Source organism: Antrihabitans auranticaus, assembly GCF_016481275.1.
GTDB lineage: Bacteria > Actinomycetota > Actinomycetes > Mycobacteriales > Mycobacteriaceae > Antrihabitans.
Genome location: NZ_JAEMNW010000001.1, coordinates 1,375,264 through 1,432,934 on the forward strand (window position 1 = coordinate 1,375,264; position 57,671 = coordinate 1,432,934).

General features: G+C 63.6%; 55 protein-coding genes and 1 pseudogene (2 of these 56 only partly in view). 42 read left to right on the plus strand and 14 right to left on the minus strand.

The genetic code is table 11. The annotated features are described in order from the left end of the window. Positions 1–394: the end of a CaiB/BaiF CoA transferase family protein gene (locus JGU72_RS06395; protein ID WP_199682840.1), read on the plus strand. It extends 818 nt beyond the left edge of the window; 394 of the gene's 1,212 nt are visible here — the last part of the coding sequence; the start codon falls outside the window, past its left edge; the stop codon is at positions 392–394. A 7-nt stretch (positions 395–401) separates the two neighbouring features. Here the strand turns inward: JGU72_RS06395 and trpS are convergent, their stop codons facing one another. Beyond that, the gene (gene trpS / locus JGU72_RS06400) at positions 402–1,445 is read right to left on the minus strand and encodes a tryptophan--tRNA ligase (protein ID WP_199682841.1); all 1,044 of its coding nucleotides are present in this window, start codon (positions 1,443–1,445) and stop codon (positions 402–404) included. Between the two features lie 151 nt (positions 1,446–1,596). Next, on the minus strand, positions 1,597–2,247 hold the full coding sequence (locus tag JGU72_RS06405; RefSeq protein ID WP_199682842.1) for a TetR/AcrR family transcriptional regulator: 651 nt from the start codon (positions 2,245–2,247) through the stop codon (positions 1,597–1,599). A gap of 140 nt (positions 2,248–2,387) precedes the next feature. Here JGU72_RS06405 and JGU72_RS06410 point away from each other — a divergent pair, with 140 nt between their 5' ends. The 5 genes from JGU72_RS06410 (at position 2,388) to JGU72_RS06430 (ending at position 10,986) form a co-directional block, all read left to right on the plus strand. After that, complete coding sequence (locus JGU72_RS06410) at positions 2,388–3,788, plus strand: NAD(P)/FAD-dependent oxidoreductase (RefSeq protein ID WP_199682843.1); 1,401 nt, start codon at positions 2,388–2,390, stop codon at positions 3,786–3,788. Next, positions 3,772–5,574, plus strand: a complete 1,803-nt coding sequence (locus tag JGU72_RS06415; protein WP_199682844.1) for a hydroxysqualene dehydroxylase — start codon at positions 3,772–3,774, stop codon at positions 5,572–5,574. The genes JGU72_RS06410 and JGU72_RS06415 overlap by 17 nt, the downstream gene beginning before the upstream one ends. A gap of 161 nt (positions 5,575–5,735) precedes the next feature. After that, entirely contained in the window at positions 5,736–9,197 is a 3,462-nt protein-coding gene (car, locus tag JGU72_RS06420) for a carboxylic acid reductase (protein ID WP_307828352.1), read from the plus strand. Between the two features lie 13 nt (positions 9,198–9,210). Then, positions 9,211–10,617 carry a hypothetical protein gene (locus JGU72_RS06425; protein WP_199682846.1) on the plus strand — a complete coding sequence of 469 codons (1,407 nt, stop codon included), beginning with the start codon at positions 9,211–9,213 and terminating at the stop codon, positions 10,615–10,617. Positions 10,618–10,824: 207 nt separating this feature from the next. Continuing rightward, a complete protein-coding gene (locus tag JGU72_RS06430; protein ID WP_199682847.1) occupies positions 10,825–10,986 on the plus strand; it encodes a hypothetical protein in 162 nt (53 codons plus the stop codon). Positions 10,987–10,993: 7 nt separating this feature from the next. Here JGU72_RS06430 and JGU72_RS06435 read toward each other — a convergent pair whose 3' ends face one another. The 6 genes from JGU72_RS06435 to JGU72_RS06460 all read right to left on the minus strand — a co-directional run bounded on the left by JGU72_RS06435 (position 10,994) and on the right by JGU72_RS06460 (position 18,331). Beyond that, positions 10,994–12,448 (minus strand): DUF2252 domain-containing protein, encoded by a 1,455-nt coding sequence (locus JGU72_RS06435; protein ID WP_199682848.1) that lies wholly within the window; start codon positions 12,446–12,448, stop codon positions 10,994–10,996. Between the two features lie 47 nt (positions 12,449–12,495). Further along, the gene (locus JGU72_RS06440) at positions 12,496–14,394 is read right to left on the minus strand and encodes a serine/threonine-protein kinase PknD (RefSeq protein WP_199682849.1); all 1,899 of its coding nucleotides are present in this window, start codon (positions 14,392–14,394) and stop codon (positions 12,496–12,498) included. A gap of 61 nt (positions 14,395–14,455) precedes the next feature. Further along, positions 14,456–14,926 (minus strand): ribose-5-phosphate isomerase, encoded by a 471-nt coding sequence (locus JGU72_RS06445; protein WP_199682850.1) that lies wholly within the window; start codon positions 14,924–14,926, stop codon positions 14,456–14,458. Then, complete coding sequence (locus tag JGU72_RS06450) at positions 14,923–16,659, minus strand: dihydroxyacetone kinase family protein (protein WP_199682851.1); 1,737 nt, start codon at positions 16,657–16,659, stop codon at positions 14,923–14,925. Before JGU72_RS06450 ends, JGU72_RS06445 begins: the two co-directional genes overlap by 4 nt. Before the next feature lie 43 nt (positions 16,660–16,702). Then, complete coding sequence (locus JGU72_RS06455) at positions 16,703–17,476, minus strand: SDR family NAD(P)-dependent oxidoreductase (RefSeq protein WP_199682852.1); 774 nt, start codon at positions 17,474–17,476, stop codon at positions 16,703–16,705. A gap of 30 nt (positions 17,477–17,506) precedes the next feature. After that, positions 17,507–18,331, minus strand: coding sequence for a sugar phosphate isomerase/epimerase family protein (locus JGU72_RS06460; protein WP_199682853.1), 825 nt, complete (start codon positions 18,329–18,331; stop codon positions 17,507–17,509). Between the two features lie 190 nt (positions 18,332–18,521). Here JGU72_RS06460 and JGU72_RS06465 point away from each other — a divergent pair, with 190 nt between their 5' ends. The 5 genes from JGU72_RS06465 (at position 18,522) to JGU72_RS06485 (ending at position 24,007) form a co-directional block, all read left to right on the plus strand. Further along, complete coding sequence (locus JGU72_RS06465) at positions 18,522–19,868, plus strand: MFS transporter (protein ID WP_199682854.1); 1,347 nt, start codon at positions 18,522–18,524, stop codon at positions 19,866–19,868. A gap of 45 nt (positions 19,869–19,913) precedes the next feature. Further along, entirely contained in the window at positions 19,914–20,798 is an 885-nt protein-coding gene (locus JGU72_RS06470; RefSeq protein WP_199682855.1) for a transketolase, read from the plus strand. Continuing rightward, a complete protein-coding gene (locus tag JGU72_RS06475; protein ID WP_199682856.1) occupies positions 20,795–21,787 on the plus strand; it encodes a transketolase family protein in 993 nt (330 codons plus the stop codon). Before JGU72_RS06470 ends, JGU72_RS06475 begins: the two co-directional genes overlap by 4 nt. Positions 21,788–21,933: 146 nt before the next feature. Continuing rightward, positions 21,934–22,602, plus strand: coding sequence for a GntR family transcriptional regulator (locus JGU72_RS06480; RefSeq protein WP_199682857.1), 669 nt, complete (start codon positions 21,934–21,936; stop codon positions 22,600–22,602). Positions 22,603–22,618: 16 nt separating this feature from the next. Beyond that, positions 22,619–24,007, plus strand: a complete 1,389-nt coding sequence (locus tag JGU72_RS06485) for a pyridoxal phosphate-dependent decarboxylase family protein (protein WP_199683250.1) — start codon at positions 22,619–22,621, stop codon at positions 24,005–24,007. Here JGU72_RS06485 and JGU72_RS06490 read toward each other — a convergent pair. Together JGU72_RS06490 and JGU72_RS06495 are read right to left on the minus strand one after the other, a co-directional pair. Then, entirely contained in the window at positions 23,994–24,761 is a 768-nt protein-coding gene (locus JGU72_RS06490; RefSeq protein WP_199683251.1) for a putative hydro-lyase, read from the minus strand. The two genes, JGU72_RS06485 and JGU72_RS06490, sit on opposite strands and share 14 nt — an antisense overlap. Positions 24,762–24,778: 17 nt before the next feature. Then, the gene (locus JGU72_RS06495; protein ID WP_199682858.1) at positions 24,779–25,771 is read right to left on the minus strand and encodes a glutamate cyclase domain-containing protein; all 993 of its coding nucleotides are present in this window, start codon (positions 25,769–25,771) and stop codon (positions 24,779–24,781) included. 322 nt (positions 25,772–26,093) lie between these two features. On the opposite strand from JGU72_RS06495, the gene JGU72_RS06500 reads away from it, so the two are divergent. From JGU72_RS06500 to JGU72_RS06515, 4 genes are read left to right on the plus strand one after another with little or no spacing between them, the layout of a single operon-like run. Continuing rightward, entirely contained in the window at positions 26,094–26,948 is an 855-nt protein-coding gene (locus JGU72_RS06500; protein WP_199682859.1) for a fumarylacetoacetate hydrolase family protein, read from the plus strand. A 5-nt stretch (positions 26,949–26,953) separates the two neighbouring features. Continuing rightward, positions 26,954–28,243, plus strand: coding sequence for an alanine racemase (locus JGU72_RS06505; protein WP_199682860.1), 1,290 nt, complete (start codon positions 26,954–26,956; stop codon positions 28,241–28,243). Between the two features lie 16 nt (positions 28,244–28,259). Continuing rightward, positions 28,260–28,601: a RidA family protein gene (locus JGU72_RS06510; RefSeq protein WP_199682861.1), complete on the plus strand. Its 342-nt coding sequence runs from the start codon at positions 28,260–28,262 to the stop codon at positions 28,599–28,601. A gap of 30 nt (positions 28,602–28,631) precedes the next feature. Then, complete coding sequence (locus JGU72_RS06515; protein ID WP_199682862.1) at positions 28,632–29,408, plus strand: SDR family oxidoreductase; 777 nt, start codon at positions 28,632–28,634, stop codon at positions 29,406–29,408. Between the two features lies 1 nt (position 29,409). Here JGU72_RS06515 and JGU72_RS30580 read toward each other — a convergent pair whose 3' ends face one another. Then, positions 29,410–30,102, minus strand: a complete 693-nt coding sequence (locus tag JGU72_RS30580) for a GntR family transcriptional regulator (protein WP_199682863.1) — start codon at positions 30,100–30,102, stop codon at positions 29,410–29,412. Between the two features lie 228 nt (positions 30,103–30,330). Between JGU72_RS30580 and JGU72_RS06525 the strand changes: the two genes are divergently transcribed. From JGU72_RS06525 to JGU72_RS06540, 4 genes are read left to right on the plus strand one after another with little or no spacing between them, the layout of a single operon-like run. Further along, positions 30,331–31,761: an aminobutyraldehyde dehydrogenase gene (locus tag JGU72_RS06525; protein ID WP_199682864.1), complete on the plus strand. Its 1,431-nt coding sequence runs from the start codon at positions 30,331–30,333 to the stop codon at positions 31,759–31,761. 32 nt (positions 31,762–31,793) lie between these two features. Next, the gene (locus JGU72_RS06530) at positions 31,794–33,416 is read left to right on the plus strand and encodes a GMC family oxidoreductase (protein WP_233531164.1); all 1,623 of its coding nucleotides are present in this window, start codon (positions 31,794–31,796) and stop codon (positions 33,414–33,416) included. Further along, on the plus strand, positions 33,413–33,892 hold the full coding sequence (locus JGU72_RS06535; protein ID WP_199682866.1) for a hypothetical protein: 480 nt from the start codon (positions 33,413–33,415) through the stop codon (positions 33,890–33,892). Before JGU72_RS06530 ends, JGU72_RS06535 begins: the two co-directional genes overlap by 4 nt. Further along, positions 33,889–34,731: an urea carboxylase-associated family protein gene (locus JGU72_RS06540; RefSeq protein WP_199682867.1), complete on the plus strand. Its 843-nt coding sequence runs from the start codon at positions 33,889–33,891 to the stop codon at positions 34,729–34,731. Before JGU72_RS06535 ends, JGU72_RS06540 begins: the two co-directional genes overlap by 4 nt. On the opposite strand, the gene JGU72_RS06545 is transcribed toward JGU72_RS06540, so the two are convergent. Further along, on the minus strand, positions 34,693–35,415 hold the full coding sequence (locus tag JGU72_RS06545) for a GntR family transcriptional regulator (protein WP_199682868.1): 723 nt from the start codon (positions 35,413–35,415) through the stop codon (positions 34,693–34,695). The two genes, JGU72_RS06540 and JGU72_RS06545, sit on opposite strands and share 39 nt — an antisense overlap. A 349-nt stretch (positions 35,416–35,764) precedes the next feature. On the opposite strand from JGU72_RS06545, the gene JGU72_RS06550 reads away from it, so the two are divergent. From JGU72_RS06550 to JGU72_RS06560, 5 genes and pseudogenes are all read left to right on the plus strand, one after another. Continuing rightward, complete coding sequence (locus JGU72_RS06550; protein WP_307828319.1) at positions 35,765–37,237, plus strand: purine-cytosine permease family protein; 1,473 nt, start codon at positions 35,765–35,767, stop codon at positions 37,235–37,237. Between the two features lie 145 nt (positions 37,238–37,382). After that, positions 37,383–37,511, plus strand: a pseudogene (locus JGU72_RS31205) (hotdog domain-containing protein); the annotation flags it as partial. A 39-nt stretch (positions 37,512–37,550) separates the two neighbouring features. Next, complete coding sequence (locus JGU72_RS06555; RefSeq protein ID WP_307828320.1) at positions 37,551–38,060, plus strand: acyl-CoA thioesterase; 510 nt, start codon at positions 37,551–37,553, stop codon at positions 38,058–38,060. Between the two features lies 1 nt (position 38,061). Continuing rightward, entirely contained in the window at positions 38,062–38,250 is a 189-nt protein-coding gene (locus tag JGU72_RS30590) for a hypothetical protein (protein ID WP_233531167.1), read from the plus strand. Then, positions 38,247–38,483, plus strand: coding sequence for a hypothetical protein (locus JGU72_RS06560; protein WP_233531168.1), 237 nt, complete (start codon positions 38,247–38,249; stop codon positions 38,481–38,483). Before JGU72_RS30590 ends, JGU72_RS06560 begins: the two co-directional genes overlap by 4 nt. Here JGU72_RS06560 and JGU72_RS06565 read toward each other — a convergent pair whose 3' ends face one another. Next, positions 38,484–39,068 (minus strand): helix-turn-helix domain-containing protein, encoded by a 585-nt coding sequence (locus JGU72_RS06565; RefSeq protein ID WP_199682869.1) that lies wholly within the window; start codon positions 39,066–39,068, stop codon positions 38,484–38,486. 151 nt (positions 39,069–39,219) lie between these two features. Between JGU72_RS06565 and JGU72_RS06570 the strand changes: the two genes are divergently transcribed. Genes JGU72_RS06570 through JGU72_RS06580 form a run of 3 tightly spaced genes read left to right on the plus strand, consistent with a single transcriptional unit; the run spans position 39,220 to position 41,874 of the window. After that, entirely contained in the window at positions 39,220–40,668 is a 1,449-nt protein-coding gene (locus JGU72_RS06570; protein ID WP_199682870.1) for a purine-cytosine permease family protein, read from the plus strand. Next, positions 40,665–41,630, plus strand: a complete 966-nt coding sequence (locus JGU72_RS06575) for a carbon-nitrogen hydrolase family protein (protein WP_199682871.1) — start codon at positions 40,665–40,667, stop codon at positions 41,628–41,630. Before JGU72_RS06570 ends, JGU72_RS06575 begins: the two co-directional genes overlap by 4 nt. 7 nt (positions 41,631–41,637) lie before the next feature. Further along, on the plus strand, positions 41,638–41,874 hold the full coding sequence (locus JGU72_RS06580; RefSeq protein WP_199682872.1) for a hypothetical protein: 237 nt from the start codon (positions 41,638–41,640) through the stop codon (positions 41,872–41,874). Here JGU72_RS06580 and JGU72_RS06585 read toward each other — a convergent pair. Then, complete coding sequence (locus tag JGU72_RS06585) at positions 41,871–43,070, minus strand: ROK family transcriptional regulator (RefSeq protein WP_199682873.1); 1,200 nt, start codon at positions 43,068–43,070, stop codon at positions 41,871–41,873. The genes JGU72_RS06580 and JGU72_RS06585 overlap by 4 nt on opposite strands. Before the next feature lie 158 nt (positions 43,071–43,228). Between JGU72_RS06585 and JGU72_RS06590 the strand changes: the two genes are divergently transcribed. From JGU72_RS06590 to JGU72_RS06660, 15 genes are all read left to right on the plus strand, one after another. Beyond that, positions 43,229–44,275, plus strand: a complete 1,047-nt coding sequence (locus tag JGU72_RS06590) for a substrate-binding domain-containing protein (protein ID WP_199682874.1) — start codon at positions 43,229–43,231, stop codon at positions 44,273–44,275. 61 nt (positions 44,276–44,336) lie between these two features. Continuing rightward, entirely contained in the window at positions 44,337–45,323 is a 987-nt protein-coding gene (locus JGU72_RS06595) for an ABC transporter permease (RefSeq protein ID WP_199682875.1), read from the plus strand. Further along, positions 45,320–46,108, plus strand: a complete 789-nt coding sequence (locus JGU72_RS06600; protein ID WP_199682876.1) for an ATP-binding cassette domain-containing protein — start codon at positions 45,320–45,322, stop codon at positions 46,106–46,108. Before JGU72_RS06595 ends, JGU72_RS06600 begins: the two co-directional genes overlap by 4 nt. Positions 46,109–46,140: 32 nt before the next feature. Continuing rightward, on the plus strand, positions 46,141–47,013 hold the full coding sequence (locus JGU72_RS06605; protein WP_199682877.1) for a sugar phosphate isomerase/epimerase family protein: 873 nt from the start codon (positions 46,141–46,143) through the stop codon (positions 47,011–47,013). Continuing rightward, positions 47,000–47,644, plus strand: a complete 645-nt coding sequence (locus JGU72_RS06610) for a nucleoside/nucleotide kinase family protein (protein WP_199682878.1) — start codon at positions 47,000–47,002, stop codon at positions 47,642–47,644. The genes JGU72_RS06605 and JGU72_RS06610 overlap by 14 nt, the downstream gene beginning before the upstream one ends. A 14-nt stretch (positions 47,645–47,658) precedes the next feature. Next, positions 47,659–48,546: an amidohydrolase family protein gene (locus tag JGU72_RS06615; protein ID WP_199682879.1), complete on the plus strand. Its 888-nt coding sequence runs from the start codon at positions 47,659–47,661 to the stop codon at positions 48,544–48,546. A 49-nt stretch (positions 48,547–48,595) separates the two neighbouring features. After that, positions 48,596–48,832, plus strand: coding sequence for a hypothetical protein (locus JGU72_RS06620; protein WP_199682880.1), 237 nt, complete (start codon positions 48,596–48,598; stop codon positions 48,830–48,832). Between the two features lie 96 nt (positions 48,833–48,928). Further along, positions 48,929–50,671 (plus strand): N-acyl-D-amino-acid deacylase family protein, encoded by a 1,743-nt coding sequence (locus JGU72_RS06625; protein WP_199683254.1) that lies wholly within the window; start codon positions 48,929–48,931, stop codon positions 50,669–50,671. Between the two features lie 65 nt (positions 50,672–50,736). Further along, positions 50,737–51,900, plus strand: coding sequence for a lactate 2-monooxygenase (locus JGU72_RS06630; protein ID WP_233531709.1), 1,164 nt, complete (start codon positions 50,737–50,739; stop codon positions 51,898–51,900). Between the two features lie 346 nt (positions 51,901–52,246). Continuing rightward, complete coding sequence (locus JGU72_RS06635) at positions 52,247–52,585, plus strand: DUF2500 domain-containing protein (RefSeq protein ID WP_199682881.1); 339 nt, start codon at positions 52,247–52,249, stop codon at positions 52,583–52,585. Positions 52,586–52,641: 56 nt separating this feature from the next. Continuing rightward, complete coding sequence (locus tag JGU72_RS06640) at positions 52,642–53,646, plus strand: DUF2804 domain-containing protein (RefSeq protein WP_199682882.1); 1,005 nt, start codon at positions 52,642–52,644, stop codon at positions 53,644–53,646. Between the two features lie 183 nt (positions 53,647–53,829). After that, entirely contained in the window at positions 53,830–54,543 is a 714-nt protein-coding gene (locus tag JGU72_RS06645; protein ID WP_199682883.1) for a YciI family protein, read from the plus strand. Further along, positions 54,540–55,772, plus strand: a complete 1,233-nt coding sequence (locus tag JGU72_RS06650; RefSeq protein ID WP_199682884.1) for an RNA polymerase sigma factor — start codon at positions 54,540–54,542, stop codon at positions 55,770–55,772. Before JGU72_RS06645 ends, JGU72_RS06650 begins: the two co-directional genes overlap by 4 nt. Positions 55,773–55,867: 95 nt before the next feature. Beyond that, positions 55,868–56,725 (plus strand): SDR family oxidoreductase, encoded by an 858-nt coding sequence (locus tag JGU72_RS06655; RefSeq protein WP_199682885.1) that lies wholly within the window; start codon positions 55,868–55,870, stop codon positions 56,723–56,725. Positions 56,726–56,773: 48 nt separating this feature from the next. Then, positions 56,774–57,671, plus strand: the 5' portion of a protein-coding gene (locus JGU72_RS06660) for an MBL fold metallo-hydrolase (RefSeq protein ID WP_199682886.1). It continues 158 nt past the right edge of the window; the window shows 898 of its 1,056 coding nt (coding positions 1–898); it begins with the start codon at positions 56,774–56,776; the stop codon falls past the right edge of the window.

Sequence of the window (57,671 nt, forward strand, 5' to 3'; positions counted from 1 at the left end):
AACGAATGTGCAACGAGTACGCCATCGCAGCGAATGTGATGCGCTTGTGGCACAACAGACTTCGCAGTGGAACACCTCAGAGCTCGATGCCCGGCTCGCCGCAGCCGGCATACCCGCCGCGCAGATCAAACAGCTCGATCAGGTCGTCGATCACCCACAGCTTCGCGCCCGCAAGCGGTGGCGAACGATCGCAACCGAACACGCGCAGGTCGACGCGCTACTCCCGCCGATCACGTTTGCCGACACCGAGGCAGCCATGGGGGACGTCCCCGCACTCGGCCAGCACACGCTTGCGCTACTTATCGAATCCGGACTGGATACGACAGCAGCGAACGAACTGATCCAGCGAAGCATCGCGGTCCAGGCCGAGCGCTTCCAAAAACGGCATATTTGACCGCGCGTCAGAGGTATTCGGTTCCCATCGCCGCGTGGACCTCGCCTAGTGTGCGTGCGGCGATTTCGTTCGCACGGAAGTTGCCGTCTCGCAGGACTTCGCGAACGTAGTCCGGAGCACTCGCGAGTTCGGCACGCAGCAAACGATGGGGCGCGAGAAAGTCGTTGACCGCATCGGTGGTGAGCTTCTTCAGCGCGCCTGCGCCTGCAGCGCCGATACCGGCCGCCAGTCGATCTTCGTCGATCCCGGAACACAGCGCGGCAGTAGTCAACAGCGCGGACACCCCCGGCCGCTTTTCGGGATCGAACGTGATCGTCCGCTGTGAATCGGTCGGAGTTCTGCGGATCGCGGCGGCTGTCTCGTCGGCGGTCATCGACAGGCCGATCGCATTTCCGTAGCTCTTGGACATCTTCCTGCCATCGAGTCCGGGGACCTCGGGACTGGCAGTCAGCAGTGCCTGTGGCTCAGGGAAGACGTCGCCGTACCGCTCGTTGAAGCGGCGGGCAATCGTCCTGGTCAGTTCGATGTGGGGGAGGTTGTCCTTCCCGACAGGTACGAGGTTGCCTTTGCAAAAGAGGATGTCCGCGGCCTGGTGCACCGGATACGTCAGCAATAGCCCGCTCAGCGCGCGGCCCGATGCAGCCAGTTCCGCTTTGACCGTGGGTTTCCGATGCAGTTCGGCCTCGGTCACGAGGCTGAGGAACGGGAGCAGTAGTTGGTTCAGGGCGGGGACCGACGAGTGGGTGAAGATCGTCGCCTTGTTCGGATCGATGCCCGCGGCCAGATAATCCAGCACCGCACCGTAGACGTTCCGGCGGACCGCACCGATGGCATCGCGATCGGTGATCACCTGGTAGTCCGCGAGGACGATCACAGTGTCGACGCCGAGGTTGTGCAGTCGCACGCGTTCGGCAACGGTACCGAAGTAGTGACCCAGATGCAGTGGGCCCGTTGGACGTTCGCCAGTGAGGATTCGGTAGCGGTGCGGGCGCGCGCTTACATCGGAGCGCAGGCTCTCGCTGCGAGCGAGGGTGGCAGAGAAGGAATTCATGACAGCTCCTGAGTGGTCGAGGGGCTGCACGAACCGCGTTCACTCAGGATGACACCGCAGGCTGCGTACAGCCCGCGGACATGGTTAGACGGGCTGCCGGAGCAGCCACCATGCCTGTCGGATGTTCATCACCCGGCAAGGATAGCAACGCCTAGTCGGATCGGTCAGGTCCCGAGCCATAGACGATCAGCCAGATCGCGCGGCCGAGGGCATGTGCGAGTTGGTCGTCGCCGATCGGCGCGTCGCTCATGAAACCCACGGAGATCGACCGCTCGACCATCGAGGTGAGCACGATCGCCGTTGCGAGAACATCGAGGTTCGCATCGATAGTGCCTGCCCGTTGTTCTGCTTCCAGTCGCGCACACACCACGGCCATGAAGCCTTCTACGCGAGCACGCCAGTATCGTCCGACGTCGCGGTCGTATGCGGACACCTCGTTGAGCGCAACGAGCACCCAGCGATGTTCGCGAAAGCCCGCGATCATGCGTTGCATCGCAGCGACGACGCTGACCTGCGCATCGGCGTGGTCCGCGCGCCACCATTCCTCGGCGGCACCGAACAGATCCTCGGTCGCAAGATCCGCCATGCGAATCAGCAGCTGACTCTTGTCGGGAAAGTATCGGTAGAACGTCGATCGGGCGACGTTCGCGGCCTTGGCAATACGTTGCACGGCCAGTTCGGTGAACGGCGTTCCGTCGGCCAGCAAGTCTTCGAGCACGACCAGGACCCGTTGCTCGAAGTCGTCCCGCAGATCGTCGACCCGCTGCTGGCGAACCTTCGGCGGCCGCGTCAACGACGGCATCAGCTGCTCGCCGTTTCACTCATGTAAGTCATTCTGCCTTCCACACTCGAAAACCGAGCCCGACCGCTGTTGACATTCCGCCAACGCCGCGCCACGATCCTATCGGACACTATGTCCGAAGCATACTGACTCGGAGACACATGGCATCCGGCAACGAGGGCGAACACGCCGACGCAATCGTCGTCGGCGCGCGCTGCGCAGGTTCCGCGACAGCGGTCGCGCTCGCGCGCGCTGGTCGGCGCGTGGTCGTCTTGGACAGCGCTCGCTTCCCGTCCGACACCTTGTCCACACATCTGTTGTGGACGTCGGGACTCGCCGAACTCCAGGAGTTGGGCGCCCTCGACCGTGTCCTGGCGAACGGCGCACCGCGGTTGCGCACCGCGCTCGCAGCCGGGTCGGGGCACACGATCACGGCACGGTTCCCGGCGCTCGACGGCATCGACTACGCATTGTGCGTGCGACGAACGGGACTCGACGCGGCACTTGTCGACACGGCCCGCCAAGCCGGCGCAGACGTCCGCGAGGGCTGCCGTGTCGACCAGGTCGTCTGGAACGCCGGCCGCGTAGCCGGCGTCTCATATACCGATTCGGTTGGCGCTCAACGGGAATTGCGTGCATCACTTGTAGTGGGAGCGGATGGCAGACGTAGCACGATCGCGCGCCTCGTCGGTGTCGCAGAGCCGTACCGCAGCACACCGAGTGGACGCGAATGCTATTTCGCATATTGGGAAGACAGCAGGCACGAGTGGCGCGATATCGCAGCCCAATGGCGCGTCGGTTCGCTGCTGGGAACAGCATTCCCCTGCGACGACGGCCTCGTCCTGTGCCTCGTGCAACCGCCCCCGGACTCGACCACACAGCACCGACCGGGGCGGTCCCTCGCGATCTATCGCGAGTCCATCGCCGGTTTGCCCGAACTTTCGGCACGGTTGGACGGCTGCCGAATGGTCGGCAAGGTTCGGGCGGCGACCAATCTCGCCTCCTACTTTCGACGGTCTTCGGGACCCGGCTGGGCACTGCCGGGCGACTCGGGACACTTCAAGGATCCTGTTACTGCACAGGGCATTCGGGATGCACTCCGTTACGGCCGACTACTCGGCGAAGCCACCGCACATGCGCTCGACGACCCCGAGGCACTCGACGCTGCCACCCACCGGTGGGAGCGCGCACGCGAACGCGACTGCCTCGAGGTCTACCAGTGGACCAACCGCCTCGCCCGTGGCGAGTCGATGAGCCCCCTCGAAATCGAGTTGTACCGTGGCGCGCAGCGAGACGGCGCCCTCGCCCGAGCGACGCTCGAAGTCTTCTGCCGCACACGCAAACCCAGTCGCATTGCGAGCCCCGCAACGTTGGCAGCGCGCGCGTTACTGCACGCGCCCGGCAGTCGTCTCAGCGTGCTCGCGAACCTCGGCGTCGAGCTGGCGCAGGCGGCGTCGCAGTTGTTCGAACGCCTTCGTTCACGGCTTTCAAGTCTGCCCGAGTTACCTGCCCCACCGACGTTCACTCACAACGAGGAGATCGCACATGATCACACCGCATAACGGCGCGCCGCGAATGGGCATCGACCGCCGCCGCGTCTTACGCGGCGCTCTCCTCACCGGCGCGGCAGCGGCTGCCGCCATCGCGCTACCTGCGACGACCCACGCGACGCCGGCACCGCGGCGATCGCCCGGCCGGACTGCGGAAAGGAACGTCGCAATCTTCGGCGGCGGAATGTCGGGATTGTCGGCCGCGCACGAGTTGATCGAACGCGGCTACGCCGTGACGGTCTACGAGCCGGCATACCTGGGTGGAAAGGCGCGCAGCCTGGGAGTTGCCGGCACCGGAACGGGCGGCCGCCGCGACCTACCCGGAGAGCACGGGTTTCGCTTCTTTCCCGGCTGCTACCAACATGTTCCGGACACAATGAGTCGAATCCCGTTTCCCGGTAATGGGAACGGGGTCGAAGACAACCTCGTCGAAGTGGAATCGGCCATCCTCGGACTCCGCGACCAACCACCGGTTTTCGCACCGATCGGGCTACGCGGCCTGACCCAGCTGACGCCCGAGTTGCTTCAAGCAGCAATCATTTCGTCGTTCGGTCTGATCCCGCAGCTGCCGCCGCTCGAACTCGCGTTCTTCGCAAAACAGATGACAATGTGGTTCACCAGTTGCACCGAACGGCGCTTCGGACAGTTCGAGTACCTCTCCTGGGAGAACATGCTCCAGGCCAACGGCAAGTCTCCGGCTTACCGCGAGTATCTCGTCAGCGCGCTCACCCGAATCACCGTCGCGGCCAAACCGCACCTTGCATCGGCCCGGACCATCGGCACAATCGGCGAAGGACTCGTCCTCGCCGGCACCGGCCTCTTTCCCGCATATCGCGGCGGTACCGACCGAATCCTCAACGGCCCCACAAACGATGTGTGGATCGACCCCTGGGTGAGCTATCTACGCTCCCGCGGTGTGGAATTCGTCATGGGTGCGCGCGCATCACGGCTGGGGCTGCGTGACGGCAGGATCGAAAACGTCACCGTCACCGACGCAAACGGTGCGTCCAGCACCGTGGCAGCCGACTGGTACGTGTGTGCGATGCCGGTCGACAAGGCAGTTCCGTTGCTGAGCAACGACATCCTCGACGCCGATCCGCACCTCGCAGGAATGCGCGAATTGGTGATGGATTGGATGGTGGGAATCCAGTTCTTCCTCAAGCGATCCACCGACATTCCGGAAGGCCATATCGCGGCAATGGGATCGCCGTGGGCCATCACGGCGCTGCGCCAGGCGCCGATGTGGACGGGTGACTTCGCCTCCCGCTACGGGGACGGCACTGTGCGGGAGTGCCTGTCGGTCGACATCTCGGATTGGGATTCACCGGGGCTCCTCTTCGGCAAACCGGCCAAGCAATGCACGAAAGACGAAGTGATGCAGGAATGCTGGGCACAGCTGAAGCGCTGGCTGAACACGTCGACGAACTGGTTGCGCGACGAAGACATCCACTCGTGGCACCTCGACCCCGGCGTCACCTGGTCGGACGGTACGACCCATAACGAAACACCATTGCTCGTCAACACGATCGGTTCCTACGACAACCGACCGACCGCACACAGCGCAATACCGAACCTCTTTTTCGGCGGTGATCACGTCCGCAACAACATCGACCTGGCGACGATGGAGGGCGCCAACGAATCGGGCCGGTCTGTTGCCAACGCGATCCTCGACGCAGCGGGTGACTCTGCGCCGCGGGCAGCAATCTTCCCCATGGTGGCGCCGGCGGAGTTCGAACCGTTCAAGCGGATCGACAGCGACCGCTACCGCGCCGGGTTGCCGCACGTGCTGGACATCTGAAGTCGGCCACGTGTGCTTCTCGTAATCCTTAGCTAAGGTAACGCACTACTGGACAAAGGAGTCTCGTATGCGCGTTCTCTTCGGCCGATGGTTGCGCCTCGATGCCGCGGCGGTTCGTCGTGGCCGATGAACCCCGGCAAACCGGTGCACCCCGGACAACTCTGTCGAAGCGCGTCTCCGACCTGTACGCCGCTCACCAGGAGCTTCGCGACGCCCGCCCGATCCCCGCGGTAGGTGCCGAGCTACGCGCACCCGGAGTTCGCCTCGCCCAGGTCGTCACGACCGTCATGGAACGCTACGCGGATCGCCCTGCCGTCGGGCAGCGCGCATTCGAGTTGGTCCAGGATGCCGACGGCCATCGAACTCGGCACCTTCTGCCCACATTTGCGACCGTCACCTACCGCGAGTTGTGGTCGCGAGTAGGAGCGGTTGCGTCGGCGCTGCATCACGATCCCGAACATGCCCTGCGTGCAGGCGATTTCGTTGCCACCCTCGGCTTCATCAGCATCGACTACGCCACTATCGACCTGGCGTGCGTCCACCTCGGCGCGGTTGCCGTGCCGCTCCAGGCAGGCGCGTCCGTCATGCAGCTCTCGGCGATCATCGCCGAGACGGCGCCCCACACCCTCGCCGTGAGCGCCGAAAGCATCGACACTGCAATAAATCTCGCACTCTCGGGCAATCCCCCGCGCCGGTTGCTGGTGTTCGACTACCACCCCGATGACGACAGCCATCGTGCAGCATTCGAAGCCGCTCGCGTTCGACTTGTGGACGCGGCAGTGCTCGTCGAAACGCTGGACGAAGTTCTCGAACGCGGGCGCGAGTTGCCGTCGGCTCCGCTTTTCGTTCCCGAGGCCGACGACGACCCCCTTGCCCTGCTGATCTATACCTCCGGCAGCACAGGAACGCCGAAGGGCGCCATGTACACGGACAGTCTGGTCAAGGCGGTGTGGCTGTCGCAGCCAGAAGTCGCCGCCATCAACCTCAATTACATGCCGTTGAGCCACATCGCGGGACGTATCACGCTGCAGGGAGTCCTCGCTCGCGGTGGCACCGCGTACTTCACTGCGAAAAGCGACATGTCGACACTTTTCGAAGACATCGCGCTCACGCGACCGACCGAATTGTTCTTCGTTCCCCGTGTATGCGACATGATCTTTCAGCGCTACCAGAGCGAGATGGACCGACGATCGATGCCAGGTGTGGACCTCGACGCTCTCGATTCCGCAGTGAAAGCTGAACTGCGCGAGCATTTTCTCGGCGGTCGCTTCATGTCGGTCGTCGTCGGGAGTGCGCCGCTGGCGGCAGAAATGAAGACTTTCGTCGAATCGATCATCGAACTGGAACTCCACGACGGATACGGGTCGACCGAAGCCGGCGGCGCAGTTGTGATCGACACGATCGTCCGTCGGCCACCAGTGCTCGATTACAAGCTCGTCGACGTACCCGAACTCGGTTATTTCGGTACAGACAAACCGTATTCGCGGGGCGAACTGCTGCTGAAGACCACCACGATGATTCCCGGCTACTACAAGCGGCCCGACGTCAATGCCGAGGTCTTCGACACCGACGGCTTCTACCGGACGGGCGACGTCGTCGCGGAAATAGGGCCCGATCGCTTGGTCTATGTCGACCGTCGCAACAACGTGCTGAAGCTGTCCCAAGGCGAATTCGTGACTGTCGCGAAGGTGGAGGCCGCGTTCGCGAGCAGCCCACTGCTGGAACAGATTTTCGTCTACGGCAGTAGCGAGCGTGCCTACCTGCTCGCCGTCATCGTGCCGACCGCCGAAGCACTCACGCGTGCGGATCTCGAAGGCGCGCTGCGTGAGTCATTGCATCGGATCGCCAAGGATGCCGACCTCAACTCGTACGAGATCCCGCGCGATTTTCTCATCGAGACGGAGCCGTTCACCACCGCAAACGGTCTCCTGTCCGAGATCGGTAAGCTGCTGCGGCCCAAGCTGATCGAACGCTACAACGACCGGCTGCAGCAGCTTTACGCCGACTTGGCCGCAGCAGAGGTCAACAGCCTTGTCGCATTGCGCCACGAGGCCGCGGCGTTGCCCGTGCTCGAGACGATCAGCCGCGCGGTCACTGCACTGCTGGGCTGTGCACCGAGCGAACTGCGACCAGACGCGCATTTTGCGGACCTCGGTGGGGATTCCCTATCGGCACTCTCTTTCTCGAATATTCTGACCGAGATCTTCGACATCACCGTACCGGTCGGAGTGATCGTCAGTCCTGCAAACGGGTTGCAAGACCTTGCGGATTACATTGCCGCAGAGCGAAATTCCGGTTCGCTTCGGCCGACCTACACGTCAGTGCACGGTTCGCGTGAGCGTGCACTTGCCGCCGAATTGTCGCTGGACAAGTTCATCGACGCCCGAACCCTCAACGCCGCAAAGAATCTGCCACACGGAGACGGGCGCATTCGCACTGTTCTGCTCACCGGCGCGAACGGCTACCTCGGCCGCTTCCTGTGCCTGGAGTGGCTCGAGCGAATGGAGCGCGACGGCGGCACGCTGATCTGCATCGTGCGCGGCAGGAATGTGGACGCAGCTCGAGAGCGACTCGACGAAGTATTCGACTCCGGCGATCCCGCACTGCTCGCCCGCTATTGGGACCTCGCGTCGCGACATCTAGAACTCTTGGCCGGCGACATCGGCGAGGCGAACCTCGGACTCGACGACGAAACGTGGAATCGGTTGGCGCAGACAGTCGACCTCATCGTGCACCCCGCCGCCCTCGTGAACCACGTGCTGCCCTACGACCAACTCTTCGGCCCCAATGTTGTTGGTACTGCCGAAATTATCCGGTTGGCAATCACTACCCGTCTGAAGCCGACCACCTACCTGTCGACTGTGGCAGTGGCCGCGCAGATAGCGCCCTCGGCCTTCGAAGAGGACGGTGACGTCCGCGAAATGAGCGCGACGCGAACCGTCGGCGACGGTTACGCGAACGGCTATGGGAACAGCAAGTGGGCCGGCGAGGTGCTGCTGCGAGAGGCACACGATCTGTGCGGCCTCCCCGTCTCGGTTTTCCGATCGGACATGATCCTGGCGCACAGTCGATTCGACGGCCAACTCAACGTGCCCGACATGTTTACACGACTCGTACTCAGCGTCGCAGCGACCGGCATTGCGCCGCTCTCGTTCTACCGAACCGACGAGAAGGGCAACCGGCAGCGCGCGCATTACGACGGCTTACCGGCCGACTTCGTTGCGGTTGCAGTCACCACACTCGGGGCGGAGGCGACCTCCTGTTTTCAGACCTTCGACGTCGTCAATCCACACGACGACGGAATTTCGCTGGACAAGTTCGTCGAATGGCTCATCGACGCCGGACACAACATCCAGCGTATCGATGACTACAGCGACTGGTTCAGCCGTTTCGAGACGGCGTTGCGGGCGCTACCCGAGAAGCAACGCCAGGCATCCGTACTGCCACTACTGCACGCGTATCGTCGTCCCGCTCTGCCGATTCGTGGTTCCGCACTGCCGGCCAAGGGATTCCGCGCCGCAGTGCAGACAGCGAGCACCGAGACCTTCGATGACATTCCACACCTGACCGCGCCACTGATTCGAAAGTACGTGGCCGACCTGCGCTCGCACGGACTGCTGTAATTGCGTGGTGCGCATGTCTCGGAACAGAATCGGAGCAGTCGTCGTGAGCGCATGCGCTCTGGTTATGGCGCCTTTGCCTGCCAGGGCCGAATCTACCTGGGGCCCAACGCCGCCGCACAATCCATACGTGGGGCAGCCCGGCACCTCAACGATGCACGGTGACGCCGAGTCCTCGGACACGTCACCGTTCGCCGGACCCGGCACGGGAGACATTGCGATACATGGCTACCCGCTCGCGGCGGCATGCCCGACAATCCTGCAGGGCAGCGACGGTCTCGTTCTTGCGCTGTGCACGGCGATACTCGGGCAGGTCCCGACCGTCTACCTGATCGGCCCTTCAGGACCACCACTCGCCGAACTGAGGCTGGCCAAGGGCAGCCTGCTCGGCGGGGTGTACGCCTACGTCGACAACAACGATCGGCTGGTTGCGCTCGACGGGAATCGGCAGCTGATTCGCGTCGGCCACGAACGGGATCGGTCGGGTGCGTGGCGCCTCGGCATCGACGAGTCGATCGACCTGACGGGTGTCATTTCCAGCGACGACGGCGCAACCGGCCTCGTCCCGGATTGGGAGGGCAACGTGTGGTTCGCCACCGGGAAGGGGCGTGTCGGGGTCGTCGGACCGACAGGCGTTACAGCAGCTACGCAGCTGCCGGAAGGCGAACTGGTTGCGAACAGTATCTCATCGGCGCCGGGTGGCAGGGTCGCCGTCGCCACGACACACGCCCTCTACGAGCTGGCCACGGACGACACGGGAATGCCGCGCATCCTCTGGCGTGCAGCGTATGACCGCGGTTCGGCGCGCAAACCCGGCCAACTGAGTTGGGGCACCGGTTCCACACCGACCTACTTCGGCCCAGCCACGGGTGCCGACTATCTGACCATCGTCGACAACGCGGACGGCCAGGTGCACCTGCTCGTATATCGCTCGGGCAGTGGTGAATTGGTGTGCTCACAGCCAGTGCTCACCCAGGGAGGTGCGGGCAGCGAGAACTCGCCGATCGGAATAGGCCGATCGGTCGTCGTCGCTAGCACGTACGGCTACCCGTATCCAGCGGTGCCCGACGGTGCCGGCCCGGCACAGCCCGCGTCGGCTCCGTTCGTCGGAGGAATGACCCGCGTCGACGTAGCCGAGGCTGGCTGTCACACCGTGTGGGACAACCGAATTCGCAGCTCCGCGGTGCCGCGCCTCTCGACTGCCGACGGCAACATCTACACCGTCTCCCGCGTCGGCGCTGACACCACAACCCCGCTCGACGGCTACACGTTCACGGTTGTCGATCCCGAAACAGGGAGTGTGTTGTCCGACCGACCGCTACCCGCGACCATCGTCAACGATCCGCTACAGACCGCGCCGCTCATAACCCGCGACGGTCAGTTACTGCAGGGCACGATCACTGGGATCCTGCGGATCAGCTAGCTTCCTGTAACCCACACCGAGCCCCTACCGCCTCCAGAACCCCACGCGCCACAGCGTCGACCATGTACGGACATTTGCGGGTAGACTGGGCACTCCAGGACGGTGCAACTTTCCCTTCGTGGCGATCACAGATGTCGGCTGACACCGGCTCACTCGCCGCGCATTGATTGCCGCTCGGCGTCACCATTAGTAAGGGGTCTAGCCCATATGTCCAATCTCGACATGTCCGAACTCGACGAACCGACACTCAGCGAGCACCAGCTCGACACCTTCCGCCAAGCCCAAAGGCTTGTCGCCGGGCACTCGATCGATGCCCCCGACTGCCGGATTCTGCTCGCGATGCTCGGCATTCCCGAGAACGCGGTATAGGCCTCAGCTAGTCCGGGGACTCACACGGCAGTTCCCCGCGCGCGACCGCATCGACCATCAAGCCATGGTCGATCTCCGTTTGGTCGGCGTACGCGCGAGAAAAGCGGCACAGCGCAACCTCGAGTTTGTCGGATTTCCCCACGTATCCGGCGATCATCGAGGCACCGCTCGTGCGAGCGTGACCCTTTGCGAGTAGCCGACCACAGATTCCGGCATAGTCGGTGAGAGCCGACGGTGTCAGGTGATCGATCGCGATTGTGCCTTTCATATTCCGGAACTGCCGCACGTAATACTGGCGGCCTTCGACCGTGGTCCACCCGAGCAGCGGATCGCTGACGGTCTGCAGTGCCTGCTGATACTCGACGACGCGCCTGCCCTGATGGTCGTGCCATGCGGAGTCGCCGTGCACGAAAGGGGCGACCACCGAGCGCCGGGCCTGCTTGAGCTGCAGGAAGACGACGTCGTCCGGGCTGCTGCCTTCGCACAGTGCGACATACGCCCGCAACCCGACGCTGCCGACTCCGACGACCTTGTGTGCAACATCGACAAGCGTGTACCCGCTGAGCACGCGCCGCCAGTGGCTCGGCAACGTGCCGAGATAGTCGTCGAGGCCCTCGGCAAGATGGTCGGCTTCGGCGTCCGGTAACCGCGAGATAAGTGGCGGCTCCGTCACGATTCGCCGGCGCCCCTCGGCCTCCTCTGTGAACCTGGGCAGCGCACGATCGCTGACCCGCCGCTGCGCCCGTTCCGCCGAACGCTCGATCTCCTTGCGCAGTAACTCATCCGACGCCGTCGTCTGCAAGCGGCCGCGATCGAGTCGCTCGAAAGATCTTGCAAGCAGAGGCTGCTCGGCCAGCCAACGAATATGCTTGCGGTACATGGCAACACACGACTCGACAGCATCGGCACATTGCTCTTCCGTGGCCGAGTTCTGCCGTCCCGCAATCCAAATACTTGCCGTGAGCCGACGAACGTCCCACTCCCAGCCGCCGGGATGTGCTTCGTCGAAATCGTTCAGGTCGAGCACAAGATCGCGTTCCGGCGACGCGTAGAAGCCGAAGTTTCCCAGGTGTGCGTCGCCGCAGATCACTGGCCGGATGCCGGTGGCAGGCAGTAGCGAGAGGTCGTAGGCCATGACGATCGCCGACCCGCGCAGAAACCCATATGGCGAGGCCACCATTCGACCCACCCGAACCGGAATCAGCGAATCGATTCGGCCCCGGTGCGATTCGTTGACGAGGGCGATGACATACGGGCGATCTCGATCGGTTCGCCATTCGCCGAGTGACGATCTCGGCGTCTCCCCGCGCATCTTCCTGCCCAGCGAATAACGCTCCTCCCGCGGCATCGCCTGCCGCCGCAAAGACGCATAGTCTGTGCCGTCGGCCGTCGGGACTACGACATGGTGACCGGCGCCGCCACTGTCACTCGAACGAGCTTCCGGTTTCTGTTCGGCGTCCATATGCCAATAGTGCGCGCCTACTCCGCATTGTTCGCGCTGTTTGCGCGTCAGCCTGCCGACAGTTCGAGGATTTGGTTGGTCTCGGTGAGGTTGACGACGTACACGCTTCCGTTCGAGCCGACTGCCACATCGCGCGGATATTGCAGGCCGTCGAATGGCAGCACGACCTGATCGGACGATCCCGTAGCAAGCTTGACCACCCGGTTGTTCCCGTTGTCGGCCACGAATACATCGCCTGCATCGTTCAGAGCAATACCGACGGGGTAGCTGAGTCCGCGAAACGGCAGCGTGACCGCAGTGTCCGATCCTGCTGCGAGTTCGAGAACGCGGCTGTTCCCGCTGTCGGCGACGAAGACATCGCCGGCCTCGTTCACCGCCACACCCGTTGGATCCACGAGGTCGTCGAACGGCAGCACAACCTGTTGCCCAACGCCGTTGGCGAGCATCAGGACTCGTGAATTCTGCGCGTCCGTGACGTAGACGTTCCCGGACGAGTCGACCGCGATGTCGACGACCAGACTGACGCCGGTGAAGGGTACGACTCGCAGGTCTACACCATTGCTCCGCAACACTTTGCCCGACAGGTACTCGATGACGTAGACCTCTCCGGAGCCGCGGACCGCTACCCCGGTCGGCCCCTCGAGATCAGCGGAGAACGGCACGACTTCCTGCGTCGCAGACCCCGCCGGCAACTTCAGCACGCGGCCGTCGGCCGAATCGATCGTGTAGACGTCGCCCGTGGCACTGACGGCCAATCCGCTGAGACTCGCAGGGGTGAACGGGAGCACGCGCTGTACCTGCGCGGCATCGATCGCTGTCGCAGTGGTCGTTCCGGTCGCGGTCGACTTTCGAGCCGAGTCGCTGGGCCACAGGACGAACGCCAGGATCCCCACGAGCACGAGTGCCACGGCAACGGCGACTATCGCCGCGGTATGCCGACTCGGTGGCGGCGGCATCCCGGGATTGTGTCCAGGCGTGAACTGTTGTGGTGCAGCCCAACCCGGACTGGGCGGGTACCCACCTGCCGCCACGTAGGTCTGCGGCTGGGCGACCCTCGGCGGCTCGACGGTGCGCACAACCGTCGGCTGCGGCGGGCGCGCCTGCAGCGCTCGGCGCGCTCCCGCGGCCAACTCTCCACAGCTGGGGTAACGCCCTTCGCGGTTCTTTGCCAATGCTCGCCCGATGACGGCGTCGAACGCAGGTGAAATCCCCGGACGGACCGCACTCGGACGTGGGATCGGTTGACTGAGGTGGCCGTGCATGATCGTGGCGGCTGCCGGACCTGGATAGGGCGGTACCCCGGTCAACAAGTGAAACAGCGTGCAGCCCAACGAGTACACGTCCGCGCGATGGTCGAGTGGCAGGCCCTGAATCTGTTCAGGCGATGCATAGACGAGAGTCGCGACGAGCATTCCGGACTTTGTGAGATGAGCGGTGTCGTCGATTGCTTTCGCGATCCCGAAATCGGCGAGCAACACCCACTCGGACGCGCCCGGATGAGCCGCGTCCGCCAGCAGAATGTTCGCGGGCTTCACGTCTCGGTGCAGGACTCCGACCGAATGCGCATAGTCGAGCGCCCGACCCGTTTCGGTGATGATGTGGATCACGCGACCCGGCGGCAAGGGACCGTCTCGGAGGAGTTTCGAAGCGTCCGTACCGGATACGTACTGCATCGCAATCCACAGTTGGTCGCCCAGGCGGCCACGGTCGTAGACGGGCACGATGTTCGGATGCTGAAGTCTGGCGGCGTGCTCGGCTTCCTGCTCGAAGCGCGAGCGGACGTAGTCGTCTGCGGTGAGACTGCGATGCAGCAGCTTGAGTGCGACCTTGCGCGGCAGGTTGGGATGGTTGGCGAGGTAGACGCCGCCCATCCCGCCGACACCGAGGACGGCCTCGATCGTGTACCCGGCGAACGAGTCGCCAGGTCCGAGGTCAGCTCCGCTCATCGGTAAACCCGTCTTCCCGCGATAACGCGAGAATACGACCAACTGACCGTGCGCGTGGCTGCTACGGCAGTCGAGCCGGTTCGTAGGCTCCGATTGCTGCGACCTTCGCCGCCGACGCGGAAGACTCGTCGAACCGATAGCCGAGCCACTCTGTGACCAAGCGCCGAGCGAGTTCGATTCCGACGACTCGCTGGCCGAGGCACAGTACCTGTGCGTCGTTGCTGAGGATCGCACGCTCGACGGAGAAGCTGTCGTGCGCGGTCACGGCCCGAACACCCGGCACTTTGTTCGCGCTGATCGCCACTCCCAGACCGGTTCCGCAAACGAGTAGCGCCCGGTCGGCAGTGCCATCAGCAACCATGCGGGCGGCAGTTACCGCGACGTGCGGATACGCGGTGTGTTCGTCCGGACCGACACCGACGTCGACAACGGTCGCGACCCTCGAATCTGCTTCGAGGTCGCGGCGGAGCGCGTCTTTGTATTGCAGGCCGGCATCGTCGCAGCCGACCACAATTCGCAATCGATCACTCATTTCGTAACGCTCCGTTCGGTTTCGAAAAGTTCGGCGACAGTGCCGACGCACATCGCAAGGGATACCGCGCCGGCATCGGGGGCGCCGAGACTCTTCTCGGCGAGCGGACGAGCGCGGCCTATCTTCGGCCGCAGGGCGGCGGTTGCGGCAGCGGAGTCGTGGGCAACGTCAACGGCCGCTGCCCATGCCGCCCGCCAACTCTGTCCAGCGCTGACGGCAGATTCGACCGATTCGACGAACGGCAACAGCGAGTCGAGCATCGTTTTGTCGCCAGGCTTGGCGCCACCCAATTGGACCAGTGCGTCGTAGCCTGCCCGCAGCGCCGCAGCCACCGTCGCGTCGTCGGGTATGCCGTGGTCGCCGAGTGTGCGGCCGATCGCGCCGAGGGCAGCACCCCAGAGCACGCCCGAGGTGCCACCTGCCTGGTCGGCCCATGCCGCGCCGGCGGCGCCGAGCACAGCGGAAATCCCACTATGGCGTTGCACGGCATCCGCTGCGGCCGAGGCGGCTGCGGCTGAGCCGCGGACCATCCCGCGACCGTGGTCGCCGTCGCCTGCGATGGCGTCGATGCGCCCGAGCCTGTCCTCTGCACCGGCCATCGTGCGGTTGATCGCTGCGATGGCGTCGGCCGCGAACCGGCCGCAGAGCCGCGACGCGTCGTCGGAGACCACGACGGCCACAGAATCCAGTTCGATTGTGGTGCTGACTGTTTCACGACGAACTCCAGCAACCGGTGCCGCGCTGCCTTTGCGATATGCAGGCGTATCCGCCGGTGCGGTCCACAGGCGTTCGAGTTCTTCGTCGAGCCAGGTGATCGTCAACGAACACCCTGCCATGTCAAGGCTCGTCACCAGCTCACCGACTTCCGGCTCGATGACGACGTAGCCCGCTGCCGCCAGCAAAGAAGAAACGGTCTTCCACACCACGAACAGTTCCTCGTACTTCGTGCGGCCGAGCCCGTTGAGAATTGCGGCGACACGGTTACCCGCGCCGACCGGACGTTCGGCGAGCACGCCGCGGACGAGTACCTCGGCAAGTTCCCGGGCAGTGGGCAACGGGTGACTCGCAACTCCGGGTTCGCCATGGATCCCGAGACCGAGGCCCATCGTGGCCGGCTCGACCGCGAAAAGCGGCGACCTCGCTCCCGGCATAGTGCAGCCCTCGAATGCGACACCGAGTGTGCGCGTGGCGTCGTTCGTCACACGTGCGATCCGCTCGACCTCGTCGAGGGCGTGGCCCTCTTCGGCTGCCGCACTCGCACAACGGAACACGGTAAAGTCCCCGGCAATTCCGCGCCGCTTTCCGATGTCTTCGATCGACGCGCTGGCGATGTCGTCCGTGACAGCCACGAAGCGAGTGTCGATGCCTTCGGATCGCAGTTGAGCTACGGCCAATCCGAAGTTCATGACGTCACCCGCGTAGTTGCCAGTGAGAAAGAGAACCCCGGCTGTGCCGTGTGCGGCGCGGGCAACCGATGCGGCTTGTTGGGCCGACGGGGACGTGAAGATATTGCCGACAACAGCTCCGTCGGCGAAACCTCGGCCTACGACTCCGCAGAACGCGGGGTAGTGCCCGGACCCACCCCCGACCACGACCGCGACCTTCCCCTCGGGCGTCTTCGTAGCGCGGACAACGCCGCCGGGTACACCGACGACATAGCGTGCGTTCGCGTCGAGAAAACCCTCGAGCATGTCCTCGGTGAAAGTTGCGGGATCGTTGAACAGTCGAGTCATGATGTGCCTCTGGAGTATTCGGTGGACTGCGGGCGAATGCCCGTCAGTGCATGTGGCTTCCGCCGTTGATGTCGAAGGTCGCGCCCGTGAGGTACGCGGCATCGGCACTGGACAGGAACGTGATGACGGCAGCGACCTCATCGGTCGTCGCTGTGCGGCCCACCGGGATGTCACGAGCCAGGGCTGCCTCGCTTTCCGGGGTCGCGCCGACGCGGATGTTGGTGTCGACCGCGCCAGGAGTGACGGCGTTGACGGTCACGCCGCTGGTGCCGAGTTCGCGTGCGAGCGCCTTTGTGAAGCCGAGAATCGCAGCCTTCGCCGAGGAGTACGGCACCTTGCCGAAAACGCCGCCGCCGCGTTGTGCTGACACCGACGACATGTTGACGATGCGACCCCACCCGGCCTCGAGCATTCCCGGTAGGAATGCCTTAGTGACGAGGTAGGTACCGGTTGCATTCACGGCCATGACCTTGTTCCAGATGTCGAGCGTGGTCTCGAGGAACGGCACAGGTGACGTGATACCCGCGATGTTGGCGAGTGCGCCGACGACCGGCAGGTTGCCTGCGGCGACCTCGGCAGTGACCGCGGCATGTGCAGCGGCAACGGAATCCTCGGCTGTCACATCGATTTCGTAGCCGAATGCGGGTACCGCGAACTCGTTGCCTATCTCTGCGGCGACCTTTGCCGACTTTTCCCCGTCGAGATCGAGAACGACGACCGCCCAGCCTTCTTGGGCATAGCGCCGGGCGACGCCGATGCCGATTCCGCGATCCGACGTTGCGCCGGTGATCACTGCGGTGCGCTGAATTGTGCTCATTGTTTCTTCCTGCTTTCGTGGGTGTGCGGGTCAGATGAGTGCCGAAACGAGTTGTCCGGCTTCACGTGTTGCTGCTGGACGGCCCTCGTGGGTCACGTCGCGGGTCTCGAGTTCGAGGGAGAAGTGGCCGCGGTAACCGTGCCGCGTCAGTGCGTCGATTCCGGCCGCGAAATCGGCATCACCCTTGCCGATGCTCAAGTTGATGTTGCCGGGGACAGCGTCCCGCAGATGTACGTGCTCGATCCGATTTGCGAAACGTTCGACGAACGCGACGGGATCGGCGCCCGAGGCCACGATGTGGCTGAAATCCATCACGACGCCCACACGGGAGGCGGTCAACCGCTCACTCAAAGCCGTTGCGCGCTCGATGTTGCAGCAGAGACGGTGTAGGTGCAGAGTCTCTGCCCACAGTTGAATACCGCGTTCGTTCGCCCTTTCGGCCGCGGTCGAAAGTTCGTTCGCGATCCGGTCGAGGTCGGCGTCGAGCGACTGGATCGGCGTGTGGTCGATCGCCCCACAGGGCAGAACAAGGGCTTGCGCACCGATCGCTTCGGCAAGCTCCAACAGCATCGCGAGGTGCTCTCCGCGCGCCCGCCGGCCCTGCGCGTCGAGTTCGACGTTGAGGTCGCCGATATCGCCGTTGATCGATCGGGCGGCTAGGCCCGACCGCGCGACTGTGATCGCGACAGCAGCGACAGCTGCGCGATCGAGAACGTAGGGAACGTGGTCGCAGACACCCGGTAGTGCACCGAGATCGATCTCGGCAAAGCCGAGCGAGCTGATCGTCCGTAGGGCCTCGCCGAGTGGCTGGTGCCGAAAACTGATGGTGGAACACCCCAGTCGGTGGTGGAACATCGTCGCTCATCCCTTGCTCGGTGCGTATGTGATGGTGAGCACACTAGCTGAGTTGACTGTTAACAGTCAACGGGCAACTTACCTGCTGTTCATTGTTGACAGTCAACTGTGGCTTGGTTCACACTATTTCTCGTCACACTGTTGACGGTCAACAGTCAGTCACTATTCTTGTTTTGAAGGGATGAGCACTATGAGCGCTGAAGCTCTGCAGATGCGCGGTCCGGTCCACGGGACTCCGGACGCGAAAAGGGTTGCTGTCGGCTCCGGCGTCGGTGCCGTCATCGAGACCTACGACTTCATCGGTTTCGGTACTGCCGCTGCGCTGTACTTCGGAACAGCATTCTTTCCGGGCGCAAGCCCGGTGGCGGGCACGCTTGCCGCGTTCGCCACGCTCGGCGTCGGATTCGCCGCCCGCCCGCTGGGCGGCATTCTCGGCGGTCACCTCGGCGACAAGGTCGGCCGCAAGCCGGTTCTGGTCGCCTCCCTGATCGTGATGGGGTTGGCAACGTTCCTCATCGGTGTACTACCCACTTATGCCCAGGCCGGCATCATCGCCCCGATCCTGTTGGTCGTCGTTCGCATCGTCCAAGGCCTCGCCTTCGGCGCCGAATGGGGCGGCGCAATCCTCATGAGTTACGAACACGCACCCTGGAAAGAAAAGGGCCGCTACACCGGCGTCGTCCAGGCCGGCTTCCCGGTCGGCCTACTGCTCGCAAACCTCGTATTCCTCGGCAGCGTGCATCTCGGCGGCGACTGGGCGTGGCGCGTGCCGTTCCTCGCGAGCATCTTGCTCGTCGTCGTCGGACTCATCATTCGGGCGAGAGTTCCCGAGTCACCCGTATTCGAGAACGTCAAAGAGAGCGGCGATATCGTCGCATCGCCGATCAAAGAGGTCATCCGTGACGACTGGCGAAATATCCTGCGCGGCATAGGCTTGCGTATTGCCGAGACCGCCGGTTACGCCGTGTCGATCACCTACATGATCTCCTACCTGCACAACACCAAGCTGGCGACCAAGACCGAAACGCTTGTGGCACTCTGCATTGCCAGCGCAATCGGCATCTTCGCGACCATGGCGTGGGCGCGGCTCACGGACAAGATCGGCCGACGCACCGTCTACCTGTATTCCACCGCGTTCGCTGTCGCATTCGGTATTCCGATGTTCCTTCTGGTGAATACCGGCCTTGCCGTACTCATCGTCGCCACGATCGTCCTCGCCTATGCCGTGTGCCAGAACTCGCTTGCCGGCGCACAGGGCGCCTGGTTCCCGGAACTCTTCCCGGCAAAGACCCGTGCCTCCGGTGCGTCGTTGGCGTACCAGATCTCCGCAATGGTCTCCGGCTTCACGCCCTTCGTCACGACGCTGCTCTATGTCTCTTTCGGCTGGATCGGACCCGCCCTGCTGTTCACCTTCTACGCCGCGATCGGCTTGTGGGCGGCTGTACTGACCAGGGAAACCTGGGGACCGCGCGAACGCCGACTCGCCGACGAAGCAGCCTCGGCCGAGTCATACGCCGACACCAAAGTTGCCGCCTGAATCCGCTGTTTCGTAACAGCTTCGAATCAAAACCTTAGGACGATCATGACTGTATCGACACGCGACCTCGAGTCGCTGCGCACCGATCGGCGCGAACGCGTCGAAGCGGCTGCCTATCGAATGCGCCACTACGCACTGAACATGGGCGAAGCACAGGGGCAGGGCTACGTAGGGCAAGCGCTCGGCGCTGCCGACCTCCTCGCAGCGGTGTACGCCGACCAGCTGACCTACCGCCCCGAGGATCCCCACTGGAACGGGCGGGACCGGTTCCTCCTCTCGACCGGCCACTATGCAATCGGCCTGTACGCCGCGCTCGCCGAAGCGGGCATCATCCCGGTCGACGAACTCGATACCTACGGCTCCGACGAGTCCCGCCTGCCGATGTCCGGCATGGCGAGCTATACGCCTGGCATGGAGATCTCGGGCGGATCGCTCGGCCACGGCCTCACGGTCGCCGTAGGAATGGCAATTGGCCTGCGACACCAGAATTCGAGCTCGCGCGTCTTCAACTTCCTCTCCGACGGCGAGCTCGACGAGGGGTCGACGTGGGAGGCAGCGATGGGGGCGAGCCACCACAACCTCGGCAACCTGACCGCCATGGTCGACATCAACGCGCTCCAAGCCGACGGGAACACCGCCTCGGTACTGCGCACGGAACCGGTGGCCGACAAGTGGGCAGCATGTGGCTGGTTCGTTCGGCGGGTCGACGGAAACGATGTCGGGGCGCTGCTCGATGCGTTCGATGCTATTGCAGCACAGGCGAAACCGGTCGGCCAGCCGTCGGTGATCCTGGCCGATACTCGCGTGGGACGAGGCGCGTCGCTGCTCGAGAACCGCGAGAAAGCGCACTTCATGCGCATCGATGAGCACGAATGGCAAGTCTGCCGCGACCAATTGACCGCAGGGTACGAAGGAAAGAGCAAACGATGAGCACCGTTACGAAACCCCGCCTGCGCACGTCCGCAATGATCGCCTCGTTCGCCGACGAGGGGCAGAAGACGACGCCGGCGCCGTTCGGCCACGCGCTTGTCGCGGCAGCCCAGCAGGACAAGCGAATCGTCGGACTGACCGCCGACCTCGGCAAGTACACCGACATGCATATCTTCGCAGAGGCGTTCCCCGACAGGTTCTTTCAGATGGGTATGGCCGAGCAGCTGCTGTTCGGCGCAGCGGCAGGAATGGCCGAGACGGGACTCATTCCCTTCGCGTCCACGTACTCGGTGTTCGCGGCGCGCCGAGCCTACGACTTTCTCTGCCTCGATATTGCTGAGCCGAATCTCAACGTCAACATCGTCGGCGGATTGCCCGGTCTCACAACCGGATACGGGCCATCCCACCAAGCGACCGAGGACATCGCGATCTTCCGTGGCATGCCGAACCTGACGATCGTCGACCCGTGCGATTCCGTCGATATCGAACAGGCCGTACCGCAGCTCGCAGCCAGCGAGGGCCCGACCTACCTTCGCCTGCTGCGCGGCAAGGTGCCGACAGTGCTCGACGAGTACGACTACACCTTCGAACTCGGCAAAGCGAAGGTACTTCGTACGGGCGCCGACGTCGTGTTCGTCTCCAGCGGACTGATGACGATGCGCGCGCTGCAGGCTGCCGAAGCCCTTGCTGCCCACCACGTCGACGCCGCAGTCGTTCACACACCCACGATTAAGCCCTTCGACGCGACAACCGTTCTGGGCGAGGTCGACTCGGGCCGGCTGGTAGTTACGTGCGAGAACCACACGATCGTCGGCGGACTGTTCGAGACGGTTGCCTCCGCCGCTGTCCGAGCGGGAGTATCCGCGAAGATCGTGCCGGTCGGATTGCCGGACGAGTTCCTCGCCGCAGGCGCACTTCCGACGCTCCACGAGCGTTACGGCCTGTCGACGTCGCGCATCGTTGCGACAACGCTCGAAAACCTCGCATGAAAGCAGTAGGCGCTCCGCGCCCGTGCGCGCTTGGCGAGGCTGTGGACTCGCTAACCGCGCGCAGGGTGCGGAGCACCCTTCCTAGCGTACGATCAACTGTTGACAGACCAGCTGTCAACAGTCGGTCGACGGGACGAGGAGCATTCATGGCGCAGGATCCGGGTTCACTGCTGCGGTTGGAAAAAACCAGCCTGCGCCGCCAGGCCTTGGTCGCGCTTCGACGTGCGATCACAACTGGCGAACTGCAGCCTGGAACGCACCTGGTGGAAACCGAACTGTCCGACGCGTTGCAGATCAGCCGCGGCACCTTGCGCGAGGCACTCCGTCAACTCCAGCAGGAGGGCCTCGTCTCCGAGGGCGATCGGGGACGACTGGTCGTACGCCACCTTGATACGAAGGAGATCCGCGACATCTTCCAGGTACGAGCGGCGTTGGAATCTCTTGCGGCGCGCGAACTTTGCGCACAACACGACCGTGCCGAAGTCACGACGGCGTTGCGGAACTCCGTCGATCGCATGGTCGCGTGCGAAGCCGCCGACCTCGACGAGCGCATCGAGGCCGACCTCGACTTCCATCGCACCATGTGCCGTCTCACGGGCAACGACACGCTGCTGCATTCGTGGTCGTCGTTGGAGGGCAGCATCCGGATGTCGATCATGTTTGCCGGTGTCGAGCGCGCCGTTCGCAACATGGACGCCGCGAGACATTTCGAGATCGTCGACGCGATCGAGTCCGGCGAGGCAGACAGAGCCGCAGCGACGGTCGTCGAGCACATGGCCGGTGCCGCCGACGTACTCGTTTCCGGCGCGGCCTGAGCGTAGCGACGTCGTGCTGCGGCCCGATCGCACTGCCGGACTCACAACCGCGGCACAGCACGCGCATTCGTTTCTCGAGTCTCTCGATGAGCGGCCGGTAACGGCACGGGTGGATGCGAGTGCCGTCCGCGCGGCGCTCGGCGGACCGGTGCCCGTGCGTGGCGAAGACCCTGGTGCGGTCATCGACGCGCTGGCCGCAGGCGCCGAACCCGGCCTGGTCGCCAGCGCCGGGCCGCGCCATTTCGGCTTCGTGATCGGAGGCGCTCTGCCCGCGGCGTTGGCTGCCGACTGGCTGGTCTCGGCATGGGACCAGTGCGCAGCCTTCCACTCCCTCGCCCCCGCGGCCGCCGCGATCGAGGAGATCACCTCCGCATGGACGCTCGACCTCCTCGGCCTGCCTGCGGACGCGAGCGTCGGCTTCGTGACCGGTGGGCAGGGCGCGAATACGACGTGTCTCGCCGCAGCCCGGCATGCAGTGCTCGCCCGGGCAGGTTGGGACGTCGGAAAATACGGACTCAATGGTGCACCGCCAGTTCGCATCCTGTGCGGTGAGCACGCGCACGCCACCATCTACACAGCCCTACGGCTGCTCGGGCTCGGCGCCGAAACCGCAATTCGAATTCCCGCTGACGATCAGGGCCGGATGAATCCCGAGGCGCTGCGCGACGCGCTCGCCGACGCCGACGCCGACGCCGACGGACCGACTATCGTCTGCGCGCAAGCGGGAAACGTCGCCACCGGTTCGTTCGACGCCTTCGATCCGATTGCCGAAGCGTGCGCGCAACACAACGCGTGGCTGCACATCGACGGAGCGTTCGGCCTGTGGGCTGCAGCAGCCCCGGCTACCCGGCACCTCACGCACGGTGTCGAACGGGCCGACTCCTGGGCGATCGACGCCCACAAGTGGCTCAATGTGCCCTACGACGGTGCGATGGCCATCGTTGCCGACCCGGACGCGCACGTCGCCGCAATGAGCCTCGCCGGTCCGTATCTCGTGGTTGATCCTGGTCAGCGCGACAACACCAACTACGTTCCCGAAAGTTCCCGCCGTGCCCGCGCGGTTCCCGTCTACGCGGCGATCCGTTCACTCGGCCGAGCCGGAATCGCCGAATTGATCGAACGCAACTGCGCCCAGGCCCGGCGGATAGCCGAGCGGCTGGCGACGATTCGCGACGCAGACATCATCAACGACGTCGTCCTCAACCAAGTCCTGCTGCGACTGCCCGGCGGCGACGATGCCAACCGCGCCGCGGTGGCCGCTATCCAGCAGGACGCGACGTGCTGGTTGGGTGGCACAACCTGGAACGGCGAATACGTTCTGCGCGTGTCTATTTCGAACTGGGCAACGACCGACGACGATATCGACCGCTCGGCAGCGGCAATCGAGCGCGCTATTCGACAGTGAGCGTCGTGACGAACATGTGTCCCGTTGCGTGCGTGATCATCAGTTCTGTCTTGGCTTCCATCGCGACCTGCTGAGGCGTGACGCCGCACGCCCAGAAGACCGGCACGTCATCGGGTTCCATCGTCACGGGGTCGCCCCAGTCCGGCTTGTCCAGGTCGGGAATGCCCAAAGCCGCCGGTGAACCGATGTGCACCGGTCCGCCGTGAACCTCGGGGTGCGCCTCGGTGATGGTGACTGCTTCGACGACCCGATCCGGCGGCATCGGCCGCATCGACACGACAAGCTTGCCTGCAAACTGGCCGGCCGGCACGCAATCCCGATTCGACACGTAGACAGGGCCGTTGACCTTCTGATCGATGTGGCGAACGGGCAAGCCTGCGTCGAGTAGCAGGTGCTCGAACGAGAAGCTGCAACCAAGAAGAAATGCGACGAGGTCCTCGCGCCACAGATCGACGATGTCGGTCCGCTCGTCGGTCAGTTCCCCATTGCGGTAGACGCGGTAACGAGGCAGGTCCGTGCGTAGATCCGCCCCCGGCGCAATGAGTTTCGGTTCCGGGTCGCCCAGATCGGTCACTTCGAGGATCGGGCAGGGTTTCGGATTGCGCTGGCAGAATCGAAAGAAGTCGAACGCGTCCTTCGCCGGCAGGATTGCCAGATTCGCTTGCACGTAGCCGTGGCAGATTCCGGAGGTCGGACGGTTCCAGGCATTGTTCCGGTTGGCGTGCCATGCCTGTTGCGGGCTCGCGTCACGCATCGTGTCCAGAGTCGATGTCATTGTGTATGTGCTTCTTTCACGAGGTCCTTCGCAACCCAGGGTGCGCCGAGCAGCGCTTGGTGCACGATGCCTGCCATGATTTCCGCGGTGGCGGCCACGAAGCGAGTCGGGATGCCGTCGTCACCACGGAAAGCGACGTCGTCGACACCGCCGCTGCGCAATCCGGCGTCGAGGCCGACCTCGGTCCACCGGCGGATCTGCTCACCGTCCAGGACAAGATCGCCTCTCGCCGCGCAGATCGCCAGCGCCGCAACAAGTGTGTAGCACCCGAAGTTCGAGACCGACGCCGGGAACAAGTAGTCGACGAGCGTGGCAGCAAAGAATCCACCGGCGACGGATACGCCCGCGGGCGTCAACGGCTCGGCCTGTTCACGGATGTTGCCGAAGCCGATCTCGTTGCCGTTGTCGCCGATTCCGATCGTCAAGGCACCGGAGTCTGCGCCGGCCTGAACATAGTCGTCACCGTACGGGTCGCCAACGTCCACGAGCGTGCCCCACACGAGATGTCTTGTGCCACGCGAGTTTCTGCCCAGCTTCTCGACGGCGACGACGATGTCGAAGCCCGCACCGAAACGTCGCGCAGACTCCGTATCGGGCAGATCTGCGCGGCGCAGAGTGACCGCTGGGAGGTCAGCGGCGTCCATGATCGATTGGATCGGCGCCATCGCCTCCGCATCCACGATGATCGTTACGTCGAAGCCGAGCAACGTCAGCGCGCGGGCGAGCGCAATCGATCCGATCGGTCCGTCGATCTCGCCGCACGGAAACCGTACGGCGTCGACGAGTCCGGTCACGATGAGCACCTTCCCCTTTTCCCGACCGAGGATCGCCTGCGCGATTTGATACGACAGCGGCGGCGCTGCGGAATCGCGAACCAGGTTGTAGAACGGCGCAACCACGCCGGCGGGACTCGTCGGCGGCCGCATCTCCGTGATTGCGAATCGATCCAGGCTTTCGAATGCCGGATGCGATTCCGGTTTGGCGACCATGGCAGCTTCCTTCCGATCCCGTTGCTCGTTCACGATATACCGTATCTCACTATGGCGGAAGGTAGCAAACCGAGCCGTCCGAGCAGCGGCCTATCGGCAGACCTCCTACGCTCCCCATCCTCGCTGGTAACCTGTTGCTCCGCACTACTTTTCGGGATGCGCACCGGATATATGACCCTAAAGCCGGTGCGTATCCCTAAACGGGGCGCGGCGGGAGAGGCGCAAGTTTTGAGCTGTCGGTTGTCCAACAACGAGATATCGTATATCGTCAATTCTAGCTAGACAGGTCAGCTCGATCAGAATCGATTACAGGAGAAACGCAATGCGCTTGGCGACCGTGAAAGTCGACAACACCAGACGAGCGGTCTTCGTCGACCCGAAGCGCGGGGTGCTGTTCGCCGACTCGGTTCTGCCGAACTTCGACGGCGACGTGCGCGACCTGGTCGAACTCGATGCGGACGATGATGTGCTCGCCCTAGCCGCACGGGCCCATGACGACCTCTTCGTCCCTGTCGACGAGATGCTGTTCACGGCGCCCTATCTGCGCCCTCGCAAGATCTGGGGAATCGGGCTCAACTACCGCGACCACGCAGGAGACCTGTCCGAATCGGTACCCGACGAGCCGGCGTCTTTCATCAAAGGCGACCACACGATTGTCGGCCAGGACGAACCGATCGAACTGCCGCCGACCACGTTGAGCAACAGGGTGACCGCCGAGGCCGAGATCGGGCTGATCATCGGTCGCACCTGTCGCAACGTGTCCGAAGAAGATGCCCTTGATTACGTCTGGGGAGTGACGACCATCCTCGACCAGACAGCGGAGGACATCCTGCGCAGAAATCCTCGTTTTCTCACGCGCGCCAAGAACTTTCCAAACTTCTTCTGTTTCGGGCCCGAGCTGGTGCCGATGGCAGAAGTGCGGGACACGTTTCCCGAACTCGGCGCCATCGAGGTCTCTACAGTGCGCAACGACGACGAGATTCGCTCGAACACGGTCTCCAACATGACCTTCTCTCCCCGGCATCTCGTCAGCTTCCACAGCCAGGTGATGCCGCTGTTCCCGGGCGACATCATTTCGACCGGCACACCCGGCGCGCTCGTCGTCGCCGACGGTGACCGCATCGAATGCCGGATTCCCGGAATCGGCATACTGCGCAACACGATCAAGCAGGGCTGAGTTCGATGAATCGCGATGCCTTGGCCGACTTGCTATCCGAGACAATCGATGCCACGTACAAGGGCGTGCCGCTCGGTGCAACCGTCCGTCTCGATGAGGTCGGCAACCAAAGCTGGAACGTCGCGCGAGGCGATCTCGCGCTACCGGTGACGACGTTGCGACGTAACGCAATCGACCACAACCTCGACACGATGGCGCAGTATTGCGTACGCCACGGCGCGTTGTTCGCTCCGCACGGAAAAACGACAATGTCACCACAATTGTTCGAACGCCAACTTGCGGCGGGCGCCTGGGCAATGACCGCCGCAACGCCCTCACAGGTGGCGATCATGCGGAAGTACGGCGTCACCCGAATCATCATGGCGAACGAATTGTCCGATGCGCACTCCGTCCGCTGGATCGCAGGTGAGCTGACCGCGAATCCGGACTTCGACTTCTACTGCCTTGTAGACGATCCCGAAACCGTCTCCTACATCGACGACATCATCGCAGCGACCGGTGCCGATCTCAGTCTGAATGTGTTGTTGGAGATGGGCATCGACGGCGGACGCGGCGGTATCCGGACCGAGAAGGATGCAATCGCTGTAGCCGATGCTGTCTCGGCAGCGCGGCACCTCACCTTGCGCGGTGTCGAAACCTACGAAGGCCTCGTGACGTCCGGCGGCTCGGCGACCGATCTTGCCGCAATCGACGTGTTGTTCGACCGGGTCCGGCGCCTCGTCGATCTTTTGGAAGAACGAGACTTGTTCGGCGCCGGTGACGTGATCGTCACAGCCGGCGGCAGTTCGTATTTCGACCGCGTCGTCGCCAAGCTGGCGGCTTGGCCGAATGCGAAACAACCTGTCCGACTGGTACTTCGCAGCGGCTGCTACCTCAGCCACGACCTCGGCAAGTATCACTCGCTGTCACCACTCGACGGCCGTCGCGCGGAGCACGAGACGCTGCACCTCGAGAACGCCCTCGAAGCCTGGGGCAGCGTATTATCCTGCCCGGAACCAGATTTGGTGATCGTCGGTAGCGGCAAGCGGGACGTGCCGTACGACGCCGGCCTCCCGACCGCCCTACGCGTGCACCATCGGGATGGATCGGTCACCGAACTCGGCAGCACCACCGAGGTTTTCAAGGTGATGGATCAGCACGCCTTTCTGCGCGTCAACGTCGAATCGGCGATCCGGCCGGGTGACATCGTCGTATTCGGTCTCTCACATCCGTGTACGGCATTCGACAAGAGCCGATTCATTCCGGTGATCGACGACGACTACACGGTCGTCGACGCGATCCGGACCTTCTTCTGACCCGAAAGCTCATTCAATGAACAGACCCTATTCGCCGAGCGTCCGTCGCGGCAATCTCGTCTTCACCGCGGGCCAGTGCGGCTACCACCTCGACAAGACCCTGGCTGAAGGTTTCCAGGCGCAGACGAGGCTTGCGCTCGAAAATCTGGGCGGCGCTCTCGCGCTGAGCGGCGCAACCTTCGCCGATGTCGTGTCGGTCAACGTGTTTCTCGCCAGCGGTGACGACTTCGAGGCGATGAACGCCGTCTACACCGAATTTTTTGCCGAGCCGTTTCCTGCCCGGACCACGGTCACAGTGGGCTTGCGCCCAGGTGTCCTGTTCGAGGTCAATGCGCAGGCCGTCGTCTCGGATCAGTAAGCAAGCAACTAACTCTCATCGGAGGAACCAATGGATCTGGGCATCAGGAACAAGGTCGCGCTCGTGCTCGGTGGTGGAGGCGGGCTAGGTCGCGCGATCGCGACAACGTTGAGCGCCGAGGGCGCCGCAGTCGCGATCTCGGACAAGAACGAAGATGCACTCGAGGAAACGACCGCCCAACTACAGAACGCATCCCTTGCGCTCAAATGGGACCTCGCCGATCTCGATGCCGTATCCGGTCACATCACGACCATCGAGGACACTCTCGGCCCGGTCGACATACTCGTGAACATCACCGGCGGACCGCCGCCGACGCCGGTATCCGGGCAGGACGTCGCACTCTGGGGCGAGCATTTCCGGTCGATGGTGCTGTCGGTCATTGCCATCTCCGATCGGGTGCTGCCCGGCATGAAGGAGCGCGGCTGGGGCCGACTCGTCACGAGTGCATCGTCCGGCGTGATTACGCCCATTCCGAACCTCGGATTGTCGAATGCGTTGCGCTCCGCCCTCGTCGGCTGGTCCAAGACCCTGTCCCAAGAGGTCGGCCGGCATGGGATCACGTCGAACGTCATCGTTCCAGGCCGCATCGCGACGAAGCGAATCACCTTTCTCGACGAGGCGAAGGCCAAACGCGAGAACCGTCCAGTTGCCGACGTGACTGCTGACAGCGTCAGCTCCATCTCGGTTGGCCGCTACGGCGACCCGCAGGAGTACGCCGATGCCGTTGCCTTCCTGGCGAGCACGAGGGCCGCGTACATCACGGGTTCCGTGTTGCGCGTCGACGGCGGGTTGATCGCGAGCGTCTGAGCTAGATCCGCGAAGCTCGCGCCTCGGCGCGCATGGCGTCGAGTACGCGAGCCTCGGAATCGTCGATGTAGGACAACAACGCCCGCGCAGCGAGCTCACGCTTTCCGCCCAGCAGGAGGTCGGCGATTTCGCGATCCCGCGGGATCCACAAGGTCTGGAATTCGGTATCGATCGGCAACGCCCAGAACGCGATTCGCAGCTGCGCAAGTTGCTCATCGAAGAACCGGGACATGCTCGGCGACTCGAGCAATCCGACGATGGCGGTGTGCACGCCAAGGCTCGCGGTCGCAGCCTGCGCCCATTCGTCGCGCGCCAGATGCTCCTCGGCCTCGACAACCGCTCGCTCTACCGCGAGGAGGCGCTGCTCGTGTGCACGTGAACTGTTCTGTACTGCTGAGCATTCCAACGTCCGCCGGACCCGGTAGATGTCTCGCACCTCATCGATATCGAGTCGGCGCACGGCAGCACCGCTGTGCAATCGAAGTACGACGAGGCCCTGAGCCGCCAACAGCCGCAGCGCTTCTCGAGCGGTATTGCGCGACACCTCGAACCGTTGCGCCAACTCTGCGTCCTTGATTCGAGCGTCCGCACCGAGTGCGCCCGCGAGTACTTCGCGGCGGAGAGTCTCGGCTACCCGCTCAGCGCTGAACGCGACCGTCGGCGCCGCGCTGTGTGAGTCGACAATGCTGGACACAGGTTCACACTAGCAGCGCTCCCAGCTCAATTGTTCAACATCGATTCACGCTCTTTCGTAGGACAATCTTTCGGACTAATCCGACAGACCAGCCCTTATATCGGAATTTAGTGCGGTTACAGTCTAGTTTTCGTAGGACAATCCTGTATCGTAATGGGTGGTTCGGCAGATCGACGCAGCTCACCGACCAAAGTTCGTAGGACGAAAAGCAGATCTGATCGGAGCGGCATGACCAGAACCATCCAGAACGTGATCGACGGCAAGTCGGTCGATGCCGCATCGGGCAGAACGACCGACCTGATCGACCCCTGTACTGGTGAGTTGTTCGGCACAGCAGCGCTGTCGAGTGACCTCGACGTCGATGCGGCCTACGAATCGGCGGCTGCGGCGTTCGAACTGTGGAAAACCGTGAGCCCGCGGGAGCGCCAGGCCTTGTTGTTGCAGATCGCCGACGCAGTCGAAGCCGCAGCCGAGGAGTTGATCGCCGCCGAAAGTCAGAACACCGGGAAGCCGATCGCTCTGCTGCGAGCCGACGAACTGCCGGATGCGGTCGATCAGATCCGGTTCTTCGCCGGTGCGAGCCGGGTCCTCGAGGGCTTGAGTGCCGGCGAGTACACATCCGGCCATACCTCCTACATTCGCCGGGAACCGATCGGAGTGATCGGCCAGGTCGCGCCGTGGAACTACCCACTGCTCGAGGCGGTCGGCAAGTTCGCTCCAGCTATCGCGGCCGGAAACACTGTCGTTCTCAAACCCAGTGATACAACGCCTGTTTCGACCGTGCTACTGGCCTCCATCGCAGCCGAGTTTCTCCCGCCGGGTGTTCTGAACGTCGTCTGCGGCGATCGCGACACAGGTCGAGCCGTCGTCTCGCATCCGACCGCGCAGATGGTTGCCATCACCGGATCGGTCCGGGCAGGATTCGAGGTTGCCCGTACCGCCGCCGACGACGCGAAGCGTGCGCACCTCGAACTCGGCGGCAAGTCACCGGTCATCGTGTTCGCCGACGCCGATCTGGATTCGGCTGCCACGACGATCGCAGAAGCCGGCTACTACAACGCCGGCCAGGACTGCACCGCGGCTACCCGGGTGCTCGTGGCGGAGTCCGTCGCGGACGACTTCGCCGCTCGCCTCGCCGAGCGCGCCAGAGAAACAAAGGTCGGGTCCCCGACCGATCCCGACGTCTTCTGCGGGCCACTCAACAACGCAAACCAACTGGCGCAGGTCAGCGGGTTCGTCGAGCGAACTCCAGGGCACGCGGCGGTTCTCGCCGGCGGTACCCAGCTCGGGACACGCGGATACTTCTGGGCGCCAACGGTTATCGCAGGACTCCGACAGGACGACGAGATGAGCCAGAACGAAATCTTCGGCCCTGTCATCACCATCCAGACATTCAGCGACGAAGCAGACGCCGTGCGCAGCGCCAACGATGTCCGCTTCGGCCTCGCTTCATCCGTGTGGACCACCGACAACTCGACTGCGATGCGCGTTTCCAGCCGACTCGACTTCGGCACGGTGTGGGTGAACTGCCACACCGTCAACGTGTCCGAGATGCCGCACGGTGGATTCAAGCACTCGGGTTACGGCAAGAACCTATCCATGTACGCGCTGGACGACTACACCCGTATCAAGCACGTCATGCACAACATCGCGCCGTAGCCGTGCCCCTCGGTGCGAAGAGAGAAGCAATGATGGACGACAACACAGCGGACGCCGACGCCGTAGTGATCGGATCGGGACCGTCTGGTGCGATCATGACCTACACCCTGGCGGAAGCCGGGTTCAAGGTTGTATGCCTGGAGCAAGGCGATTGGGTCAACCCAAGCGACTACCCGGGTAACAAGCCGGAATGGGAACTGCTCATTCAAAAGCAATGGGCGCACGACCCGAACGTGCGTCAATTCGCTTCCGACTACCCGCTCGACGTCTCAGCCTCGGCGATAGCGCCGTCGATGTTCAACGGTGTCGGCGGCTCTACCGTCTACTACGGCGCCGAGTGGCCGCGGTTGCTACCGTCGGACTTTCACGTTCGAACCCTCGACGGCGTAGCCGACGACTGGCCCATCACCTACGCCGAGCTTGCGCCCGACTACGACGAGATCGACGCGTTCATGGGGGTATCCGGACTTGGCGGTGACCCCGCGTACCCGGACGGGCTCGACTATCCCCTGCCGCCCATGCCGATCGGCAAAGGCGGAATGCGCGCCGCAGCCGGAATGAACAAACTCGGCTGGCACTGGTGGCCCGGTACGAACGCCATCCCGAGCCAGAAGTTCAAGGCCATGTCGGCGTGCGCGCGCTGGGGTGTGTGCGAGTGGGGTTGTCCGGAAAGCGCGAAAGCCTCCGCTGACATCGCCTGGTGGCCACACGCATTGAAGTCCGGCGCCACTCTGGTGACCGGCGCGCGCGTGCGGCGCATCGAGACCCGCTCCGATGGCAGGGCTGACGCAGTGCTGTGGCTCGACCGCCACGGCGTCGAACATCGCCAGCGTGCCAACGCGGTCGTGGTGTGCGCCAACGGTGTCGGCACGCCACGATTATTGCTGCTGTCCGACTCCACCGCACACCCCGACGGGCTCGGCAACTCATCAGGCCTGGTCGGCAAAAACCTTATGCTGCACCCGAACCCCGGCGTAACCGGCTATTACGACGACGACCTCGACAGCTGGAAGGGCCCGTCCGGCCAGAACATTCACTCGATGGAGTTCTATGACACGCGCCCAGAGCACGACTTCGTCCGCGGGATCAAGATGATGACCTTGCCGACACCTGGACCGCTGAATGCCATCGAAACTCGGCGCGAAGCATCGACATTCGACGAATTGTGGGGGCCGGCGATCCATCACGCCGCGCGCTCGCATGCCCGCGGCATCATCTGGGCAGCGAACACGGAAGACCTGCCGGAAGAACACAATCGGGTCACCCTCGATCCGAAACTCGTCGACAACCACGGCATCCCCGCACCGAAGGTGAGCTACACGATCGCCGACAACACCTGGAAACTGATCAAGTTCGCCGTGGACCGGATGGAGGAGGTGCACGCCGCCTCCGGTGCTGCCGAGACGTTCCCGGTCGAGGTCATGCCGGACCTCCCGGGGCACCTCCTGGGTACGGCACGGATGGGCAACGACCCTGCCACATCGGTCGTCGACTCCTACGGTCGAATGCACGACTCCCCTAACGTTTTTGTCGCCGACGGAAGCGTTTTCGTCACAAGCGGCTCGGCGAATCCGACCGCGACCATCTCAGCGCTGGCGTTGCGGATCGCCAAGAACCTGGTCCGCACCGCCAAGGACGGAACGGTCGTCCGATGAGCGAACGTCTTTCGGTCCCAGAGCCGTTCCGAATTCCGCGACCGCTCACCGCCGCTGAAGTCGACACCCTTCATGCGATTGCCGACGTGCTCGTCCCGGCGGCCGGTGACGACCCCGCAGCAACGTCGGACCCCGATTTCGACGCCGCACTGAAGACCGCACTCAACGCACGATCGGATGCCTTCGACGCGATAACCGCTGTGCTGGAGGAACTTCACGGGTCCGATGCGGCAAAAGTCGAGCAGAGCCTGCGCACGATGCACGCAGAACGGTCCGAAGTTTTCCAGGCTCTGTCGGCAGTTGTCGCCGGCGCGTGGCTGCTGAGTCCGCAGGTGACCAAGCGAATCGGCTACCCCGGACAGGGCCGATTCCCGGCAGCGTTCGACGATGCTGCGAACGAACTGTCCTCCGGCATCCTCGATCCCGTGCTCGAACGCGGATCCGTCTTCACACCAGCACCCCGGGAGAAATCATGAGCAGCGCAACCGACGCCGCATACCAGGCCACCGCGGGTGGCGCACTCGACGTCGACAAAGGCCTCTACAAAGCGATCGCCGAGAGCGACCGCGAGCTGGTCGATTCGTTCGTCATTCCGATTCGCAGTGGCCGGGCCTGGGAGGTACCGGCAGGCCACCTGTGCAGGATCGTCGAAGCCGAAGGTCCGCAGGTGGCTGATCTCAACATCTGGAATCGGCACAACCCACGAGAACGTATGTGGGCAGCCAAGACTCGCCAGCTCCAGGCGGCGCATGTGACCACCTACGACCGACTGTGGTCCAACCTTCCCTATCTGCGCCCGCTCGTCACGATTACCGGAGATTCGTTGGGCGACTATGGAATCGACTCCGATGGCGGCCGCGTGCATGACCTCCTCGGCAGTCGGTGCGACCCGTATACCAACCAGCTCCTCGCCGGCGAGCAGTTCGACTTTCACTGCCACTCGAATCTGACGCGCGCTGTAATGCCCTACGGCTTGACGGAATTCGATGTGCACGACGTGCTCAACGTTTTTCAGGTCACCGGTTTGAACGACGAAGACAAGTACTACAACAAGGCCTGCCCGGCGCAGAAGGGCGACTATTTCGAGTTTCTCGCCGAGATCGATCTGCTGTGCGCGCTGTCCACCTGCCCGGGCGGCGACCTTTCGATCCGGCAGTGGGGCCCCGATGCCGGCGACCCACTGGAGACGTGCAGACCGATCGGCGTCGAAATCTACCGCCCTGATGCACGGGTGCTGGCCGAGTGGTCAGCTCCGCAACCGGCCCCGTACGCAGGGCTACATGGGCTGAAGATCCCCACGTGGGGCCAGTCCTGACGAACTGACTCCCTTGTTCGCCGCTGGACGCGAACTCAACACCAGGGACATGACATGCAGCACATGGGCAGACATGGCATCCGCCGCAGCGTCGGCGTTGCCCGCTTGGATCGCCTGGGCGACCCCAACATGTTCGTGCGCACAGGAAATCGAATCGCCGGACGGTGCCACGTCTCGCTCGCGCAGCGCCGACGTGAGGACCAGCGCATCCTCGATCGAGCGCTGCAGTATGTCGTTTCGCGTCGCCGTGGAGACAGCGGTGTGAAACTCCCGGTCGAGCCGGCGGAAACCGGCAGGATCAGCGTCCTCGGCACGAGCCAGCGACTGCTCCGCGAGACCGAAGATGCGCTCGATCTCCTCAGCGGACGCCCGGTTCGCCGCGTAACGGGCAGACACGCTCTCGATCCCGGCGCGGTACTCGTACGCGTCTCGGATCGCCTTCACGGATGGTCGAATCACTTGCAGCCCACGCTGGGTCGGCTCCACCAGACCGATATGGCGCAGCCGCAGCAACGCCTCTCGCACCGGCGTCTTGCTGACATCGAGCTGCGCAGCGACCGATGCTTCGCTGATCCGACTGCCCGGCGGGATCGTCGCATTCACGATGCTGTCGCGAATGGCCTCGAACACCATGGACGTCAAATTGTCGGGACGAGTGGCGAGCGGCTGCAACTGGGACGTCATTGGCCAAGCATATCCCGTATATCGCGGGCCATGCCAGAGTCTGAGCCGCGCTTCGCCTCCAGACATGCTGCCCCCGAAATACTAGACACCACACCTCGATATACGAGCGCGTCGCGACGATCAAACCGCGTTGAACTGGCATTACTTGGACATTTTGCTCCGAACGAGCGGGAAAGTTCACGCAAAACCTTGACTCTCCCCCATCATGGCGTACCGTATATCATGGCTGAAGGCGTGAGCTGCATCACGGCAAGCGATCCCCGCCTCCGACCAGAACCCCCGCGACGGTGCCGCCCTCTGACGTGCGGCACGCGGGATTCCCAGCCGAGATCTCGACAAAGGACATCGCGTGACCACTAACGAACTTGCAGCAGGGACAGATCCTTTGCATCGACCCGATGGCGGCGAATCCGCGCTGGACAAGGCCGAAGGATTGATCGAGAAGCACTCGATCGACTACATCCCCGAGCACGAACGCCACGGCACCGCCTGGAAACAGGGCCCCTTCTGGTTTCTGGCGAACTTCAGCTTTTTCAGCATCGCACTCGGCTTCATCGGCGCAGCTCAAGGCCTGACCCTGGGTTGGACCGTCCTCGGTGGCGCGCTTGGAGCGCTGTTCGGCTCGTTGGCAATGGCTTTCCACGCCACCCAGGGACCGATCCTCGGGTTGCCCCAGATGATTCAATCTCGCGCCCAGTTCGGCTATTTCGGGGTTCTCATCCCCGTCGTCGCAACGGTGTTCACGTTCATCGGCTTCAGCGTCCTGCAAACCAATGTCCTACAGACCGGGTTCAGCAACCTCTACGGCTGGAATCCGGTACTGATAGCCGTGTTGGTCTCCGCCGGCGCCGCGATCCTGTCGATCTTCGGCCACGATTGGCTCCACATCGCCTTCCGTGCACTGTTCTGGCTGTCGATCCCGTTCTATCTGATCCTCACCGCAGCGATGATGACCGGACATCTCGGCGGCACCGCCCCGGCAGACGGCGGCTTCAAGGCCTCGGCCTTCATGGCCGTCTTCGCAACCGCGGCGAGCTACAACATCACCCTTGCCCCCGATATCGCAAATTTCACCCGGTATCTACCGACGACGACGAAATCGTCGCACCTGGTTCTCGCTGTCGTTGCCGGCACCTGCACCGCCCTGGTCTGGCTGATGGCGATGGGCGCGTGGCTCGCCACCCGCACCGGAGCGACAGATGCGCTTGTCGCACTGAGTGATTCGGGCAACTATGTCTTCGCCAACCTCGGCACTGTCCTCGCGATTCTCTCGGCGCTCGCCCTCGTCGCAACGATCGGAATCAACACCTACAGCGCAATGCTCTCTGTCGCGACGATCGTGGACTGCATCCGTCCGACCACGCCGACCCGAGCCATGAAGTCCATCACCAGCATCGCAATCGTTGTTGTTTCGCTGCTGATTTCGATCAACCTCGGCACCGACCAGCTCACCAAGATCAATGATCTGATGGTCATCCTCCTGTACGTCCTCGTACCGTGGAGTGCCGTCAACCTCGTCGACTTCTTCTTCGTCCGCAAGGGCCACTATGCGATCACCGATATCTTCAAACGTGATGGCATCTATGGACTTTGGTCGTGGCGTGGACTGTCCGCATACTTCATCGGCTTGCTGGTCCAGATCCCCTTCGCCGTCCTGAGCTTCTACAAGGGCCCCATCGCGGAGGCGCTCGACGGAGTCGACATCGCCTTCATCGTCGGCATGATCGTGCCGGGTCTGCTGTACCTCTGGTTCTGCCGCGGCTACAACATCGCCGAAGAGGTCCCCGCGATCGTCCACAGCGACGAAGTCCTCGAAGACTGAAGCAGGGCGTTCGGCTCGATTCGAGGAGTCATTCACCCGTGCACACGAGAACCACCGATCCCGGCACGCAGTCCACCGCTTTCTGGTCAAACCGGCCGACGCCGGCCCACTCGGGGCGGTCGACGGCGGCACGCTCCTCGAATGGATCGACAAGGTCGGATACGCCTGTGCCGCCCGCTGGAGTGGGCGGTATTGCGTCACCGCCTACGTCGGCAATATTCATCTCACCCGCCCGATTGCAGTTGGCGAGCTCGTCGAACTCGATGCCCGGATCGTTCACACGGGCCGCACGAGCATGCACATCCTCGTCACGGTGCGCTCCAACGAACCCACGGTTCGTGAACCGAGCGCGGCGTCGCAGTGCCTGATCGTCTTCGTCGCCGTCGACTCGGACAGTAAGCCGGTACCGGTTCCGGCGTGGACACCCCACACTCCAGCGGAGCTGCAACGGGCTCGGCAAGCACAAGCCCGGATCCGGATACGCGCCGAAATCGAAGCCGCGATGATCGGCACGCGGTACACGACAGCAGGCACCGCGCCGACCACGACGCTCGCATTTCTGGCCGCACCGTCGGATATCAACTGGAGTGGAAAGGTGCACGGCGGCAAGACCATGCGGTGGATCGACGAGGCCGCCTACGCATGCGCAGCGCGTTGGACGGGCAGTCGGGTCCTCGCGTCCTACATCGCCGGAATTCGCTTCTACCGGCCACTTCTCATCGGGCAGGCGATCGAAGTGACCGCCCGGCTCTTACACACCGGACCGCACAGCATGCATCTCAGCGTGCATGTCGACGGGACCGACCCACACACACACACATGACATGCGGTTGGCCGCACATGGGCTGACTGTTTTCGTCGCTCCCGACGCCGACGGCGCGCCCGTGGCGATACCGCCGTGGTACCCGCGTTCGAACGAAGACCGCGCTCTCGACGACCATGCCAAGCATCTCATCGAGTTGCGCACCCGCGTAGAAAGCTTCACCCCCATCGAGCACACGGACTCCTCATGATGGATCGATTCGACCGCGAAATCCTCGAGTTCCTACTGGCCTGGGCACCGTACGGCGGGCCACCTGCCGAAGAGGTCCTCGCCGAATTCGGTCTGAGCGCAGACCAATTGGACGAGCGACTGCACCGGATCGTGTCGACGCAACGAACGAGTCGGCTCAGTGCGGACGAGCGGCAACTCGCCCTGCGCGCGGCAAACCTCGAACTGGCGCTGGAGATCGCCCGCCGCGCGTGATCAGCGCGAACCACTCCACGGCGCCGGGACGAAGGTCCACAACACCTCTGCGGGCGTAGATCCGGCGTTTCGCCAGTTGTGCGGCTCGCGCCCCGAGAAGGTCAGCGTGTCACCGGCATCGAGGGTTTCGGTGCGTCCGGTGAATTGCATCGTGACCGTTCCACTGACGACATGGAGCACTTCGACCTCACAGTTGATCGTGTAGAGATTCTCGCCGCCGTTTGCGCCGGGCGCCAAATGCGAGCGCAGCATCTGAACCTTCGACTGGGCCCGGGGAGTGATCATCAGGTCCTGGACGCCGCGGCCACCCATGTTGATCGCGGGCGCTTTCGCGAGGCGGACGACCTCGGTGTCGGCGTCCTCGAAGAGTGACCCGACCGGTAGCGAAAGCACCTCACACAAGGTCACCAGCGTGGCAACGCTCGGCGAGGTTTCGTCACGCTCGACGCGACTGAGAAATCCCCTGGTCAACCCGGTCGCCGCGGCAACCTGTTCGATCGTCAGCCCCTGCGTTTTCCGGCACGCGCGCAGGCGGGCACCGACGCGGACGGGCCGGTCGGACGGGGTTGGGTGGAGCGCTTTCATCGGGTCCTCACGTCGCTGGATCGGGCACACAGACGAGCCTTGACACGCTCGGTGTCCGGGGTCACACTACCCAGGACACAAAGTTGTCCTACAGACATTGAAAGTTGTCTATCAGTAACTTTCCGAATGTCGAGAGACGAGGTTCCGGCGCATGTCCTCTGCAACGACCCCACCAGCACGCGAAAGCGCGATCGAACAACATTCGATCGACTACGTGCCCAGCTCGGAACGCCACGGCAAGGTGTGGCATCAAGGTCCGTTCTGGTTCACCGGCAACTTCGTGCTCCCGACTATGGTCGCCGGATTCGTCGGCGCATCGATGGGCCTGAGCATCGGCTACAGCGTGCTCGCGATCGTCCTCGGCGTCGTATTCGGCACGTTCTTCATGGCGTTTCACGCCAATCAGGGCCCCCGAATGGGCCTGCCGCAGATGATTCAGTCGCGCGCCCAATTCGGCAGCCGCGGTACGGCAGTGCCCTTCGCCGCAACGGTTTTCGTCTACGTCGGCTTCCTCGTCTTCGACACTGTCCTCGGCGCCCAGGGCATCGGACTGTTCCTGCCCGGCGGGAAGCTACTGTGGTACCCGCTGCTCATCGCGGTATCGATAGTCATCGCAGTGGTCGGGCACGACCTGCTCCACTTCGTCCAGCGCTGGCTGACCTACCTGCTCATCGCCGTATTCGCAGTGCTCACCGTCGTGGCCATCGTGCACTTCTCGACCAACCCGGTGGCGCTCGACGCTCCCGCTGCGACCGCGGGTTGGGATACCACGGCATTCCTCGTGCAGTTCTCCCTTGCCGCCGGTTACAACATCAGCTACTCGGTATACGTCTCCGATTACACTCGCTACCTCCCCGCCGATGCGTCCGCCCGCAAACTGATCACCGCGGTCTATGCCGGTGCGACGTTCTCCGCGGTCTGGCTGATGTCTCTCGGCGCGATTCTCGCGACCTACCTACCCGGCCCCGACCCCATCCTCGCACTGCGTGAAGTCGGCGACCTGTTGTTCCCAGGCTTCGGCTCGATCGTCGTCATCACCTCGGTGCTAGCGCTGATCTCGATCATGGGCGTGAACGCATACGGTGCGATGCTCACCGGAGCGAGCGCCATCGACGGCTTCCGCAAGGTGAAACCTACTGTGCGACTGCGCATCATCGGTCTCGTCCTGGTCGGCCTGGCGGCACTGGTCGTTGCCCTGTTGATCCCCGACGACTACATCAACAGCTTCAACAACTTCGTCTTGCTCATGCTGTACTTCCTCGTGCCCTGGACGGCCGTCAACCTGGTCGACTTCTATCTCGTGCGGCGCGGCAAGTACGCGATCGCGGAAATCCTCGACCCGGACGGCATCTACGGCCACTGGGCCTGGCCTGGTGTCGCCGCATACGCCCTCGGATTCCTCGCGATGATTCCCTTCTTCTCGACAACGTTCTACGTCGGGCCTGCGGCCGAAGCGTTTGGCGGAGCGGACTTCTCGTTCGTGGTCGGCTTGGCCGTCGCGAGTCTGGCCTACGTGCTCTTCGCACGTAATCTCGACCGCAATCGAGAGGCGGCAGCGCGCATCGAGAGCGCAGCCGTGCTCGAAGGAGCGACCGGATGACGCAGACGACTGTCGCTATCGTCCAGCACCCGCCTGCCCTTCTCGACCTGCAGGAGTCGGTGCGTCGCGCCGTCGGGCACATCACCGAGGCAGCGCACGCAGGCGCGAACCTGGTCGTCTTCCCGGAAACGTGGCTGACGTGCTACCCAGCATGGGTATTCGGCCTTGCAGGCTGGCGAGACACCGAGGCGCAGCACTGGCACGCCCGCCTGCTCGAACAGAGCCCCACGCTCGACCACGTCGGTGGCGACGACGACCTTGACCCGATCCGCAAGGCGGCCGCCGAGTGCGGCACGACCGTTGTTCTCGGACTCAACGAGCGTGCAGGCAAGGCGTCCGGAACGCTGTACAACTCCCTCGTCACCATCGGCTCCGACGGCAGCACGCTGAATCTGCATCGCAAGCTGACACCGACGCATACCGAGAGGATCGTGTGGGCGGCAGGCGACGGCGCGGGTCTACGCGTCGTGGACACGCCATCCGGCCGCATCGGGTCCTTGATTTGCTGGGAACACTTCAATCCCCTTGCCCGCCAAGCACTCCACGCGCAGAACGAAGAGATCCATATCGCCGCCTGGCCGGATATGCCGGAGAGTCACCGGATCGCGGCACGGTCCTACGCGCTGGAGGGACGCTGCTTCGTCTTGTCGGCGGGCCAGATCGTCTCGACCGACGATCTTCCCGCCGACCTCCTCGACGCCTACCGCGCAGGTGTCGGGCCCGAGGCACCGCAGGCCGGTTTGCTGTTCGACGGCGGGTCGAGCATCGTCGGTCCGGACGGGACCTGGGTCGTCGAGCCGGTCTTCGGCGAAGCCCGGACAGTCATCGCGACGCTGGATATCGCACGGCGGTACGAGGAGACGCTGGACCTCGACGTCGCAGGTCATTACGCACGCGCCGACGTTTTCCAGCTCTCGGTCGACCGGAGCCGTCGCGACAGCGGCGTCACCTTCATGGATTGACGGTCCGATGAATCGATTCGACCGCCAAATCCTCGAATTCCTGCTCGCGTGGGCGCCCTACGGCGGACCGCCTGAAGAGGACGTCCTCACCGAATTCGGCATGAGCGCAGACCAATTGGACAAGCGGCGGCACCAGATCGTGTCGACACAGCGGACAGGCGAGCTCAACGACGACGAACGACAACTCGCACTGCGTGCCGCAAATCTGGACTATCGGCAACCGGCGAACAACGGAACTGCCTAGCCTGCTGTCGGTCGCGCCGCCGGTGGAGTGCTGTGCGTGGCGATTGTCTGATCCACGTTGTCGACGCCCAACAGCCGATCGGCAGTGATCAACGCGAGTCCGGTGACGCCGGCGAGCTCGCCGAGGTCGCTGCGGCGCAGCTGGAGATTCCGGGTCGCCAGTGGCAGTGCACGCTGAAAGATCTTCTCGCGTATGCCCGAAAGCAAAATCTCGTCGCAGGCGGCAAGCTGCCCGCTGATCACGATGGTGGCGGGGTTCAAGATGCTGACCAGGCTCGCGATAGCTTCCCCGATCACGCGCCCGGCGTTCCGCACCGACCGGACCGCATCCATCTGGCCCTGCTGGACCAGCGTGGCGACTTCCGCGACGGACGTGACATCGACACCGGCCGCAGACAGATCTCGAATGAGCGCCCAACCGCCCGCATACGCCTCGACGCAACCGACGTTGCCGCACCGGCATGGCAGCGGTGCCAGTTGATCCGCCGCGGTGGCGAGGATGTGCCCGATATCCCCGGCGGCCCCCTCGTTGCCGCGAATGATCTGCCCGTTGAACACCAGACCTGAGCCGATGCCCGTGCCGATCTTGAGGGCAATGAGGTTGTCGGTCCCGGTCTGCCGCGACTCGGCGACCGCTCGCGAGTTCGTGTCGTTCTCGACGATCGCGGGGCCGGGATAGCGCTTGCTGAACCAACCGGCGATATCGAAGCCGTCCCAGCCGGTCATTATCGGCGGATTCACGACACGCCCCGATGCGAACTCCACGGGCCCCGGCACACCGACACCGACACCCCAGATTTCGTCGTCGTCGTACAGAAGCCGGGCAAACGCAGTTTCCACCAGGCCGAGGACCCGATCCGGACCGTCCCACACGTCGACGCTGTGATTCTGGTGCCGTAGCGGGGTGCCACTGAGATCGCATACGGACGCGACGAACCCGGACGCTCCAATATCGACGCACGGCAACACCGCGCGCTCCGAGTGGAATGCGAACCGGGTAGAAGGTCGGCCCCCGGTGGATTCGCCGCCGTCGACCGCATTGATCAGCCGCGCGTCCAGCAGTGCTGCAAGCCGCTGATTGACCGTCGAACGAGACAATCCCGACCGTTCGATGACCTCGATCCGGCTCAGCTCCCCCAAATCACGGAAGAGACCCAGCACGTCACCCACGTGGGATGCGGTCTCGGGTGGTCTCATCTCGGTCTCCGATCGAACGTGTGGGGCGATGTCCTACGACGGTAGTTTACATGCAACAGCAGTAAAAGAATGCACACTTTTGTATTGCAATCACACAAAAGGTGCGTTAGTTTCGAGAAGCACCACGCGGTAGTGTTCTGAGCCACAAGGGGTACGACATGATCGACAGCACGACGTCCACGAAGCCTTGGCGGCGCCGCGCACAGGTTGCAGTTCCAGTGCTGACGTTGGCGGTCGCCCTCGTCGGATGTTCGCGCGGCGACACGACGGACGACGGCACAGTGCAGGTAGCGGCCATCGTCAAAGGTTTGGACAACCCGTTCTTCCAAGCAATGGAGGACGGTCTGATCTCGTCGGCAGAAGAGTCCGGGACCGACGTGACGGTGCAGGCCGCGGCCGATATCTCCGACACGGTCGGTCAGGCGGACAAGCTCACGGCCCTGGGCGTGCAGGACTACAACTGCTACGTGGTGAATCCGATCAGCGGCACCAACCTGGTCCAGACCCTCACGCTGATGGCTTCACCCGACAAGCCCGTGGTCAACATCGACAGCCCGCTCGACCCGGAGGCGATCGAGGTCGCCGACCTCGACGTCGCCACGTACATCGGCACGGACAACAAGGCCGCCGGCGGCAAAGCCGGTGCCTTCATCGTCTCGGAGGCGGGTCCGAACGCCGAGGTTGCCGTCGTCGGCGGCATTGCCGGTGACGTGACGAGCGCCGCCCGGATCGACGGGTTCAAGGCTGCCGTCGCCGGTCAGGTCGACATAGTCCAAGAGGTAGCCGCGGACTGGAAGCGCGAAGTCGCACTTACCAAAGCAACCGACATCCTCGCGGCGAACCCGAACGTCAAGGCGTTCTTCGCGGCGAACGACGACATGGGCCTCGGCATCGTCAAAGCGGTCGAAAATGCCGGGCTCACAGGCAAAGTCGTCGTGGTGAGCGTCGATGGCAACAAAGATGCGCTCGAGTCCGTCGCCGGCGGCGGGTTGAGCGCAACCGTTGCCCAGTACCCGTACACGATCGGGGCACTCGGCCTGCAGGCATGCGAAGCGGCGGCCGCCGGCATTCAACTGCCCGACACCATCGAATCGCCGACCGCCCTGGTCACCCGTGACGACGCGGAAAGCGCCATCGCACAGTTCCCGCGCCCGTTCGAGGCCTTCGACAACCCCCTCGAAACGCTGCTGGCGAGCAGCCGATGACGTTCGCGCCCAACCCTTTCACCGACCTAGCCTGCCACCCTCGAAGAGAAACCGACGCCTCATGACCACTCAATTAGCCACACCAACGGAACCATCGACACTGCAACGCTCATTCTCGGACGCGCGAAAGCTCAGCTTCTGGGCCGAGCATGCCGCCCCCGTTGGACTCGTCGTCCTGGTAGTTGTGTTCACGATCCTGACCCCGAACTTCCTCACCATCGGCAACATCCAGGCGATGCTGCTCGCCGCGGCAATCCTGGTCATCCTCGGAGTCGCCCAGGCGTTCGTCATTACAACCGGCGGAATCGACCTGTCGATCGCAGCGACGATGACAGTTGCCGCGATCGGGTTCGGGCTGGCGTGGGAAGCGGGGCTCGGCTTCCCGGTCTCCGTCGTTGCGGCATTTGTTGCAGGCGGCGCGATCGGGGTGCTCAACGGGTTTCTGATTGCGCGGGGCAAGGTCACCGATTTCATCGCGACCCTCGGAACACTCAGCGTGGCAACCGGTCTGGCGTTGATTCTCTCGGATGGTAAGCCCATCACCGTCAACAGCTCGGAGCTGCTGAACCTCACCACCGGATCGTTCGCAGGGTTGGGCTACCCGATCATCATCGCCGGAGTGGTCGGAGTGGTTGCGTGGCTGGTGATGTTCCGGACACGCTTCGGTCTGCACGTACAGGCCGTCGGCGGTAGCGAGGAGAGCTCGGTCGCGAACGGCCTGAGCGCCACCCGGGTACGCATCGCGGTATATGTGATTTCCGGGTTTCTCGCGGCCCTCGCCGCACTGCTGCTCGTTGCTCGGGTCGGCGCCGCGGAACCCGCTGTCAACACCGCGTACCTGCTCAACTCCATCGCCGCTGTCGTCCTCGGCGGGGTTGCACTGACCGGCGGCAAAGCCAAGATCGTCGGTCCGATCCTGGGCGCCTTCCTTCTTACGGCACTCACGAACGGCCTTACCCTGCTGAATGTTTCGACCTTCTACCAACCATTCGCCGTCGGACTTGTCGTCGTCCTCGCGGCCCTACTCACGAGGTTCCAGACGAAATGAGCGCATCGATCGCGGTCTCCACACAGGCCACAGACACGGACAACGACTACATCCTGACCGTCACCGACATCACCAAATCCTTCGGCGGAGTCAAGGCCCTCAAAGGCGCATCGATCACCATGCGTCGTGGCGAGGTCACCGCCCTGATCGGTGACAACGGGGCCGGCAAATCGACCCTGGTGCGGTGTCTGTCCGGCATTCATCAGCCGACGTCGGGCACGATCTCTCTCGACGGCTACGACGTGACGATGGACTCGCCGCACAGCGCACGCGAGCGAGGCATCGAGACCGTCCACCAGACCCTCGCTATGGTCGAGGAACTTTCGGTGTGGCAGAACTTCTTCATGGGTCGCGAGCTGACTCGCGGCTTCGGTCCGTTCCGGTTTCTGGATCGCAAGGCGATGAAAAAGGCTGCAGCCGAGCAGATCGCAGGTCTGGCGGTCAATGCACCGCCCGTCACGAGCCGAGTCCGGCGCCTGTCCGGCGGTCAGCGGCAAGCTGTTGCCATCGCCCGTGCTGCCGGGTGGAACAGCAAGATCGTGATCATGGACGAGCCGACTGCGGCGCTAGGCGTACAGGAGACCGCCCGGGTGGAGTCCGTGATCACGAAGCTCAAGGACTCCGGCGTCGCGGTCCTCTTGATCAGCCACAACTTCGATCAGGTCATGCGACTGTCGGACCAGGTGTGGGTGATGCGCGCCGGCGTCGCAGTAGCCGGCCGCCGAACCAGCGAGACCACCGGAAACGAACTGGTGGCCCTGATCACCGGCGCGCAATCCGCCTGACCAGCAATCAATATCCACGCAAAGGAATCTCCATGGCCACCAATCCACTCGGCGTTCACGCGCTCGTATTCGCAGGGGGCACAACGCCCGACGAAGTCGAAGCCACCATCGCCGAAACCAAGGCAGCCGGCTTCGATCTGCTCGAGATGTCGCTGCACGATGCCGCCCAGATCGACATCCCTGCCGCACGAAAGGCGCTCGAAGCAGCGGGCCTCGGGATCGTGTGCTCACGAGGATTGGCCTTCGACGCCGACGTCTCGAGTACCGACCTCGCGGTCGTCGAGCGCGGATCTGCTTTGCTGCAGAGTTCGTTGCAGATCACGCACAATCTCGGCGGCACCCACTTCACCGGCGCGCTGTACAGCGCACTCGGCAAGTACGGACAGCCGCTGAGCGAGGCGGGTCGCAGCAACGTCGTGGCCGTGCTGCAAGAGCTGGCCAAGGAAGCCTCGCAGCACAACATGACCCTCGGCCTGGAAGTCTGCAACAGATACGAGACCAACGTAATCAACACTGCCGCAGATGCTTTGCGGCTCGCCGACGACATCGGCGCCGACAACGTCGTCATTCACCTCGACACGTATCACATGAATATCGAGGAGGACGATTTCCGGCGCCCGGTCATGTTGGTCGGCGATCGACTCGGGTACGTACACATCGGTGAGAACCACCGTGGCTACCTCGGCAGCGGCCACCTGGATTTCAACTCGTTCTTCCACGCGTTGGCCGATATCGATTACACCGGGCCGATCACGTTCGAATCGTTCTCGTCGGCCGTCGTGTCCCCGACCCTGTCCAACGACCTCGCGATCTGGCGAAACCTCTGGGACGACGGCCCTGCCCTGGCGGCTCACGCCTACCGCTACCTGGTGAACATGCTCGGCGCAGTCGATGCCAGCCGCTGACCTGGCCGCCCGCGCGGGCGCGCTGATCCAACCGGGCCGGCGTGTGCTACTCGGGATAACGGGCAGTCCTGGCGCCGGAAAGACCACTCTGGCAAAGCATCTGGTGGACACCCTCAACGAGGTATCCGGTGTGCACACCGCGGTGCATCTGCCGATGGACGGATTTCACCTGGCCAACTCCACGCTGGACACCTTGGGCATACACCACCGCAAAGGAGCGATCGACACCTTCGACGGCTGGGGTTTCGTTGCATTGTTGCGGCGACTGCTCGTCGAAGTCGATCACCCGGTGTACGCGCCGAGCTTCGAGCGGACCATCGACGAACCGGTTGCCGGCGAAATCGCGATCCCCGCGCACATTCCCCTGATCGTCGTCGAAGGAAACTACCTGCTTGTAGATCAGCAGCCGTGGAACGAGATTCGGCCCCTCCTCGCCGAATCCTGGTTCTGCGAAACACCGGAATCCGAGCGGCTGGTTCGGCTTGTCGACCGGCATACCCGGCACGGTCGCTCCCCTGCCGTAGCCGCGGCCTGGGCCCGGACAGTCGACGGCGCCAACGCCGCGTTGATCGAACGAACCCGGTCCCGCGCGGATGCGGTGATTTCCGGCGTCGATTCCGTACGTATCTGAAATATGATCTGTGGGTGGACATCGTCGATGCTCATCATCATTTGATCAATTCGACCGAGCTGGTCTACCCCTGGATCGACACCCGTCAGCCGGTGCTGACAGCGTTGCTGTCGAACTACTACGACGCTGCCCATGAGTACCTCCCGGAGCACTACCGGTCCGAAGTCGACGACGCACGCTTCACCGCCTCGGTCGCTTGCGAGATCGGAGCATCGGACGGCATGGCCGAAGCTGCATGGGTTCAGCACTGCGCCAACAACTTCGGCTCGCCAGGTGCCTTCATCGCGGCGATCCAGCTCGATTCGGACGACGTCGCAGACGTTCTCGCACGATATCGGGAACTACCTGTCGTCCGCGCAGTCCGGCAACCGCTGTACTGGGCCGCCGACCCCAGCAAACGACTCGGTGCGCGCGGCGATTACCTCACCGACCCCGCCTGGCTGCACGGTTTCGAGCAGGTCGCCGCTACCGAGCTCGTATGGGACCTACTCGTGTACGACGAACAGTTGCCGGAGACGCACGATCTGATCAGCTCGTTTCCCGACACCACGTTCGTGGTGGAGGCGATCGGCTGGCCGCTCGACCGCTCCGAGGATGGCTTCGCCCGGTGGGAGGAACGTCTGCGGGCGGTGAGCGAGTTCCCGAACGTGGTCCTCAAAATGCAGGGCATCGCACTCATCCTCGGCACCTCCGAGGCAGCAATCGGACCATGGATACGTATGGCACTCAACATCTTCGGAGCCAACAGATGCATGTTCGCCTCGCACTACCCCGTCGACCATCTGCTGTGGGATTGCCGGACGATGGTGCGGACCATCGAAGCGACGATCGCTGATCTGTCGGCCGACGAGCACGCCGAATTCTTCGGTCTGACTGCCCGGCGGGTGTACCGCCTCAACTGATCAGGAATCGAGAAGCGGCCCGCATGGCCACGCGGATAACGTTATTGGCATGAAAACAATGACATGCAAGCAAATGGGCGGGCCCTGCGACACCGCGTTCCAGGGCAAGAAAGCTGACGACGTCATCCACGCGCAGGACAGCCATCTGAAAGACATGGTTGCGCAGGGCGACGAGACACACCGGAGCGCGCTCGAAGACATGCAGGGCCGGTGGAAGCGACCGATCGCGGGGCTGGGTTGGTACCGGAACACCAAGAAGGCCTTCGCTGCTCTTCCCGAAGACTGAACGGTCAACCGACGCGGGTGGCATTGCCCGCAGCGATGCGCCGCCGCATACTCGCTGGTATCGATTCGAATACTGGCGAGTATCGGAAGGCCGATGATGTCGCACTACTCTCTCGTGATCCGTAACGGCACGATCTATGACGGCACGGGTGCCGCGCCCGTCACAGCCGACCTCGGAATTCGTGACGGGAAGGTCGCCACTGTCGGCAGCATCGAACCAGGCAGTATCGAAAACCCCGTGGCTGGGCGCGAGATAGACGCGACGGGAAAGTGGGTCCTCCCAGGAATGCTCGACGTGCACACCCACTACGACGCCGAAGTACTCGGCTCGCCGGGGCTCGGCGAAAGCGTGCGCCACGGCGTCACCACGATCGTTCTCGGCAACTGCTCGCTCTCGACGGTATATGCCGACGCCGACGATTGCGCGGACCTGTTTTCTCGCGTCGAGGCGTTGCCTTGGGAAGCAGTGCATTCCGCGGTCAAAGAACACAAGACGTGGTCGAGTCCACAGTCGTACGTGGACGCGATCAATCAGCGCCCCCTCGGCGCAAACGTCGCGGGATTCATCGGGCATTCCGACATCCGCGCAGCGGTGCTGGGGCTGGATCGAGCCACCGACCCCACCGTCGAACCGACTGCGGCCGAATTGGGTCGCATGAAGATCATGCTCGGCGACGCTCTCGATGCCGGCTTCGTCGGACTGTCCACCATCCGCAGCTCCTTCTCCAAACTCGAAGGCACCCGCTGGCCCGCGCGCCTGCTCCCCTCGACCTTTGCGAGTTGGCGGGAATTCGGCGCGCTCAACGACATACTGCGCGCCCGCGGCCGCATCCACCAGAGCACCCCGAACCTGGCAAAGCGGTCGGAGATGGCGCGGTACTTCCTGCAGAGCATGGGCCTGAAGCGAAGGCCGTTGAAGACCACGATCATCAGCGCCGCAGACGTCAAGGCCGATCGCACCGTGGTTAGGATGGCGATCGCGGCCGCCAAGATCGTGAACAAACTCGGCGGCGACGGATTCCGCTGGCAGCATCTGCCGGTGCCGTTCGAGGTATACGCCGATGGCATCGATCTCGTCGTCTTCGAGGAATTCGGCTCCGGCGCTGCAGCTTTGAGTATTCGCGACGTGATGAAGCGTGGCCACCTGCTCGCCGACGAGACCTACCGACGTACGTTCCGAAAGGAAATGACGGCCAAGGGTTTCAAGGTGTGGCATCGCGATCTCTACGACGCCGAGATCGTCGCCTGCCCCGACGCCTCGGTCGTCGGTCGATCGTTCGGCGCAGTAGCCGACGATCGCGGAATCGAACCCGCCGACGCGCTGCTGGACTTGGCCGTCGAACACGGCAAGGCACTGCGCTGGTGCACAACGATCGCAAACGACCGTGACGACGTCCTCGACCGTCTACAGCAGTCCGAGGTCGTCCAGGTCGGCTTCGCCGATTCCGGTGCGCATCTTCGCAACATGGCGTTCTACAACTTCGCGGTGCGCATGCTCGAACGCGTCCACACACGCAAGTTCATGCCGATCGAGAAGGCGGTCCATCGCCTGACCGGTGAACTTGCCGACTGGTACGGCCTCGACGCGGGGCACCTGACGATCGGAAGTCGCGCCGACGTCGCGATCATCGACCCGGCAGGATTCGACGGCACCAGCGGGGAATACGCCGAAGCCCCGATGCCCGGACTCGACGGCGTCAACCGAATGGTCAACCGCAACGACGGTGCGGTCGCGGCAACCGTAGTCGCCGGTCATGTGCTGTACGAGTACGGCTCTTTCGCAGACGGGTTCGGCACCACGCTGCACGCGGGAAAGTTTCTGCAAGCCAACAATTCTTAGCCTCGACTGGCGTGTAATGGAGGAACACCCCCTCTACCCGTCCGAAGAATGGAATCCACGTGGCACTGACGCCGCCGTTCGGCAACTTCCAGCTCGAGATCTATCTCCGCGGCCTGCAGGGCGTTCTCCCGAAGATGCCGATGAACTTCGACGAACTCGAACGCCGAGCCACCGCGGCGCTGCCTCCCGAGTTGCTGTCCTACGTTGCCGGCGGCGCAGGCGACGAGTTCACCCAACGCAGCAACGTGACGGCATTCGAGAAGTGGGGACTGATCCCCCGCATGCTGCGGGCAACGAACGAGCGCGACCTTTCGATCGAACTGTTCGGCATGAAGTTACCGACGCCCGTCTTCATGAGCCCCATCGGAGTAATCGGTCCGTGTGCCCAGGACGGTCACGGTGATATCGCCACCGCGCGTGCGGCCGCCCAGACCGGAGTCCCGATGGTGGGGTCCACCCTCATGGTCGACCCGCTGGAGACGGTTGCCGCGGAAATGGGCGACACGCCCGGCTTCTTTCAGTTGTACACGCCGACCGACCGAGATATCGCCGCCAGCCTCGTCAGCCGTGCGGAGGCCGCAGGCTACAAGGGCATCGTCGTCACGCTCGACACGTGGGTCACAGGCTGGCGACCGCGCGATCTGAGCACGTCGAACTTCCCGCAACTGCGCGGGCAGTGTCTGGAAAACTACTTCAGCGATCCTGTGTTCCGGGCAGCGCTCGGCCACGCACCCGAAGAGAACATGCAAGCAGCGATCTTGAAATGGGTGCAGATCTTCGGCAACCCGCTCACCTGGGACGATCTCCCGTGGCTGCGCTCGCTCACGACGCTGCCGCTGATCCTCAAGGGGATCAGCAGCGGTGCAGACACCCGGCAGGCGAAGGACGCGGGAGTCGACGGCATCTACTGCTCCAACCATGGCGGCCGGCAGGCCAATGGCGGGCTGGCCTGCATCGACGCGCTGCCCGACGTCGTCGAAGCGGCAGACGAACTTCCGGTCCTTTTCGACTCCGGTATCCGGTCGGGCAGCGACATCGTCAAAGCATTGGCGCTCGGCGCAACAGCCGTCGGCATCGGCCGGCCTTACGCCTACGGCCTCGCCATCGGCGGTGTCGACGGAATCGTCCACGTGCTGCGTTCGCTGCTTGCCGAAGCTGACCTCCTTATGGCCATCGACGGCTACCCGACCATCGCAGAGCTACAGCCGACCGCGTTGCGTCGCAATTGATCTCGTGAGGTGAGCGGAAGATCTCGACCTCCCGATGTTCAGAGCTGAATGTACTGCGGCCAATGGCCGTTCTGGATGTAGTAGATCAATGCACTGATCGGGTCGAGGGTGAGTCCCATGATGAATCCTTCTGTCGAGGCTGTTCACTTACCTCGTCAACCGTAAAAGTCCAGCTCAGACGGGGGAACGCCCCAAAGGAGTTGTTTGCCCACACCCCACGGGTGGGGTAAACCACGTCGAGGGGTGTAGACACAAATATTCGACCGGCAAGCCGATAACACTTCGCCGAGTCGCTGCTATTCCACAGACGCAAGTGCACCCCCACCCGGGACGCTAAGGAGTAGCTGTGGAAGACCTGGGTCTCGTTTTCTTCGTTCTCGTCGGCACTGCAGTAGCCGGCGTGTTCGCCTTCGTCATCATCGGCGGCGTCGTCCAGTGGCTGGACAACAACCAGCAGCCGGTGCTCAACGAACGAGCCCGGGCAGTCACCAAGCGCACCGACACCTCGGGCCACTCCGATGGTCCAACGTCGACTACCTACTTCGTCACCTTCCAGATCGGCTCTGGTGAACGGCGCGAATTCCGCATCCGGGGAAAGGAATACGGGAAAATCGCTGAGGGAGACTCCGGCGAGCTCGTCTATCAGGGAACGCGCTACAAAGGTTTCCAACGTACCTTCGGCTGATTCCGCACTACTGACCCGAACGCGTGCGCCAAACCGGCCGTTGTAGCGTCCGATTCATGAGCACACACGAGCGGGAGATCGCTACCCCGGTCACCCTGGCTCGGCCGGATGGCCGCCTTGACCGCAATGCGGTCGGCTGGTCGCGGCGACCTATGCACGACACTGCCCTGCCCGGCCGCTGGGGACGTCGAAAGCGTTGGGAATACTGGTGTTTCACCACAAACACCCACCTCGTTGCGGTAACCGTCAGCAGCCTGGACTACGTGGCGCTCACCGGCGTCTATTTCTTGGAGTACGGCGGCGCGGAATTGGAGAAGGTAAGCGTCGCGCCGCTGAGCCGGGGCGTCGCGCTGCCCGACTCGCTCGACGGGGGGCGAATCGATGTCACCGCAGGCAAGGTGCGGGTATCGATCATTCCGGCGGCCCGCGGCACTCGGGTGCTCGCGTCCTGCCTGACTGCGCACGGGTACCTCGAGGCAGACCTCTTCTCCGCGCGCCCCGCAGGCCACGAAAGTATGAACGTCGTCATCCCCTGGGACGACCACCATTATCAGTACACGTCCAAGCAGGTCGCACGGCCGGCCGAGGGCGTGGTGTCTGTCGGCTGCCGCACCTTCGGTTTCGACGACGGGTGGTCTGTGCTGGACCATGGCCGTGGCCGCTGGCCCTACGACACACTGTGGAACTGGGGTGCTGCGTCGGGCCGTGCGGGCGACCGCACCGTCGGTATCCAACTGGGCGGCAAGTGGACCGAGGGCACCGGGCTCACCGAGAACGCTCTCGTTGTCGACGGCCGCGTTACCAAGATCGGTTCTGAACTGAACTGGACCTACGACACCAGAGATCTCACCAAACCGTGGCGGATAGCCGCCCCAGATGCCGTCGACCTGACGTTCATGCCGTTTCACGAGCGGCACGTGCGAGCGAACGCACTGGTGCTGTCGAACGACACGCGCCAGGTGTTCGGCCACTATTCAGGCTTGATCTATCCCGACGGGGAGCCACCTCTCGCCGTAGACAGTCTGCTCGGCTGGGCCGAGCAGGTGCATATGCGCTGGTAGTCGTTTCAGTGCTTTGCATCGACAACCTCTGCAGGAAGCTCTGCATACGAGCGCACTGCTCGTTCGAACTCGTCAAACAGGCGATGCAACTCGAGGCTGTACCGACGTAGATAAGACCATTCTTCGTTCGTCGATTTGGTAGGAGGGGTTCCAGACCTCGCCAACGAGCGGAAGGATGACGTCATGCACTATCTAGCGCTGCTGTTCGGACAGGAAGGCGGCCCCGAGCCAGAACCTGGGTCCCCTGAGTTCGACGCCGAGCTCGAAAAGTATGCCGCATTCGAGGCGGCGGCCGGCAAAGCGATCGCAGGCGGCGCCGCTCTGTACCCGTCGGATACGGCTGTGAACATCACACACAGCGGTGGAAACCCAATCGTCACCGATGGCCCGTTCACCGAGCAGGCAGAAGTCGTCGGCGGGTTCACGGTGTTCGAGACCGAGAACCTGGACGACTGCCTGCAGCTCGTGCAGAAGATTCCAGCCGCAGCGGACGGCTACGTCGAAGTCTGGCCGATGGCGGAATACATGCAGGCCGAAGGGGCGCAGTCCGATTGGTGGCTCGCGTTGCTGCTCGAGCCGCCCGGTGACATCGTTGCGCCCGGCACGCCCGAGTGGGACGCCGGTGCAGCCGAGCATGTCCGGTTCGGGGAGAAGGTCGGCGACGTCATTCGCGGCGGCGGTTCTCTTCACCTGCCCGACTCGGTGACCACCGTCCGAGTGCACGACGGACAGGTACTTCTCACCGACGGGCCGTTCACCGAGTCTGCGGAGGTCGCGAACGGTCTCTACATGTTTGCCGCGCCGGATCGCGAGGCAGCAACCGCGATTGCGGTGCAGATCCCGCTCGGGGACAAAGGTCGGGTGGAATTGCGGCAGATCGTCGATCTGGGCGAATGAAAGTGCCGGGCCCGGCCGAGGTCGACGCCGTCTATCGCGCCGAGTTCGGTCGGGCTCTGGCCACTGTCGCGCGAATAGTCGGCGACGTCGGCGCCGCCGAGGACGCCGTCCAGGAAGCATTCGCCGATGCGCTGCGCACCTGGCCGGAAAGGGGCATGCCGTCGAATCCCGGCGCATGGATCACCACCGCAGCCCGGAACCGCGTGCTCGATCGCATCCGACGCGAATCAGCCAGGACCGCAAAGGAATCGGATGCCATGCTATTGGCGCCACCGATCGAGGGGCCTGACGTGTCACCGGTACCGGACGACCAGCTACGGATGATATTCACCTGCTGCCATCCTGCCCTGTCGCCCGAATCCCAGGTGGCGCTCACACTGCGTCTCGTTTGCGGCTTGCGGACGTCGGAGATCGCGCGAGCGTTCCTGCAGCCTGAACACACTGTGGCGCAACGATTGACACGCGCAAAGTCGAAGATCCGGCACGCCAACATCCCGCTGCGCGTACCACCGGCACACCTTCTGCCGGAGCGCACGACCAGTGTGCTCTCATGCATCTACCTCGTCTTCACGGAAGGTTATTTCGCAACGTCGGGGCCGTCGGCCGTGCGAGACGAACTGTGCGACGAAGCCCTCCGGCTCGGCAAGTTGGTGTGCTCGCTCTTGCCGAACGAATCCGAGGCTAGAGCGCTCCTTGCGTTGATGCTGCTCAACGACAGCCGCAGATCGCAACGCAGTGTCGACGGTGCGCTCGTCCCACTCGAGGAGCAGGACCGGACGAAATGGAACCGGGCTGCCATCCGAGCGGGGCTGAGCTGCCTGGTGTCGGCTGCCACCGACGGCCGCGGCCCGTATCTTGCGCAGGCGAGGATTGCGGGCGCACACGCGATTGCCCCGAGTTGGGCCGAAACCGACTGGCAGGCCGTCGTTTCCGGATACGACGAGCTGGTCAACTACTCGACATCACCCGTGATTCTGGTCAATCGCGCAGTGGCGGTGGCATTTCGGGACGGCTTCGACGACGGGTTGGCCGCCCTGGACGAGGTCGCCGACCATCCCCGACTGACAGGCTCGCACTTCGTCGTCGCCGCAAGGGCCGACCTGCTGCGTCGGGCAGGGCGGTTGGCCGAGGCCGCTCCCTTCTACAGAGCCGCCATCGACACGGCTAGCAACGACCAGGTACGCCTGTTCCTGGAGCGCAGGCTCGACGAGATTGCGGCGGCAGACTGAGGTAGGTCGCCGTCGCAATTCACAGGCCGCTAGCTTTTTAATCTATATTCCAATATATTAACACCGGACGACCACCTTCGATGGAGTAGGTAGGAATGAACGAAACACAACTGGCGAAACGGATTCAAGGTCGCGTGGTGGCAATCACCGGTGCCGCGCGAGGTATCGGTCTCGCGACCGCGGCGGCCCTGCACCGGCGCGGCGCCAACGTTGTGATCGGCGACATCGACGAATCCGCCGTACTCCACGCAGCCGCAACTCTCGGGCCCGATGTCGAGGCTGTGCGACTCGACATCACCGACGAGCAGTCTTTTGCGGCCTTCCTTGCACGTGCAGAAGAGCGGTTCGGGCCGCTAGATGTGCTCATCAACAACGCCGGCATCATGCCGATCGGACCGTTCCTCGATGAAAGCACTGCCCTATCGAAGCGCGTGCTCGACATCAACGTTGCCGGCCCGATGATCGGTATGCGTGCAGCGCTGCCGGGCATGATCGCCCGCGGCCAGGGGCACGTCGTGAACGTCGCATCGATCGCCGGTACCGCACCGGTACCCGGCGGGCTCAGCTACGCCGCGAGCAAGGCAGCCGTCATCTCGATGACCGAGTCGGCACGGGTCGAGTTCGCCAAGTCCGGCGTGTCCTTCACGTGCGTGATGCCATCGTTCACGAACACCGAACTGATCGCCGGAACGGTCGGCACCAAGTTCGTTCCCACCCTGGAACCGGAGGACGTTGCCGAGGCCATAGTCCGCGGCATCGTGTCTCGCACGCCGGACATGTACCTACCCGCAATCCTGGGCCCGATCGTGCGCACTCAGCCACTGATCGGCCGCAGGTTGCGAGATTGGATGAATCACCTGCTCGGCGCAGACACGGCATTCCTGAGTTTCGACCGGTCCGCGCGCAGTGGTTACGACGAGCGGATCACCAGCGCATCAGCGCGTTCGCATTAGTGTGCTGACCTGCACGCACGCTCGCGGAGGACGTGGTACAACCGAGCGGTGACACTCGGCGACCAGATCGAAATCGACGCCAGAACACGCCTGATCGTGGGCCAGGAGCTCGACATGGCCGCCCGCCAACCGGACGTGTGCAACGTGATCGTCCACCGGACGGGCGAGCTCCTCGTCATCGTCGACAGCGGCGTGACGTCGCCAGTTCGGGATGCGATCCGATCAGCGGCAGACGACCTCGCGCCATGGTCGCGGATCCTACTTCTCACGACCCACGGCCATCCCGACCACGTGGGCAACAACGACATCGTCAAAGAGCTTGGTGCACAACTGGATCCGTCGAGTATCCGGCATTATGTCAGCGCGCACGACGTGGCGCAGTACCACGATCACGGACTCTCCTACTGGACAACGAGCCTCGGTCGCGTATCCGGTTTGGTGCCAGGATTCGAAGACCCTGCGACCGCCGCACACCGGCTGCTGGACCTGTTCCAGCCCATGGTTCCGATAACGGACATCACCCGCACATTCGAGGAACTACCTCTGGAACACCTGACAATCGGTTCGCAACACATGTCGGGTTGGTCGTTCGGCGACGGTGCCGTCCAAGTCCTGCGTACGCGCGGTCATTGCGCCGGCCAACTGGTAGTCCATCTGCGCGATGCGCGCTTGCTCCACCTCTCGGACGAGCCGAACGGACCGTGCGGCGCCATGCACGACGCCAACCAGCTGAACATCTTCGCGGCAGTCGCACAGGCACTGACGTTGGTCGAGACCGGTGCCGTCGACAAAGTCACCGAGGGCCACGCATTCGAAGTGTTCGACCGGCCTGCGGCGACAGAACGGCTCACAAGACTGCTCGAGCATGCCGCCGCGCTCGACGGCGCCGCACAGGATTTGCTCACAACCGATGTCGACGACCTGCCCGCGTTCGTGCAAGCGTTCA

Bases quoted from the DNA above. Each gene is read 5' to 3' on its own strand.
- trpS (WP_199682841.1), bottom strand. From the start codon at position 1,445: ATGAATTCCTTCTCTGCCACCCTCGCTCGCAGCGAGAGCCTGCGCTCC.
- JGU72_RS06405 (WP_199682842.1), bottom strand. From the start codon at position 2,247: ATGCCGTCGTTGACGCGGCCGCCGAAGGTTCGCCAGCAGCGGGTCGAC.
- JGU72_RS06410 (WP_199682843.1), top strand. From the start codon at position 2,388: ATGGCATCCGGCAACGAGGGCGAACACGCCGACGCAATCGTCGTCGGC.
- JGU72_RS06415 (WP_199682844.1), top strand. From the start codon at position 3,772: ATGATCACACCGCATAACGGCGCGCCGCGAATGGGCATCGACCGCCGC.
- JGU72_RS06425 (WP_199682846.1), top strand. From the start codon at position 9,211: ATGTCTCGGAACAGAATCGGAGCAGTCGTCGTGAGCGCATGCGCTCTG.
- JGU72_RS06430 (WP_199682847.1), top strand. From the start codon at position 10,825: ATGTCCAATCTCGACATGTCCGAACTCGACGAACCGACACTCAGCGAG.
- JGU72_RS06435 (WP_199682848.1), bottom strand. From the start codon at position 12,448: ATGGACGCCGAACAGAAACCGGAAGCTCGTTCGAGTGACAGTGGCGGC.
- JGU72_RS06440 (WP_199682849.1), bottom strand. From the start codon at position 14,394: ATGAGCGGAGCTGACCTCGGACCTGGCGACTCGTTCGCCGGGTACACG.
- JGU72_RS06445 (WP_199682850.1), bottom strand. From the start codon at position 14,926: ATGAGTGATCGATTGCGAATTGTGGTCGGCTGCGACGATGCCGGCCTG.
- JGU72_RS06450 (WP_199682851.1), bottom strand. From the start codon at position 16,659: ATGACTCGACTGTTCAACGATCCCGCAACTTTCACCGAGGACATGCTC.
- JGU72_RS06455 (WP_199682852.1), bottom strand. From the start codon at position 17,476: ATGAGCACAATTCAGCGCACCGCAGTGATCACCGGCGCAACGTCGGAT.
- JGU72_RS06460 (WP_199682853.1), bottom strand. From the start codon at position 18,331: ATGTTCCACCACCGACTGGGGTGTTCCACCATCAGTTTTCGGCACCAG.
- JGU72_RS06465 (WP_199682854.1), top strand. From the start codon at position 18,522: ATGAGCGCTGAAGCTCTGCAGATGCGCGGTCCGGTCCACGGGACTCCG.
- JGU72_RS06470 (WP_199682855.1), top strand. From the start codon at position 19,914: ATGACTGTATCGACACGCGACCTCGAGTCGCTGCGCACCGATCGGCGC.
- JGU72_RS06475 (WP_199682856.1), top strand. From the start codon at position 20,795: ATGAGCACCGTTACGAAACCCCGCCTGCGCACGTCCGCAATGATCGCC.
- JGU72_RS06480 (WP_199682857.1), top strand. From the start codon at position 21,934: ATGGCGCAGGATCCGGGTTCACTGCTGCGGTTGGAAAAAACCAGCCTG.
- JGU72_RS06490 (WP_199683251.1), bottom strand. From the start codon at position 24,761: ATGCGTGACGCGAGCCCGCAACAGGCATGGCACGCCAACCGGAACAAT.
- JGU72_RS06495 (WP_199682858.1), bottom strand. From the start codon at position 25,771: ATGGTCGCCAAACCGGAATCGCATCCGGCATTCGAAAGCCTGGATCGA.
- JGU72_RS06500 (WP_199682859.1), top strand. From the start codon at position 26,094: ATGCGCTTGGCGACCGTGAAAGTCGACAACACCAGACGAGCGGTCTTC.
- JGU72_RS06505 (WP_199682860.1), top strand. From the start codon at position 26,954: ATGAATCGCGATGCCTTGGCCGACTTGCTATCCGAGACAATCGATGCC.
- JGU72_RS06510 (WP_199682861.1), top strand. From the start codon at position 28,260: ATGAACAGACCCTATTCGCCGAGCGTCCGTCGCGGCAATCTCGTCTTC.
- JGU72_RS06515 (WP_199682862.1), top strand. From the start codon at position 28,632: ATGGATCTGGGCATCAGGAACAAGGTCGCGCTCGTGCTCGGTGGTGGA.
- JGU72_RS06525 (WP_199682864.1), top strand. From the start codon at position 30,331: ATGACCAGAACCATCCAGAACGTGATCGACGGCAAGTCGGTCGATGCC.
- JGU72_RS06530 (WP_233531164.1), top strand. From the start codon at position 31,794: ATGGACGACAACACAGCGGACGCCGACGCCGTAGTGATCGGATCGGGA.
- JGU72_RS06535 (WP_199682866.1), top strand. From the start codon at position 33,413: ATGAGCGAACGTCTTTCGGTCCCAGAGCCGTTCCGAATTCCGCGACCG.
- JGU72_RS06540 (WP_199682867.1), top strand. From the start codon at position 33,889: ATGAGCAGCGCAACCGACGCCGCATACCAGGCCACCGCGGGTGGCGCA.
- JGU72_RS06545 (WP_199682868.1), bottom strand. From the start codon at position 35,415: ATGACGTCCCAGTTGCAGCCGCTCGCCACTCGTCCCGACAATTTGACG.
- JGU72_RS30590 (WP_233531167.1), top strand. From the start codon at position 38,062: ATGCGGTTGGCCGCACATGGGCTGACTGTTTTCGTCGCTCCCGACGCC.
- JGU72_RS06560 (WP_233531168.1), top strand. From the start codon at position 38,247: ATGATGGATCGATTCGACCGCGAAATCCTCGAGTTCCTACTGGCCTGG.
- JGU72_RS06565 (WP_199682869.1), bottom strand. From the start codon at position 39,068: ATGAAAGCGCTCCACCCAACCCCGTCCGACCGGCCCGTCCGCGTCGGT.
- JGU72_RS06570 (WP_199682870.1), top strand. From the start codon at position 39,220: ATGTCCTCTGCAACGACCCCACCAGCACGCGAAAGCGCGATCGAACAA.
- JGU72_RS06575 (WP_199682871.1), top strand. From the start codon at position 40,665: ATGACGCAGACGACTGTCGCTATCGTCCAGCACCCGCCTGCCCTTCTC.
- JGU72_RS06580 (WP_199682872.1), top strand. From the start codon at position 41,638: ATGAATCGATTCGACCGCCAAATCCTCGAATTCCTGCTCGCGTGGGCG.
- JGU72_RS06585 (WP_199682873.1), bottom strand. From the start codon at position 43,070: ATGAGACCACCCGAGACCGCATCCCACGTGGGTGACGTGCTGGGTCTC.
- JGU72_RS06590 (WP_199682874.1), top strand. From the start codon at position 43,229: ATGATCGACAGCACGACGTCCACGAAGCCTTGGCGGCGCCGCGCACAG.
- JGU72_RS06595 (WP_199682875.1), top strand. From the start codon at position 44,337: ATGACCACTCAATTAGCCACACCAACGGAACCATCGACACTGCAACGC.
- JGU72_RS06600 (WP_199682876.1), top strand. From the start codon at position 45,320: ATGAGCGCATCGATCGCGGTCTCCACACAGGCCACAGACACGGACAAC.
- JGU72_RS06605 (WP_199682877.1), top strand. From the start codon at position 46,141: ATGGCCACCAATCCACTCGGCGTTCACGCGCTCGTATTCGCAGGGGGC.
- JGU72_RS06610 (WP_199682878.1), top strand. From the start codon at position 47,000: ATGCCAGCCGCTGACCTGGCCGCCCGCGCGGGCGCGCTGATCCAACCG.
- JGU72_RS06620 (WP_199682880.1), top strand. From the start codon at position 48,596: ATGAAAACAATGACATGCAAGCAAATGGGCGGGCCCTGCGACACCGCG.
- JGU72_RS06625 (WP_199683254.1), top strand. From the start codon at position 48,929: ATGTCGCACTACTCTCTCGTGATCCGTAACGGCACGATCTATGACGGC.
- JGU72_RS06640 (WP_199682882.1), top strand. From the start codon at position 52,642: ATGAGCACACACGAGCGGGAGATCGCTACCCCGGTCACCCTGGCTCGG.
- JGU72_RS06645 (WP_199682883.1), top strand. From the start codon at position 53,830: ATGCACTATCTAGCGCTGCTGTTCGGACAGGAAGGCGGCCCCGAGCCA.
- JGU72_RS06650 (WP_199682884.1), top strand. From the start codon at position 54,540: ATGAAAGTGCCGGGCCCGGCCGAGGTCGACGCCGTCTATCGCGCCGAG.
- JGU72_RS06655 (WP_199682885.1), top strand. From the start codon at position 55,868: ATGAACGAAACACAACTGGCGAAACGGATTCAAGGTCGCGTGGTGGCA.